This is a genomic window from Ochrobactrum sp. RH2CCR150, assembly GCA_014138095.1.
GTDB classification, from domain to species: Bacteria; Pseudomonadota; Alphaproteobacteria; order Rhizobiales; family Rhizobiaceae; genus Brucella; species Brucella gambitense.
On record JACGXE010000003.1, the window covers coordinates 168,539 to 224,558 of the forward strand.

Consider the following 56,020-nt stretch of genomic DNA (forward strand, 5'->3'; position numbering starts at 1 on the left):
CGGCATGATCCTGACCAACGATGCCGATCTGGCGAAGAAGTTCAATTCGGCTGTGTTCCCTGGTCTTCAGGGCGGCCCGCTGATGCACGTCATCGCCGCCAAGGCGGTGGCCTTCGGTGAAGCGCTGAAGCCTGAATTCAAGCTTTATGCCGAGAACGTCGTCGACAATGCGCGCGCGCTCTCCGAAGAACTGAAGTCGCATGGCCTCGATATCGTTTCCGGCGGTACCGACAACCATCTGATGCTGGTCGATCTGCGTCCGAAGAACGCAACGGGCAAGCGTGCGGAAGCCGCTCTCGGTCGCGCCAACATCACCTGCAACAAGAACGGCATTCCGTTCGACCCTGAAAAGCCGTTCGTCACCTCCGGCGTTCGCCTCGGCACGCCAGCCGGCACCACGCGCGGCTTCGGTGTAACCGAATTCAAGGAAATCGGCTCGCTGATCGCTGAAGTTCTCGACGGTCTGAAGGTTGCCAATTCCGACGAAGGCAATGCCGCTGTCGAACAGGCTGTGAAGGAGAAGGTCGTCGCTCTGACCGACCGTTTCCCGATGTATGGCTATCAGGGATAATCAGTCCCTGAATGAAGAGTATCGAAAGCCCCGTTCAACGCTGTTGAGCGGGGCTTTTTGCCTCGCATATCCGGTGGGTCGCATTCGGTATGTTGATTGGCGCAGATCAGATATGATCTATAGGAATCAGTCTTCGAAGAGTTAAGTGAAAGAGTTCTATGCGTTGTCCCTATTGCCAATCTGAAGATACGCAAGTGAAGGATTCCCGTCCTGCGGAGGATGGTGCCGTTATTCGCAGACGTCGTGTCTGTTCGGTCTGCGGCGGGCGGTTTACGACATTCGAACGCGTTCAACTCCGCGACCTGATGGTCGTGAAGAAAAGCGGACGCCGCGTGCCCTTCGATCGTGACAAGCTGACCCGCTCCATCGAAGTGGCGCTGCGCAAGCGCGATGTCGACAGCGAGCGTATCGAGCGTGCGATTTCCGGAATTGTGCGCCAGCTCGAAAGTTCGGGTGAGGCGGAGGTGACGTCCGACGAGATTGGCCGTCTGGCAATGGATGCCCTCAAGGGTGTGGATGATATTGCCTATATCCGGTTTGCATCGGTCTACCGCAATTTCAGCAAGGCCGTCGATTTCCATAACGTGATCGATGAGCTGGCAGCCCCCGATTCCGAGGACGATCTGGATAGATAGGCATGACTGCACTGGAACTACCGCATTCACAGGTGACCTCGGATGATATTCGCTTCATGGAAGCGACAATCCGTTATGCCCGCCGTCACAAGGGGCTGACGGGAACAAATCCATCTGTCGGTACACTGATCGTCAAGGACGGCATCATCATCGGGCGCGGCGTCACTGCTCTTGGCGGCAGGCCGCACGCCGAACCGCAGGCGCTTGCCGACGCAGGCGAGGCGGCGCGTGGCGCAACGGCCTATGTCACGCTGGAGCCTTGCGCTCATCATGGTCGCACGCCGCCTTGCGCCGAGGCGCTGGTGCGCGCCGGTGTGGCCCGCGTTGTCGTTGCGGCCACCGATCCGGATGATCGCGTCAGCGGCAAGGGTTTTGCCATCCTACGCGAAGCGGGTATAGAAGTGGTGCCAGGCGTCCTTGCCGAAAAGGCCGCCAATGATCTGGCGGGCTACTTGAATCGATCTTCCAGAAAACGCCCGGAAGTGATTCTGAAACTTGCACTTTCCGCCGATGGCATGATCGGCAAAAAGGGCGAAGGACAGGTGCTGATTACCGGTCCGGTGTCGCGTGCCCAGTCTCACATCTTACGGTCGCAAACCGATGTTATTCTCATTGGTATCGAAACAGCGCTTGCTGACGATCCGGTTTTGAACTGTCGCTTGCCGGGGCTGGAACAACGTTCGCCCATCCGCGTCGTGCTGGATGGCGGATTGCGGTTGCCTTTGTCCTCGAAGCTGGTTCAGTCGGCGGATTCACAGCCGCTCTGGATCGCTTGCAGCGAAGAAGCATCGCCGGAACGGCGTTACGAATTGAAGGCGGCGGGGTGCCGTATTCTGGCAACCGAGACGGATGACTGCCGGATCGCCTTGCCGGAGTTGATGGACGATCTTGCCGCGCAGGGCATTGGTTCTGTTCTTGTGGAAGGCGGCGCGGGCGTCGCCAAGAGCTTTCTGGATGAAAAGCTGGTTGACCGCCTGATCACGTTTCGCTCACCAATAGAAATTGGTGCTGCCGATGGGGTTGCCGTGCCCGGTCTTGAAGCCCATATCGCAGAAGAATTCAAAATTCTCAGGCAGGCGCGTTACGGTGACGATGCCTTTGCGGAATATGTAAGGAAGACTTGATGTTCACAGGCATTATTACGGATATCGGCAAGGTTGACCGGATCAAGCCGCTGAATGAAGGCGTATTGCTGCGTATCGAAACCGTCTATGATCCAGAAACGATTGAGCTTGGCGCTTCGATTGCGTGTTCCGGTGTTTGCCTGACCGTTGTTGCACTGCCGGAAAAGGGCACCAATGCCCGCTGGTTCGAGGTCGAGGCATGGGAAGAGGCTCTGCGTCTCACCACCATTTCCACCTGGGAAAATGGAACCAATATCAATCTGGAACGCTCGCTGAAGCTTGGCGACGAAATGGGCGGACATCTCGTTTCCGGCCATGTCGATGGACAGGCTGAAATCGTTGATCGCAAGGACGAGGGCGATGCAGTGCGCTTCACCCTGCGCGCGCCGGAAGAACTGGCGCCATTCATCGCCCAGAAGGGTTCGGTCGCACTGGACGGCACGTCGCTGACGGTCAACGGTGTGAACGGCAATGAATTTGACGTTTTGCTCATCCGTCATTCGCTGGAAGTGACCACCTGGGGACAGCGAAAAGCGGGCGACAAGGTGAATATCGAGATCGACCAGCTCGCACGCTATGCGGCAAGGCTTGCGCAATATCGGAAATAGGCTTACAGCCTAAAATTCCAGGCTGTAAAAGCATATCCCGATTTGAGCGTTGACCGCAGGTGTTGCGGTCCGCAAAATTTGTCATGGAGTTTCTCATGTCCGATCACGAGGCGCGTGCGCCGCATTTGCTTATTGTTGAAGCGCGTTTCTACGACGATCTAGCCGATGCGCTTCTTGATGGCGCAAAGGCTGCCCTTGACGACGCAGGCGCGACCTATGACGTCGTGACCGTACCGGGCGCGCTGGAAATTCCGGCAACCATTTCGTTTGCCCTCGACGGCGCAGACAATGGCGGCACCGACTATGACGGTTATGTCGCTCTTGGTACGGTTATCCGTGGCGAAACCTATCATTTCGACATCGTTGCAAATGAATCCTGCCGTGCGCTGACGGATCTCGCGGTTGAAGAAAGCCTTGCCATCGGCAACGGCATTCTGACTGTCGAAAACGACGAACAGGCTTGGGTGCGCGCGCGCCGTGCTGACAAGGACAAGGGCGGTTTTGCTGCCCGCGCCGCACTGACCATGATTGACCTGCGCAAGAAATTCGGAGCCTAATATTATGAGTTCTTCCGCAGAAGGTCGCCCGACACCAAACCTGCCGCGTACAGCGAACAAGCGTGGCGTTGCCCGGCTTGCCGCCGTGCAGGCGCTCTACCAGATGGACGTTGCCGGTACGGGCGTGATGGAAGTGGTCGCAGAATACGAAGCCTTCCGCCTCGGCAAGGAAGTGGACGGCACGCAATATCTGGATGCCGATCCGCAGTGGTTCCGCGCCATCGTTGCCGGTGTTGTCGACAGCCAGCTGAAGCTCGATCCGATGATCCATCAGGCGTTGACCGAAGACTGGCCGCTGTCGCGTCTTGATTCCACGCTGCGCGCCATCCTGCGCGCCGGTGCCTGGGAACTGACGACGCGCAATGATGTACCGACTGCCGTGATCGTTTCGGAATATGTCGATATCGCCAAGGCTTTCTACACTGAAGACGAGCCAAAGCTTGTCAATGCTGTGCTGGATCGCCTTGCCTTTGTCATTCGTGGCGAAAGCCGTGGGGCCAAGCCGCGCCATTAGTAACGACTTATAGATCAGGATAAGAATAGAAAGGGCTGTGAGAAATCACAGCCCTTCTTTCATTGTATGCTGGCAAAGAACGGCTTGACGTTTGTTCAACCGTTTCGCATGTTGGTCATGCGGCATTGAGAATGACCGACTGCAAGGGAACTTTCTAATTATTTGATTTCAAGGCGTTAAGTTCCTGATGAACTATACCGTTGAAGCCCGGTAAGACGTGGTGGCTTCAGGCACTTTCCATGCCGCTCTAATCGGCCCGGGGAGGGGTTTTCGGGCCTTCATGCGCATATGCCTGCCGTTAATTACCCAGTAATCGGATATTTATCTGAGGTCGATCTGACGGTAGCCGGCGCAAACTCAATAGGAGTTGGCCTTTATGCAAATGGGAGTGGCAGTTTTACTTCTCGTTATTGCCTGCGGCGTGGTTTCCGTTCTTTTCGCCTTCTGGTCGATCCGTTCGATCCTGGCGGCTGATCAGGGAACACCGCGTATGCAGGAAATCGCTGGCGCCATCCGCGAGGGTGCGTCGGCCTATCTCACACGACAATATTCCACGATTGCGATTGTCGGTGTCGTCGTGTTCCTCGCCGCATGGTATTTGCTGTCGTTGAGCGCCGCCATCGGCTTTCTTATCGGCGCAATCCTGTCCGGCGTCACAGGCTTTATCGGGATGCATGTTTCGGTGCGCGCCAATGTGCGCACAGCACAGGCCGCTTCCTTGAGTCTGGCAGGCGGACTTGAAATGGCTTTCAAGTCCGGTGCCGTTACCGGTCTTCTGGTGGCCGGTCTCGCGCTGCTGGGCGTATCCGTCTATTATTTCATTCTCACTGTCTGGCTGGGCTATGCGCCAGCGGACCGCACGGTTATCGATGCACTGGTGGCGCTTGGCTTCGGCGCATCGCTGATTTCGATCTTTGCTCGTCTGGGCGGCGGTATCTTCACCAAGGGTGCGGATGTCGGCGGCGATCTGGTCGGCAAGGTTGAAGCGGGTATTCCGGAGGACGATCCGCGCAATCCGGCAACCATCGCCGACAATGTGGGCGATAATGTCGGCGATTGCGCCGGTATGGCAGCCGATCTGTTCGAGACTTACGCCGTTACCGTGGTTGCGACCATGGTTCTGGGTGCAATCTTCTTCAACGGTTCGGACGTGCTGCCAAGCGTCATGCTCTATCCACTGCTGATCTGCGGAGCCTGCGTGATTACTTCGATTGCAGGTACATTCTTCGTCAAGCTTGGCGTCAATGGCTCCATCATGGGCGCGCTCTATAAGGGCCTGATCGTGACGGGTCTCTTGTCCATCATCGGGCTTGGGGTTGCCAACACGCTGACAATTGGCTGGGGCGAAATTGGCACCGTGGCCGGAAAGAGCATTACCGGCACCAATCTGTTCATTTGCGGTCTGATCGGTCTTATCGTGACAGGCCTGATCGTGGTGATCACCGAATATTATACCGGCACCAACAAGCGCCCGGTCAATTCCATCGCGCAGGCTTCCGTGACGGGGCATGGCACGAATGTCATTCAGGGCCTTGCCGTTTCGCTGGAATCAACCGCATTGCCTGCCATCGTGATCGTTGGCGGCATTATCAGCACCTACCAGCTGGCAGGTCTCTTCGGCACGGCCATTGCGGTCACGGCCATGCTGGGTATTGCCGGGATGATTGTGGCGCTTGATGCCTTCGGACCTGTTACCGACAATGCCGGTGGTATTGCGGAAATGGCCGGTCTCGATCCGGAAGTGCGCAAGTCCACCGATGCGCTGGATGCTGTCGGCAATACGACCAAGGCCGTGACCAAGGGCTATGCCATCGGTTCGGCGGGTCTGGGTGCTCTGGTGCTGTTCGCAGCCTATTCCAACGACCTTGCTTACTTCGCTGCCAACGGCCAGACCTATCCGTACTTCGCAGATATGGGACCGGTGTCGTTCGATCTGTCCAATCCCTATGTGGTGGCAGGTCTGATCTTCGGCGGTCTCATTCCCTATCTGTTCGGTGGCATGGCCATGACGGCTGTGGGGCGCGCAGGCGGGGCGGTGGTGCAGGAAGTTCGTCGCCAGTTCAAGGAAAAGCCGGGCATCATGACCGGCAAGGAACGCCCGGATTATGCCCGCGCGGTCGATCTGCTTACCAAAGCGGCAATCCGCGAGATGATCATCCCGTCGCTTCTGCCGGTGCTGGCACCGCTTGTGGTCTATTTCGGCGTGCTGCTGATTTCAGGCTCCAAGGCGGCTGCCTTCGCAGCGCTCGGTGCATCGCTGCTCGGTGTTATCGTCAACGGGCTTTTCGTGGCCATTTCCATGACCTCCGGCGGTGGCGCATGGGACAATGCCAAGAAGAGCTTCGAGGATGGCTTTACCGACGCTGACGGTGTGAAGCACCTGAAGGGTTCGGAAGCACACAAGGCTTCGGTAACGGGCGATACGGTCGGTGATCCCTATAAGGATACCGCTGGTCCTGCCGTCAACCCGGCAATCAAGATCACGAATATCGTCGCACTTCTGCTGCTTGCAGTGCTGGCGCATATGGCTTGATTGGGTTCTGCAAAGTCCAATAATAAAAAACCCGCCGAGAGGCGGGTTTTCTTTTAAATTCGATCTTACAGTGGTTAGCTGCCGCCAGGTCCACCTGCGCCAGCGCCCGGCACAGAGGTCGGGGCCTTGGAAACGCCCTGGATAACCTGACCAAGGAAGGTCTGATCCTTGCCGCCGGTTGGCGTGGTACGCGATACGAAATCGAACAGCTTGCCGTCCTTCATGCCGTAATTCGCGATATTCTGAACCTTGCCATCCTTGTCGAAATAGATCGCAAGAATCTGGCGGTCGACCAGCTTCGGCTTCATGAACTGGGCTGCACGATGACGCTTCTGCGAAATGTAATAGAACACTTCATTGTCGAAGGTCGCGGTGGTCGATGGCGTGCCGAGCGCAAGCAGAACCTGCTCGCGGCTGGAGCCGACCGGTACCGAATCAAGCGCCTGCTGATCGAGCACATAGCCTTCGGTCAGCGTTTCGGACGGGTTAAGCGTGGATGCGGTGTTGCATCCGACCAGTGCGGCCGAAAACAGAATTGCCGTACCAGCCAGAAGAGCACGCTGCTTGCGTGCGCTTGATGATGCGCCGGAACGCACAGTTGAGAAAATCCGCTGCAACAAAGACCTCTCCATAATTCTATTATCAGCGCGGCACTTTCGCCGTCGGGAGAACTTCGGTAAACCACCTTGCTTCTATATGCAACTGGAACGGTCGTACAGGGATGATTCTCCAACTTTTCCGCCGCAAATCGAAGGCCAATGAGGCTATCGTGCTCCGCGTGTACGAGGCGATCGTGGCAGCGGCGCGGCAAAAACGGTTTTATGCACAATTTCATGTGCCGGATACGCCACTTGGCCGGTATGAGATGTTGTCGGTGCATATCTTCCTGACGCTGCATCGTATGCGGGGCGATAATCCTGCACTCATGGCGGTCGCTCAGGAGGTGGCCGACGAGTTTTTCAAGGATGTCGATCACTCGCTGCGCGAACTGGGAATCGGCGATCAGGGCGTTCCAAAACGCATGAAAAAACTTGCCCGCATGTTTTATGGTCGTGTGGCGACCTACGGTGCGGCGCTCGATACCGACGATGCGGAGGCGCTTGCAGCCGCATTGACGCGAAATATTCGGCCCGATCTGGAATTCTGGCCACAAGCTCGCCATTTAGGCGAATATGTTCTGCGTTGTCGCGACCGGTTGCGCGCAATCGACGATAGTACACTGGTGGCTGGCGAGATTTCCTTTATGGATGCCGACGATCTGGCGCTGACGCATGACAATACCGAAGAGGCAAAACAAAATGACTGACAAACCGGCGCTGAGCTATCCCGTTCCGGTTCTGCATCTGCCCCAGAAGGGCGTGACAGTAACTATCGGCACTGATGATAAGGAGCGCGCCGCGCTCGCCGCCAGCCATGCTCTTGAAGCCGTGAACGCGTTTTCGGCCGAATTTCTGCTAACGCCATGGAAAAAGGACGGCATTCGCGTGCGTGGACGCATCGATGCCGAAATCGTGCAGGCCTGCGTCACCACTCTGGAACCGCTGACCAATGTGATCGCGGAAGAAGTCGATACGATTTTCGTTCCGGAAAATTCGCGTCTGGCCCGCGTTCAGCTCGACGAAAGCGGTGAAATGCTGCTCGATGCCGATGGCGCCGATAGTCCGGAAACCTTCGTCGGTGACCGGATCGACGTCGGTGCGGTTGCCGAAGAGTTCTTCGAACTGGCAATCGATCCTTATCCCCGCAAGCCCGGTCTGCCGGACGATGCCGAACCAAAGACCTTTGGGGATGCGGATGAGGAGGATGACAAGCCTGAATCGCCCTTCGCAAAGCTGTCGGAATGGCGCAAGAAGCCGTGATCAATGGTGATTTGCGTCCGGTTTGACAGAATATTGTTGTACGGCAACGTAAAACCACTATTTTCGCCAAAAACCCTGCCGCGTCTTGAGCGCGGCCCGGGAGCAGGGATCGAACAGGGATCGAACAGGAATAATCAAGAGTGGTAAAAATATCGATTGACGCGATGGGCGGTGATTTCGGTCCTGAAGTGGTCGTCCCCGGCGCGGCAAAGGCGCTTGAGCGCCATCCCGACATGCGTTTTATCTTTTTCGGTTTGGCCGGACAGGTTGAGCCGGTGCTGGCGCGCTTTCCGAAGTTGCAGGCCGCATCCGAGTTTCGTGCGTGTGAAGTTGCCATTGGTATGGACGACAAGCCCAGCCAGGCTCTGCGCAACGGGCGCGGCAAGTCCACGATGTGGAAGGCCATTGAGGCCGTGAAGACCGGCGAAGCCGATGCCTGCGTTTCTGCTGGCAATACAGGCGCACTCATGGCCATGTCGAAATTCTGCCTGCGGATGATGTCGGATGTTGAACGTCCGGCGCTTGCGGGTATCTGGCCAACGCTGCGCGGTGAAAGCATTGTACTGGATGTTGGCGCGACAATCGGTGCCGATGCGCGCCAGCTGGTCGATTACGCCGTGATGGGCGCTGGCATGGCGCGGGCGCTGTTTGAAGTGCGCAAGCCGACGGTCGGCCTGCTGAATGTCGGCACGGAAGAGGTCAAGGGTCTCGACGAGATCAAGGAAGCCGGGCAGATCCTGCGCGATACGCCGCTGGACGGTCTGGAATATTCCGGCTTCGTGGAAGGCAACGACATTGGCAAAGGTAGCGTCGATGTTGTGGTGACCGAAGGTTTCACTGGCAATATTGCTCTTAAAGCTGCCGAAGGCACGGCGCGTCAGATGGCGACATTGCTCCGTCAGGCCATGACCCGCACTTTGCTGGCCAAGATCGGTTATGTTTTTGCCAAGGGCGCTTTTGATCGCCTGCGCGAAAAGATGGACCCGAACAAGGTCAATGGCGGTGTGTTCCTTGGTTTGAGCGGCATCGTCATCAAGAGCCACGGCGGCGCGAGTGCCGAAGGTTTCTGCTCGGCGGTTGAAGTGGGTTACGACATGGTGCGCAATCGTCTTCTGGAGAAGATTGAAGCCGATTTGGCGCATTTTCACCACAGTCACCCGCATGTTTCGTCCAGTGAAGGCGGCGAAGCGGCCAAATAATTATTGCCCCTCTGGTGGGCGCGGATTTCGACGGTGCGGGCAACAGCCTCGTTCCGTTCGTATATGAGGACAGGAATAAAAAATGATACGATCTGTCGTGCGGGGTATCGGTTCGGCATTGCCGAAGCGGGTCATGAAAAACACCGACTTTGAGGGTGTCATAGAGACCTCGGACGAATGGATCGTGCAGCGCACGGGCATTCGCGAACGCCATATTGCAGGCGATGACGAAACCACGGTGTCGCTGGGTGCTGCCGCCGCGCGCGCCGCAATCGAAAATGCTGGCCTGCAGCCATCGGATATCGATCTCGTTCTGGTCGCCACCTCCACGCCGAACAACACGTTCCCGGCCAGCGCTGTGGAAATCCAGCGTGAGCTTGGCATCACCTCGGGCTTCGCTTTTGACATGCAGGCCGTGTGCAGCGGCTTCATCTATGCCATTACGACAGCTGATCTTTATATTCGCGGCGGCATGGCCGAGCGCGTTCTGGTCATCGGCGCGGAAACCTTCTCGCGTATTCTCGACTGGACCGACCGCACGACCTGCGTTCTGTTTGGTGATGGTGCAGGCGCTGTGGTGCTGGAAGCTGCCGAAGGCAAGGGTCTGACTTCGGATCGTGGTGTTCTGGCTGCAAATTTGCGCTCGGACGGCAGCCATAAGGAAAAGCTCTATGTGGATGGTGGTCCTTCGACGACGCAGACCGTCGGCCACTTGCGCATGGAAGGCCGCGAAGTCTTCAAACACGCTGTGGGCATGATCACCGACGTTATTGAAGCTTCTTTCGCGGAAACGGGCCTTACCGCAGACGATATCGACTGGTTTGTGCCGCATCAGGCCAACAAGCGCATCATCGACGCGTCGGCCAAGAAGCTGAATATCGCCGAAAGCAAGGTCGTCATCACTGTCGACCGGCACGGCAACACCTCGGCTGCATCGGTGCCACTGGCGCTGGCGACAGCCGTTGCGGACGGCCGGATCAAGAAGGGCGATCTCGTGCTTCTTGAAGCCATGGGCGGCGGTTTTACCTGGGGTGCGGTTTTGCTGCGCTGGTAAGCCAAATCCCCCAAAACAGGGGCGCTCTGTCACGTTCGGAATCGGATCGGAAAAGAAAAGCAATAAAATTGATCCGCCGCGAGGGTACTCGCGGCTTGACCGAGCCGCTTTTATTTGTGTAACGTCCTGTCACGTAAGGATATTATCTGTTCAAACGCTAACCAGGTGGGTTCGGTTATGGGAGGTAAAACGGTCACGCGGGCTGATCTGGCAGAGGCTGTTTACCGTAAGGTCGGTCTTTCCAGAACGGAGTCGGCGGCTTTGGTCGAGATGATTCTCGACGAGGTCTGTGACGCAATCGTCAATGGCGAAACAGTGAAGCTGTCGTCATTTGCCACTTTTCAGGTCCGCGACAAGAACGAGCGTATCGGTCGCAATCCGAAGACCGGTGAAGAAGTGCCAATTCTTCCGCGACGCGTGATGACCTTCAAGGCTTCGAATGTTCTCAAGCAGCGCATTCTGCAGGAACATCAGAAGCGCGAAACCAAGAGCAAATAATTCAGATCGATGCCGCCCCAGTTTCCTCGGGCGGCATTTGTTTTTTCAGCTCAGGTGTAAAATGCGTCGGCTTGCGTCTTCTGGCGCATAACACGTTGTGGCGGCTGTTAGGTTGCCGTCCATTTATTGTTATCGCGGATAGGTGGTCTGCTTCGCCGGAAGGCGTTGCGGTCTAACCTGCTATTGCCCGCGTCCTTCCCAAAAACCGGTTGTTGGGCCGCATCCACGTGAAGGGATGCGTATAAAGCTCTGATATTATATAATGGATATAGTGGAACGAATCATTTCGCTAATATTCGAATCCGATAGCGCATAGGCTTTTCGGAAAGAGTTTCAGCGTGAAACGCCATCGGGTTTCAATCGGCGTTCGGACAGTATAAGTAGGCCACGGTTTTTGAAAAGCTGGTGGCATTCCGCCTTATTGTCACTGTCTGCGTATCGTGCGGACCGCAAGTGGAATTTCAAAGCCTATATGGATCGCTCGACGAGCGGGCCGTTGCTGCTGGAAAGGGCAGGTGGATGGATAAAAGCCCTGATGCATTCAGGACGATCAGTGAGGTTGCGGAGGATCTCGATCTTCCCCAGCATGTGCTGCGTTTCTGGGAAACGCGCTTTACACAGATCAAGCCGATGAAGCGTGGCGGCGGTCGCCGCTATTATCGTCCAATCGATGTCGAGCTGCTCAAGGGCATTCGCCATCTGCTCTACGATCAAGGCTACACGATCAAGGGCGTGCAGCGTCTGCTGCGCGAAAACAATCCGCAGTTTATCATTGCTCTGGGCAATGGCGATGTGCAGGCCATTGAAGTCATCTCGCGCCAGAAGCAGGCCGCGGCTGACAAGCGTGCAGCGGAAGAAGCTGCCGATAATGAAATGGCGCTTCCAAGCGGCATCAAGGCCCCGCAGCCCTCGCGCAAGCTGTTCGGTTTGTTGAAGGGCGAAGATGACGGCCCCATTGGCGCCGATGGCAAGCGCCCGTCCAAGGACAATCGCTCGCTTTTGCAGGAAGCGCTTTTCGATCTTCTGGAATGCAAGCGATTGCTGGATCAGGTGCGCTGAGCCAAGTAGAAAGTGAAAAGGGAGGCTGGAGCCTCCCTTTCTTTTTACGGTGTCAGCTGGACGAGAGTTTCAGTCCGATGATGCCCGCGAGAATGAGCATGACGCTCGCAACGCGGAAGAAGCTTGCAGCTTCCCCAAGAATGAAGATGCCGACGACGAAAGCGCCAACTGCGCCGATACCGGTCCAGATTGCGTAGGCCGTGCCGAGCGGCAGGCTGCGCATGGCGATTGAAAGCAGCAGAAAGCTGCCGATCATTGTGACCAGCGTGATGATGCTGGGCGTCAGAAGCGAGAAGCCTTCCGACTTCTTCATGAAGAAAGCCCAGACGACCTCAAGGATGCCGGCGATAGCCAGATAGACCCATGCCATTGTGAGTGCTCCATATTTGGAAATGGGTAAAATCAGAGACTTAGACTGTTTCGATGAATCAGTTTCTAAAGGTCAGATGTGGTTTGCGCTGCTTGTTGCGAGAACGTGAATCGCACGAAATCGCCAAGGCTGGCCGCGTGGCCGCCAATATTTCTGGACCTGACGATGTGCTTGGTGGCGAATTGTTCGATGGGCCGTAACATAGGATACTCCTATGGGGCCGTCCCCTATGCGAACACAGGCGCGGGTCGTCCCGCGCGCCATCTAGATAAGGTCTTAGCTGTGTTGTGGCAAGGTGCATAAGGATATTCTTGCCAACATAAACTTGATCACCGCAGTCGTAGATCGGCGGCTATTTTCGGTTATCCTGTCATTCTTACTCACAGATTATGCCGGGAGATCGATCAATGACCATCTCAAGACGTAATTTTATCGTTGCAGCATCTGCTGCCGGTGCGGGAATGGCGCTTTCACCGCTGGACCTCGCCAGAGCAGCAGCAGACACGGGCAGTTCCAACGTGCAAAAGCCGTCACAAGTTGAAAATCCGGGTTTCCATCGCTTCCAGCTCGGCGAGTTCGAAATCACCACGCTGTCCGATGGACGCCGGGCAGGTGAAGCGCCTGAGAAAATTTATGCGATCGATCAGGATCCGAAAGAAGTCGCGGCACTGCTTGAAGAAAACATGCTGCCTGCCGACCGGTTCGTGAACAGCTTTACGCCTGTGCTGATCAATACCGGCAAGGACCTTGTCCTTTTCGATACGGGCATGGGTGCCGGTGCGCGCGCAAACGGGCAGGGCAAGCTTATCAGTGCACTGGAAGCTTCGGGTTATAAGGCCTCTGATGTTTCGCTCGTGGTGCTCAGCCATTTCCATGGCGATCACATTGGCGGTTTGATGGAAGACGGCAAACCTGCCTTCGCCAATGCCCGTTATGCGGCTGGACAGAAAGAGTTCGATTTCTGGACAGACCCTGCGCGGCTGGACAGCCCCATGAAGGGCGGGGCCGAGCTTGTCGGCAAGAATGTGAAGCCACTGGTCGAGAAGACGACGTTTCTGGAAGACAACAGCGAAGTCGTGTCAGGTATTCATGCTCTGGCAGCTTTCGGACATACGCCCGGCCATCTGATATTCCGCGTCGAATCTGGCGGCAAGCAATTGATGCTGATCTCGGACACCGCCAATCATTTTGTCATTACCTTGCAGCGGCCAGAATGGCACGTCGGCTTCGATGTGGACAAGGAAACCGCCGTCGCGACGCGCAAGCGCGTCTTCGATATGCTGGCGACAGAGCGGCTGCCTTTCATTGGCTATCACATGCCGTTCCCGTCCGTGGCCTATATGGAGAAGGATGGCGCGGGCTACCGTTACATTGCCGAAACCTATCAGTTGCAGGACAAGTAGTCCCGATCAGCGTCCGCCTGCGACATCGATAAACGAGCCGGTCGTGTAGCCGGGGGCGTCGTTGAGCAACCAATAGATTGCTTCTGCGACTTCCTCGGCTTTTCCGGCTCGTCCCATCGGTGTTCCGGCACCCAGTTGTAAAGCACGGTCGGGATTGCCGCCGCTGGCGTGGATTTCCGTTTCGATGAGACCGGGGCGGACTGCATTGACCCGGATGCCCTTTGGGCCAAGCTCTCGCGACAGGCCGATAGTCAATGTATCGAGCGCACCCTTCGCACCTGCATAATCGACATATTCAAACGGTGAGCCGAGCTTTGCTGCCATTGAAGAAACGATGACGATGGAACCGCCCGGCTGAAGGCGGCGCGCTGCTTCGCGTGCACAGAGATAGGTGCCGTAGACATTCACGTCGAACATGGTGCGCAGGCGTTCCGCACTCATGTCAGCAAGCGGCATGGTCTGCGCGACGATACCTGCATTGAGCACGACGCCCTGCAGTGCGCCGAACGCCTGCTCTGCGCGATTATAGATCGACAGCACGTCCTCTTCGCGCGAAATATCACCTTGCAGCGCGATGGCCTCAGCGCCCGCACGTTTCAAGCTGTCGGTGGTTTCCGTTGCGGCTGTGGCATTTCCCGCGTAATTGAGGGCTACGGACCAACCGTCTGCTGCACAGCGCAACGCAGTCGCCTTGCCGATGCCGCGGCTGCCGCCGGTAATCAGAACGTTTTTCAAGTTTGAACTCCTCCGCATTTTTCATGGCGGAGTTAAAACGTTTTGACGCTCTCCGCAAAGCGGAAATTGTGAAGATAAAACAATAAGGGGAAGGAAAAATGGTCGGAGCGGCGGGATTCGAACTTTATACGGAGTCGAACTGTATAAAGTGATTAGAAAGCTAAGCTTTCCTTATATCTGCGCTACGTTCAATCACCCTCTTTTCAGCATCGTCACAAGAGAATTGGAAATTCTAGGCGGCATCGCCGCTTGGAATTTTGAATTCTCGCGTGGCGATCAAAGTTTGCGCTGACTCTTACTTGAAAAGTGCTTCCTCTCGTGAAATCCGAATTTGCACTACGAGTTCATCTAACGATCTGCAGCAGTTATTTGGGAATTGGTATTGCCGTGCAAGCACTCGACTTATTGCAACCCCATTTTGTTCTGAGAAGTATAGTTTATTGTTAGTTTGTTAGATTAACAATTTGTTTTTCTGATAGTTTAACATATTGAAATAATTGTATATTTTTAATTTTATACTTGATTTATTTCTTTTCGCATTCATGATCCTGTTACTTATTCCGGTATCGCTGCAACAGGTAATTGCAGTGAGAAATGACAATTGCAGCTTGTATGCAGATATTGAATCCACTCGAATTGCTAGAAGAAGAGAGGAGCAACACATGTCAGAACCAATCTCTATTCACGTTTGTGATGTCCGTGTAGTTAAAGCACGTCGGGATGGTCACGATGTTGCTGGCCCTTTACCTCAGCCACAGACGATTACTCCAACTGGGCTTCAGATGCTTTTCACAAACGATTGGCATCCCATCATGCCTGCCAACCTTTTTTCAATGCAGAGAATCTATAAGCCGATGAAGAGTGCTCGTTGGCAAAACACTCAAAAAGCAATCGCTCACGATTTGGCACAATGGTGGCGTTTTGTTTTAGTCAATAATCTGGAATGGGACGCCATTAGTGCTGAAGATGTTTCAGAGTACGGGTATTTGATGGCAGAATCAGTTTCGCCATTCACCCATCGACAATACAGCACAAGTACAGTTAGTCGCCGATTAGCTAGTATCCAAAATTTTTACTCTTGGGCGTGGCAAACAGGAATGCTGTCGGAGAATCCTCAAGAGGGATGTCAAGATAGTATATCGAGATTTCCGATTGGCCCGAAATCAGCGCTTTTGCCACATCTTGGTACCGCCAGTATTGTTCAACGAAAACGGAGAGGTCCACGAGGGCGGGATCCTGAAGATAATCCTAGACCGCTTAAGGTAAATGAACTTCGTGGTGTTCTGAATAGGTTGGGTCCCCGAATATTCGGTTCTGATGGTGCAGTATTGCCATGGAAAGTCGGGGATCCATCCAAGAGAAATCGTTTAATGGCTGAAATCGCCTATCACACAGGGATGCGGGTAGATGAAATCGCCAGCATCTCTACATCGGACGTTCTTAATCAAGCAAGAAAACTGAGTTCGACCGACAAGTGGCAGCAATTTGTTCTTACGGTTCGAACAAAGGGGCGAGCAACGCGAAAAGTGGTTGTTTCCTCAGTCGTGCTAAGAGCGTTGGTGACGTACCACGACACGGAACGGTATGAGGCAATTCTTTGTGCAAAAAAGCATAACCTGGACCATCTCGCTTTTAAAGAGCCGACACAACTATTCGTCAACGGGGTTTGTGCAAATTTTCGAGATGTTGGTAAACCGGTAAGTGCCGAGACGCCGTCGAGAGCATTTACCAAAGCTGTGTTGGCTGAAGGGTTAATTATTAGAAGCTCAGGCTTTAAGTTGGACCCTGAAAGCGGAGACAAACTACTCGACTCAGACGGCAGGCCTGTCACATTCTTAATAAACCTTGCCGCACACACCTTTCACGACCTTCGGCATACGTTCGCCGTTATGTTTTACAAATCAGAAGTTTTGCGGGGCAACAGTGAGCCTTGGGAGAAGCTGAGGCAACTCTTAGGTCACTCGATCGCAGAAACGACACGCAAAATATACTTAAAGTATATCGATACGGAAGAAGCAGCAATCTCTGATATTACCGCTCACTATGCCAGGATGGGCTTGTATGGCGTTCGGTGATAAAAGAAAGACAAACGGTGTACCAAGGCATCTCACGCAGCGTCCTTCAAAGGTGTTCTCAAATGTTCACGCCCTTCAAACGAATGAAGAATTTGGCGTTATTTCAAGGGCTGGGATGCTCAAGGTACGTTTTCATAATGGACCAAATGACACGGTTGGGGAAATAGATCTCAGTGATTGGGTCTCTTTCGGGGATATTGGTTTAGGTATCGCTGACTACTTGGCCGATTGGGGGCGTGGTCAAGCACATACCACTCGTATTTCGTTCAAGAAGAGCCTTACAAAGTTTAGAATTTTCCTTAGTTCGCTTGATCTCGAAAGTACCGGGTCTCGGTTGAGCGTAGCCGAATTCCCCAACAACGTTCTGCTAATGTTTGGAAACTGGCTGAATGGCAATCGGGAAATAGAACATGATCCTTCAAAACAACTAACGAAGTCGGTGAAAGCGAAGCATTACAATAAGATTAGAAATATTTTTTTGTACTGGGCCAGATCTGAACGTTATAAAGCGCTCTTGCCTAGCTCAGTTCTAACAAGCAAAAATCTTTGGCCAGGTGCACATCATCAGATTATCGCGACCAATATACTAGACCCAATATCCTGTTCAAAAATCCGTGCGGCCGCGATAAATGAAATCGTTGCCGATATAGCGCTTCGCGAGACAACGCTCAACGTACTTAATGACAATACTATATCGTTACCAGATATCCGTTCGCGGAGTGTCGTTCCGTTCAAAGAAATGGGTATCAAGCTAAACTTGTTGGTTAAGATTTTTGATGCAAGTTATACCAAAATAGATCCGAAGGTTTATCCTGGATTTAGTCGGTCTCTAAGGCAACCTTACGGTACAATCCGTGAAGTAATGGACCGTTTACATTTTTCAGTCCGCCACCTCGTTCCATATATCGTTCTGTTAGGTTTTGAAACACTTTTCAACGCGGAGGGATTACTTGGTTTAACTTGGGCGCAGATCGGTGAACATCCTATTTTTGGTGAGGACCGACTACAGATACGGGTGCCAAAGAACAGGTCGAAATTAGGCGGTAAAGTGATCGGGCCGAACCGCCAGGTGAGATCTTATAGCACCAAGTTGACAGCTTTGGAATCCGTCCCAAATCTTTTAAAGCTTCTGGAACGCTTCACACGATTGACCCGTAATCTGGTGGAGCCGCGAGATGTGGACAAAGTATTCATTTTCTATGCTCATGGAAACAATAAGAAAGATATAAATAAGCATCGAGCGTTCAGGATTACAAATAATTCGACGTCATCAGCTGATTCTCTATGGAGAAATGCATTACAATCATTCATTGACGATAATGAATTGCCACATTTTACTCTAAGAACTTTACGTGCGAGTGGCGGTGACTTTGTTCATAAGGTTACGGGCGATATGAAGTCGCAGCAACTGGCTTTGGGTCACGCAAACCTTGATGTTACAGCTAAACATTATCGAGGAACAGCAGCAAAAAAGCGGGATGAGGAAGCGCTCTCCAATGCGATGGCTTGGCGGGACCGCTATATCTTTACATACGGTAAGTCAGATTCGAGAAACGGCTTGCTAATGGAAGGAGGACAGAGTGCGGCAACGCCTGGGTTTGGATGTGTTGATCCTTTTAATTCCCCGGTTAGGCACCAGCAATCGGGAAAACTGTGTACGGCTTTCGGTGCCTGCGCCTCGTGTCCACTCGCATACATCGATAGTGAAAGTCCCCGGGCCTATGCACGTTTGATTCAATTCAAAAATCGTCTTGACGAAGCTCGTATCGCACTTGAACCGGTCCGCTATCTCGAGAATTGGGCACACCAGTTAAATTCTCTTCAGAAGTATTGGCTGCCGAAATTTACTGAGGCAGTAAGAAATGGAGATAATCCAGCATTACCTCCTTTCCCAGAATTGGAGTGAACGGATGAAAATCTCACACGCAATAGTTGATGAAAAGAATAAATCACCTTTGAAATTGCCTTTCTTTAAAGATTTATTTGTCTCAAAGAAAAGTCGTTGGGTAGAAACTATATGGTATTTTGATGCTACTACAGCCGGATGTAGAGACGTTGCTCTACACTGGAAGTTGCCTCTTGCAGAAAGGGGATTTCTGACGGATCAAGAGAACAGAGAGCTATTGGAGCAAGCGAAATGCTTATTCTGGTCAATAATAAAATATAATCAGAGAGGTAAAAATCCTAAAGTTGCCACATATCCCAATCTTTTTAGCGCAATAAATTATCTGATAAGGTGGATGGCAGAAAATGGTATAAGTAAATTCTCGGAGCTTAATCCGACCGTATGCGCTGATTATTTGGATGATATTTCTGATGTTGAACAAAGAAAATGCAGATCAGCCAAAAGCAGCTTAGCGGGTTATGTGGATATACTTTGTCGAGTATATGAACAGTCTGTTCTTTTTTCGAAAACCCCAGATTTAGTAATGCTGCATCACCCTTTTGGCGGGAGAACTGCTAATGAAGCGGTGATGAATATTTCTGGGCGCTATGGTGATCGAGGGTTCATACCGCCGGTGCCAGATCCTATTTTTCTAGGTAGTATGAATGTAACTTTACAATGGTTAGATATTCGATCCGTTGATGTTATTGAATTGCAAGAGATCCATCTGAGAAAAAGAGCGGATGTTGCACATTTAGCATCCAACTCCTACAGTTTTCATATAAACAAGGAGCTATCGAAGTATGAGTTCGATTGGCCTTATGCTCCTCACGAAAGCTGGTCACGAACTCTCTCGAAAAATACAGCTATAGATGAGCTTCGAGATTTATTTGGAAAAGTCAGAGATGCGGCGATAATAGCCATTCAGGGAATGCTCGGGCTCAGAATTAGTGAGATTTGCGGAATTCTCGCTGGCGATATGAAAGAAGGGGCCCTTTGGCCGAGTTGTGTCAACACATCTCCTTCTATAAGTGGGCTGACCGAACTCTTCCATTTGCGCGGACGGGTATTTAAGCAGCAAGATGAGTTTGTAGATGCTACTTGGCTCGCTGGTTCTCGGCCTATGGGGTCGAAATATATCCCACCAGCAGTTAGAGCCATCACAGTATTATGGAGACTTTTCCAACCTTGGCGAGACTTGGCTAATCGTAAGGAGCTGCTTGTTTCATTAAAAAACGGTCGGGGTTTCCCACGAAATGCAGATTCGATTGATCGGGTCTTAAGTGGACATCTGCGTGCTTCTCAGAACCGGTGGATCAAAGAGAATGTAGAAATTCCTCCCGAATTACGGTCGTGGCGGGTATCGACGCATCAATGGCGTAAGAGTTTCGCTAATTATATGGTTCGCACAGACGCTCGTTTGATCCACGGTGTGCGCGACCATTTTAAGCATATGTCGATTGCAATGACAGAGCGGGGTTATTTGGGTACAGATCCTGAGATGCTCGGGCTTATTGATGATGAAGCCACCCATGCAGCCTCAAAGTTCATAATTGATGTCGTGAACGGTCGTCCAGCGGCCGGAAACATGACTGAAAAAATCTATGAAAGGCGGGATGTAATTGAACAATTAATTGGTACTGATGGTACCGAAGACGAGCGTATCTCAAGACTAGCGCGTTTGCTGAAGGAGGATGACGTCCGTGTCTGGCCGTCACCATGGGGAAATTGCTTATTTCTTTGTGAACGCGCCCGTTGCCACTACGCGGCAAAAGGGAGCTTCGACCTCAGTGCACGACATCCTCATTACGGCGAGAGACGGCCAGGAGTGTGTTGTGAGTGTGCAAATTTCCTGGTTTTCTCCGATAATCTCGATTTCTGGCACGCGAGATATAAAAGAAATTTGGTCGTGTACGAAGCGAATAGAAATGCCGGTGAGTTCGCAGCCTCCGCAGTGGCTGCGAAAGCGGTCCTCACTTCGATGGTAATCCTTCAAAGGTTCGGCGTCGAAGCGAACGGGACTTTCGATGAAGTCGGAATGGGGATCCACAATGAGAATCACTAAGAAAGTAAAGGAACAAAAGTCTGATGCCGAGATTGCATTAATGCAGGCTCTTAATCGGATAAAAAGTGGTAACCCGAGAGATGACCGAAATGTTGCGCTTGCAAACCGGGGCTGTTTGCGCGTTACTATTACTACAGTTGCGCGCGAAGCAGGTAGAAGCAGAACATTAATCGGCTCCGCAAATTGCCGGTTTCCCGAAGTTCGGGAAGCAGTATTGGCGGCAATGAACAAGGGTCTTTTGGACGAGCGTCCACCATCAGCTGCAGAACTCGTCAAACTTCTTCGTGAGGATAAGGTAATCCTTGAGCGTCATGTTAGCGTTCTGGCTACACGCTTGCACGATGCATCGTTACACGTTTGGGAGCTGGAAAAGCGCTGCGAACGGCTGGAACATGAGCTCGCCCAAGCATGTGTGAAGTTGGGTAAAAGGAACTCGTTGTCCGAAGTGAAACTCTAGATAAACCGTTCACGTGATTTCGTTAGAGTTCCTAAATCATTCCCCTTCTTAATAATCAATGATCATTCGCGCCCAGTTGCGAGAATGATCATGAGGCCCTTTGCTCGGCGCTAATAAGATTTGCTATTTTCATTTATCTGTTGCTTGGGTTGCGAACAGGAAGGCTCTTTGCGCCTTACTAAGCCCGAATAAATGATGGAAGATGGCGTCCAGTTTGCGTGATCGAATCGGAGGGGGCATGACCGGTTATTGGAAAAAAAAGACGGGTATGGCCGAGTATTTGCGTTTATACACGCGCGAAGACAGGTGGCTCGCTTGGGAAGACCTACCTGCGGATCCCAACCAACCAAGTAGCAGGACAATCCCTGGAGCGAAAAACAGGGTTGGAGAGACGCTTCGCAATGCCTTCAATTCTACAAATGTCGTATTTCTCTTGGGGTCGGGCGCATCTTTCTCCGCTGTGAATTCTAGCGGCGCTGAGGGGCAAGCCCCTGGCATGGCGACACTGTGGAGAGCTGTCCGCGATAAAATTGACAAAGAAAAACTTAAAAACGGCCAAAGCTTCGACGACATCGCCGAAGAATTACTCGGCATGCCGCCGCCTAAACCGGATGACACAAGTGCAGGCAATATCGAAAAGCTGCTCAGTCTCTGCAAAATGAAGCTGGAGTTGCTAAGCGTTAGGGCCACTGACGAACAATTTCAGCAGCCGGATTCTGAAGTCTCGATACTTACAGATTTCATTTCGAAAGCCGAAACCGCTATTCTGAACGAGGTTGGTTTCGTGGATGAGAAAACATCCCTGCCCGCTCATTCGAATTTGCTGAGAAAGTTTTCAAAGCGAAGTGCTGAGAAACCGCGCGTAAAGCTGTTTACAACCAACTATGATCTTTGTCTGGAAGAAGCTGGAGCGCGGCTAGGCATTGTTTTTATTGACGGATTTTCACATAGTGCCGAACAACGTTTCAATAGAGATTATTTTCAAACAGATATCGTACGAAGGTCATCGTCTGGGACAAAGTCCGATTACATCGACAGCGTTTTTCATTTGTACAAAATGCATGGCTCCGTCGACTGGAGGCGACGATCAGGTGGTGCAGTTATTCGGCAAGCTAAAGGCGAAGGAAATGACCTAACTCCGGTTCTGATCTATCCGAGGTCTACAAAGTATCAAGAGGCTTTCGAAACTCCTTATCTGGATATGTTTGCCGCGTTTCAATCTGCATTAAGAGAGCCAGATACTACTATCTTCATCGCAGGTTTTGGCTTCGCAGACGATCATATAAGCTCACCGATCTGGTCAGCCGTAGAATCCAACCTTTCGCTGAAGTTAATACTCGTTGACCCTGGGTTTGTCGCAGAGCAGCAGTTGGATGACATTCAACCAGAACACGCTTTGAAAGCAGTAGGTTCGCAGCTGAATAAATATCAAGCGCGATTGATGCGCTTGGTCCAGCAGGGAGACACCAGACTAACTATACTGAACGGTCGCTTCGAAGATATGATAGACGCGATTCCTTCCGTATCCGGTGAAACCGACCGCCAGAGGCTTCTAATGCGCTTGGAAGAACTGGGTGGCGTGTAATGATTGCAACAAACGATTATGCGTTGATCGATCCCAATAAACGTGTCGGAACCGTAACCCGGGTGGGGGCCGCGTCTGTTGAACTGACGGTTCCGCTTGGTTTGGCCATTAGCGGACAACGGGGACTCGCCAAAGGAACTACAGGTGACTTCCTTTTTATTGATTGCGATGCAGCCATAGTGTTCGGTCGTTTGACTGAAGTCATCGTTCCGGAGCGACAACGCTCAGCGTTAGAGCGTCAACTGGACCAGGAAATCGTTACCGATCCTCAAGGCCGCGCCCAGTTGTTGGCCACAATTGATAAAACGACGAAAGAGGTGTCTCGCGGCATTAATACCCAGCCGAGGATCGGAGACAGCGCTTATTTGGCCGAGGGGCAAGCGCTCGCGTCAGCAATCCAATGTGCTCTTTCAGGGGAGACAAAAGAAGGGAAAGGAGCAGAACGCCTCATCGAGTTGGGACGCCTTTCTGGACTAAATGACGCCCATATTATGATCCCGCCGGAAAAACTGTTTGGCAGGCATTGCGGCATATTTGGAGCAACAGGTGGTGGGAAAAGCTGGACAGTATCGCGGCTAGTCAACGAAGTGGTGCGCCTCAAAGGCAAATGTATATTGTTCGACCCAACTGGTGAGTTTGAGGGGAAAATTACTGGTGCAAAAGAATACCGTTTCTCGAAGGGCGATGCAGAACACCCGCTTGTAAGATTTCCTTACAAACATCTTTCGGAAACTGATTTGTATGGTCTCTTGACGCCATCAACACAAATGCAAGGTCCAAATTTACGAAGCGCCATTAAGAATCTCAGACTAGCGGCGCTATTACAGCGTAATCCGCTAAGGTTTAGTGCAAAAAAGCAGGATAATGGCAACACAATATACTTAGAAGAGAACAATCATTTCATAGAAATAAGGGAAAGTGGAACGATCAGAAAAATTGGGCGAAGTCGGAACGTCATCAGCAAGGCCCTGATCAATTATTCTTCCGAGCTGGACTCGCAATTCTGCGATTTCGATATTCACCTACTTTCTGCCCAAGTGCGAGAGGAATGCGTCAAGCACAGTTCTCAGGACGCTAACGCTAATGGATTCTACGGCAAGGTAGATGATGCGGCACTAGGGTTCTGTAACTCGTTGAATGTCAGAATCGAAAATTATCTTTCATCATCAGAAATGAAGTGCATCTTCTCCAACGAAGGAGAAGATGTGTGCGAAATTATTAAGAATTTCATTCAAGATCCAAAACAGAACGCGCTTTTGTTATCGTTTGAACACGTTAGTTTCAAATATAATACTCGCGAGATATTGCTCAATACCATCGGTAGATATCTCCTCAATTTGGCGCGAGAAGAAGCGTTTAAAGAGTGCCCGCTTATTTGTTTCCTGGACGAGGCTCATCAATTTGTGGGCCGTTCAATAGGCGATGAGACTAATCGTGTGTCACTGGATGCATTCGGCTTGATTGCGAAAGAAGGCAGAAAATATGGTCTAACGGCTGCGATTGCCACGCAACGACCGAGAGATGTTCCGACCGACGTTTTAAGCCAGTTAGGAACACTTTTTGTACATCGCCTCACCAATGATCGCGACCGGGAGACAATTGAAAGAGCATGCGGCGATCTAGATCGTGATGCGGCCGCGTTCATTCCATCGCTGGCTCAAGGTGAGGCAATCATTGTCGGCCCCGATCTTCCTGCACCTTTACCAGTAATTATAACTCACCCAGAAAAGGCTCAGCAGCCACAATCGAAAGGACCAGATTATCAGAAGCATTGGGGGAGCTAAATGGCGAACGGCTGATAACCCGGACCCCAATTTTTCAGCCCCATTTTATGTATGGCGTCAATTTTATGATGGCCGCTTTAGGCGACGGAACTGGTCTTTACATCCATGGTGTGGCTGAACCGTGCGTCGCAAAAAGATCCTGTTGTCTTCGCTATCCGCGTTCTATCTTATTCTCGTAGTGACGGCCTCAGCGTTACAACTTTAACGCAATATATAGTGGACAAGGGTCCTGCAAGGTGCTGCTGCTATAGAATAGGCCGATAGACTCACAATTAATGCTATTCGCCACTGGCGTCGATCACGGGGGGATTCATGGCGCGGACGCTTTTACTGACAAAATTCAAAAATTTATCGCTTAACGATCCATTCTTCGACAGTCTGAAGGCGGGCTACGACGAATTCCCGGTTTGGTTTAACGCCAAGGCAGAAGAAGACGTTTATGTCGTTGTAGATGAGCATGATCATCTTAGCGGCATGATCTATCTGAAGTCGGAACACGGCGCTGTTACCGACGTTGATCCGCATCTTTCCGATGGTCACTGGCTGAAAGTGGGTACGCTGAAAATTGAGGGCAAGGGGACTAAGCTCGGCGAACGAGTCATCAAGAAAATATTCGACACGGCTTTAGATGTCGGGGCAACCGGAATTTATGTGACAGTGTTCGATGTACACGAAAGCCTGATAAACTTGTTTACTCGTTATGGCTTTGAACAGACTGGTACTAAAACAACAAAAAACGGCGTCGAACTGGTTTTGTCTCGTTCGTTAACAGACCACTCACCGGATACGTTGAAATCCTACCCATTCATTAGAATTTCGGATGCAAAGCTATGGCTTCTAGCAGTTTATCCAGAATTTCATTCACGTTTCTTGCCAGATTCTATTCTTAACAATGAACCCAAAGAGATCGTTCAGGACGTTTCCTATACAAACACCATTCACAAAATCTATGTCGCAAAGTTGCCGCTAACTCGTATGAAAAAGGGAGATGCGGTTATTATGTACAGGACATCGGACAACAAGGGACCAGCATTTTACCGTTCGGTCGCGACTTCAATTTGCGTTGTGGAGGAAACCCATCGACGAAAAGATTTTGCTTCCCTCGATGATTTCCTTGAGTACACCAAACCGCACAGCGTCTTTACTGAGGACGAGCTTAAAGACATGTACGTCTCATGGAGCAGGCTCTATACAGTGAAGATGACCTATAATGTTGCATTTAATAAGCGGATCACACGCGGAGACCTCATGGAGCAGGCCGATGTACCAGAGCAGCCGCGTTGGGATTTAAAGCCTTTGAGTGAGGCTCAATTCCAAAAGATCATCGAATTGGGGAAAGTCCATGAAGGTATTGTTATCGATTAATCCAGAGCACGTTGAAAACATCTTCAAGGGCGTGAAAACATTCGAATTTAGAAGAAAAGTCTTCGCACGAAAAGATGTTACAACGGTGGTCGTTTATTGCACAATGCCCGTCGGGAGAATTGTCGGAGAATTTGATATTGATACAATATTGGAGGACGCACCCGATGAAATCTGGGAGAAAACTCATTCAGGTTCTGGCATCACAAAAGATTTTTTCGATCAGTATTTTTCTGAACGAAAGATTGCTTACGCTTTAAAAATAGGGGAAGTTCGTGAATATGAGGAGTACATTGATCCAAAAGAAGTTTTGGATAATTTCACGCCCCCTCAATCTTATATGTACATGAAGGACGAGCGGAGAAAAGCCGGATTTCATGATCAACTAGCGTTCTGGTAATGCTCAATACGAAACTTATAATTGTATTCGGTGTGTCCGGTATCGGAAAAACTACGGCGTGTGCAAACTATGCCAGCCGAAATAGCAACGTTGCACATTTCATGGCGAGCGCCCTCCTAAGTCTCCATCGCGAGACTGCGGGTACCCGAACCATAGACAAGGCGATGCAGGATCAGCGGCTTCTCGTGGATTTGGTCTGCACCCTCCGGTTGGAGACTCAGGCGTCAATACTGCTTCTGGACGCTCATAATCTTATTGTCGTGGCAGGATGCGAGATTGTTATACCTGTGAATATAATCGCCGCCATGAAGCCAACTGGTCTGATTTTTTTTAGAGCTAATGGCACGATAGTTTCTAGTCGTCGTGTCTCGAGGGGGGACACTAAAGACGTTAGCTCTGGAGAAATCGAAAGATTACAAATGAATGCATTAAAAGCAGTCAAATCATACGCCAACCAAATTCCGTGCCCACTCGCAATAGTCGATGCCGATCAGGGCATTGATTTGTCGGACGCGATAAGACGCCTATCGTGAATGGGGTCTAGAATTTTGCTTTGTCTATTATTTGCGAAAATCGCGTTATTGTAGCCTATTTCTTGCCTGCCCGGAACGTACAGGCCGTTTTCCACGCCCGTCAGCTTAAACCCGTACCAATCAAATATTCTCTCAAAAACGGGCAATTTTTCTGCACTGACCGTCAATCCTGGTCGGTCGTCATCGAGCCATCTCAATAGACCGTCGAATACCTTCAGACCCAAGCCTCGTCCGGCATGATGAGGTGCTACGCGAACGGTACAAATCTTTCGCTCGAATCCATCGTTCTTCGCAATCCCAACCGCGACCAACTTTCCGTCGCGGTAAAAGGGGAGCAAAAACCTTGTTCCTGTCCGAAGTCCCGGAACCACCTTTTGGAGATACCAATTTTGAATGTCCGGATAGTCTTCTGACAAAATACCTATGAACTGCAGCGCCTCCTGTTCACCAGAAGAAAGGGGAAGGCTGCGTATGGTTTGGGTATCAAGTGGCAGCGGAATCGAGGAGGTTCTATTTTCATTGAAGACCATAATCGGGATGTTCCTCATTCTTTGTTTAGATAACCGACGTCAGAACCGCCCTCTACAGCAGCCGCAACTCCGCCTGAAAACCACGGTGTAACGCAAGAAGCTGCCAAGTTACCGAGCAAACCGAAGAAAAATGCAACGGCCAAATAAGTCAACAAAATCTTACGGCCGCTCCTGCGAGTGTGTAGTTTTACGAAAGATGAGAAATCTGCAACGCCGGTTCCGTCTTTGCTCTCCTTCTTCCAATGATAAACGACCATTCCGCCAGGAATCCCGCTGGGCACGTATTCGTTCCAGGGATCGTGTTCAAGAAGTCGGTTCTTATGCCATTGTATGCTGCTGGCTGACAGCTCGGAATGAACCGGGAAAGCTGTAAGAAATGCCACGAGATTGATATTGATCTTGCCTTGCTTCTCGTCAGCGCGAATCTTATTCTCAACCTGTGGCGGCAGTGTACGAAGCTCATTGAAACGAAAGTCAATATACTCGATTTCCTCGAACCCACTTTGAAATTTACGGTCGAGCGGCGTTATGACGTGGATGAAAGGGCTGGATTTCCCACTGGGCAGATAGATTCTCAGCCTGAAGTAAATACTTTCATCGGCCTTGATTTGATCGCTAACAGAATCGATAGCGGCCCTCTCGATTGAGAGGAGGGTTCCGTCAGAAAATTTTTCCAAGGAAAGGTGGGATGCGTCTAAATAGCCGCCCTGCTCGATAAATTTGTGAACCCGGCAAAACAGGTTGTCGCCATTTTTTAGCTCAATCCGCGCAGGAGCCGGTGTAACAACGCATTGGAGCTTTTCGTTGAAAATGCCTTGCGCAACTGACGTTTGGGCCAGCTGGACGCCCGCGTCTTGTATCGACTTTCTCTCGACATCAACTGGCAAGTAAATATTTATGCGCTCTATAGATGCGGGATTCTTGATTAGTAGACCAATCTCAAGGAAGTCTCTCGCGGGGCATTGAGGACGCCCTTTGAAATCCTTATCTCCAGCGATGCGCCAGAAATTAAAGTGCGTTTCCATATTGGTGCTCGCGACGTCTCCGTTGGCGAGACACCAAACCGCCATGCTGCCCGCTTTTTCCTGCTGCTTATTTTTACTTGTTTCCACCGCAATCCCCCGCGCGATTCGAATCTGTTGAGTGTATTTCTAACTCAAACGCTACCGTTCGGGCATGAAAATCGATCACTCTTAGACAAGTTGCACTCAGGCGGAATAAGATTCGGCCCTCCAAGGCGGCTGCATAATGAGCAAAATTGACGAGCATTGCTCTTCAGTTGGATTCCGGTTGTTGGCGATGCTCTGACTATAGTTGCAGCCTTAATGCGTGAACTCGGTTATTGACCTTTTCCATATATCCGGTATTATAGATATATGGAAAACGAAGACGCAATTGCAGCACTGGCTGCCCTCGCTCAGTCAACACGGCTCGACACATTCCGCCTGCTGGTGAAGCATGAACCTGACGGTATTCCGGCAGGGGAACTGGCACGCATTCTGGATGTTCCGCAGAACACAATGTCGGCGCACCTTGCGACGTTGTCGCGTGCAGGCCTCGTAAGGGGCGAACGTCAGAGCCGCTCGATCATCTATCGCGCTGATCTCGACCGATTTCGAGAACTGACCCTTTTCATGATCAAGGACTGCTGTGGCGGCAGTGCCAAGCTCTGCGCACCTCTTATAAAAAGCCTGACACCCTGTTGCGAACCAAAAACGGCCACCCAGTAACACAAGGCCGCTGAATTCGGCCTTACACAAACGGACTGATAAAATGACGGATCGGGTCTACAACGTGCTCTTCTTGTGCACGGGCAATTCCGCACGCTCAATTTTGGGCGAGGCAATTCTGAACAAAGACGGCGAAGGACGTTTTCACGCCTATTCGGCTGGTAGTCGGCCAAAAGGCGACGTTCATCCTCTCGCAATCAAGGAACTGGACGCTCTCGGCTATTCCATCGAGAACCTGAGCTCAAAAAGCTGGGACGTGTTTTCAGGTACCGACGCCCCTCAGATGGATTTCATTTTCACGGTCTGTGATAACGCTGCCGGAGAAGCCTGTCCTGTCTGGATTGGCCATCCGATGACAGCCCACTGGGGCATTGAGGATCCTGCCGCTGTCGAAGGTAATGAAGCAGAAAAACAGCGCGCCTTTGCACAGGCGGCCCGTTTTCTGAAGAACCGAATATCAGCATTCCTGAGCCTTCCCCACGCCATGATAGACCGCATGGCGCTTCAAAATCATCTGAAAGAAATCGGCACCATGGAAGGTAGCACACAGACAAATGTGGAGAATAACTGATGTCCACATTCGAACGTTATCTGACTGTCTGGGTGGCTCTTTGCATTGTTGCAGGCGTAGCTCTTGGACATTTCTTTCCGACACTATTTCATGCAATCGGCTCTGCTGAAGTCGCCAAAGTCAACATTCCAGTCGCCATTCTCATCTGGCTCATGATCATTCCCATGTTGCTGAAGATCGATTTCAGCGCATTGAGACAGGTCACTGAGCACTGGCGTGGCATCGGCGTCACGCTCTTTATCAATTGGGCCGTCAAACCGTTCTCTATGGCACTTCTCGGTTGGCTATTTATCGGCTGGCTGTTTCGCCCTTATCTTCCTGCAGACCAGATCGATTCCTACATTGCTGGACTGATTATTCTGGCGGCCGCCCCCTGCACGGCAATGGTGTTCGTCTGGTCCAACCTGACCAAGGGCGAGCCGCATTTCACGCTGTCGCAGGTCGCACTGAACGATGCGATCATGGTTGTGGCATTTGCCCCTATCGTCGGACTACTGCTCGGACTGTCGGCAATTACTGTCCCGTGGAATACGCTCGTTCTGTCGGTTGTCCTCTATATCGTCATTCCGGTGATTATCGCGCAAATCCTGCGCAGAAGTATTCTCGCCAGCGGTGGAGAACGAGCTTTCGATGTAATGCTCAGAACACTACAGCCGCTGTCCCTGATTGCGCTTTTGGCGACACTTGTTCTGCTATTCGCATTTCAAGGAGAGCAGATCATCGCACAGCCCATGATCATTGCGATGCTGGCCGTCCCGATCCTCATCCAGGTCTATTTCAACTCTGGCCTCGCTTATCTGTTGAATCGCATTTCAGGCGAGCAACATTGCGTCGCCGGTCCCTCAGCTTTGATTGGTGCATCCAACTTCTTCGAGCTGGCAGTAGCAGCAGCAATCAGCCTTTTCGGCTTCTCATCTGGCGCGGCGCTCGCAACAGTGGTTGGCGTTCTTGTTGAAGTGCCCGTCATGCTCTCGGTCGTCTGGATCGTGAACCGCTCAAAGGGTTGGTACGAACGCGGTTCCAATCAAAAGCCAGTCACCGAAACAGGAAAACTCTGATGTCAGTTACGATCTATCACAATCCGAACTGTGGCACGTCACGCAACACATTGGCGTTGATCCGTGCCAGCGGCGAAGAGCCTGTCGTCATCGAATATGTGCAAAATCCGCCGTCGCGAGAACGACTGGTTGAATTGCTTCGAGCAATGCAGATGACGCCTCGCCAACTCCTTCGCGAGAAAGGCACACCATATGCCGAACTGGGATTGTCCGATCCCAAATGGACCGATGATGAACTGGTCGACTTCATGATGGCGCATCCTATCCTGATCAATCGCCCAATCGTGGAAACACCGCTTGGCATCAAACTGTGCCGTCCGTCAGAACTGGTTCTCGACATTCTGGAAAACCCGGTGTCGTCATTCACCAAAGAGGACGGAGAAGTCATCACCTATGAAAGAAAGTCCCGCTGACATGGACCTGCCGAACCTCGATCAGAATTCCTTCGCATTGCCAGACCTCGATGCTCTACGTGCCGACTTTCCAAAGCATAAGCCTCGTATCCTTTTGCTCTATGGCTCACTTCGTGATCGTTCCTATAGTCGGTTTCTGACCCTGGAAGCGCAGCGCCTTCTCGATGCGATGGGTGCTGAAACGCGTGTCTTTCATGCCAATGGTCTTCCTTTGCCAGACGATGGTTCGGCAGAGCATCCGAAGGTTCAGGAATTGCGTGAGGCAATGCTTTGGTCAGAAGGGCAAGTCTGGACCAGTCCAGAACGTCATGGAGCCATGAGCGCTGTCATGAAATCGCAGATCGACTGGATTCCTTTGCCAGGTGGAGCAATTCGTCCGACGCAGGGCCGAACTCTGGCCGTGATGCAGGTTTCAGGGGGATCGCAGAGCTTCAACGCTGTCAATCAGATGCGCATTCTGGGGCGCTGGATGCGAATGATCACCATTCCAAACCAGTCATCCGTCGCAAAGGCGTGGCAGGAATTCGACGACGCTGGACGGATGAAATCCTCATCCTTCTATGATCGCGTAGTGGACGTAATGGAAGAACTGATGAAGTTTACACTTCTGACGCGTGGCATCTCGGATCATCTCACAGACCGTTATAGCGAGCGTAAGGAAGAAGCGGCCAAACTCGAAAAGCGTGTTTCGTTGAAATCAATATGAATTCAGAAAAAGATTGAGCGTCTCGCAAGACATCCTGTTGCGCGAGCGCTCAATATGCCAGCCATTTTGAAACAAATGGGTCTGCTTCAGCGAAGTGACCCAGCTTCCGTTTCCTGCCCAGAAGTACAGCAGCCATCTGGTTCCTCCACAGTCGCCTTAATGATCTGATCGCCCGCGCAACAGTCCTCCATCAGAAATTTGATGAGATCGGCCATGGATTGATAATTGGCGACATAGATGAGCGAGCGTGACTCACGCCGTTGCGATATCAATCCCGCCCTTTCCAGTTCTTTCAAATGAAAACTGACATTTGACGGAGATACGCCCATGCGTTCCGCAATTGCTCCTGCGGCCAGTCCCTCTCGTCCAGCAACGACCAATGTCCTGATAATGCCAAGACGCGTTTCCTGTGAGAGTGCTGCAAATGATAAAAGAGCTTGACGGTCATCCATATTTCAACAATCCTTGAATTATTGAATCGAGGATACCGAACATGAACGTAATCGACAAGAGCGTATCGCCTGAAATCAGCCTCGACGATCTCCTCAATGGATTGCAAGAAGCACCAGAGGCACCTTTGGTGTTCTTCTATGAAGGACATCCAACGAAACCCGGCTATCATGTTACCGAAGTCAAGGCAGGTCAGTTCTCTGCTCTGGATTGTGGCGCTAATCCGGAAGCATGGTCAGAGATGTTTGTTCAGCTCTGGGACATAGACGAAGACGACCGAAGCCATATGCCAGCGGCGAAATTCGCAGCAATCATTCACAAAGTATCGAAGCACGTCCAGTTGGAACCCGGTGCCAGGCTCACATTTGAAGTCAGCGATGGAAAGCAGCCCATGGCACTTTATTACGCAACTGCACCGCTTCTGACCGACGGTACCTTTGAAGTGGCTTTAACGGCACGTCCTTCCAGCTGCAAACCCAGAGATCGGTGGCTGGCAGAGCAAATAAAAGGAGCCAGTTCCTGCTGTGGCCCAACTAACTCACAATGTTGCGCATGATGCGGGTTTAGTTCTTTGACGCCGTTAAACTGTAAAACTATGGCGATAAAATCATCATGAGCGTCCAACGGCTTCCTATCGCCGCCATTGTCGGTCTAGGACTGACCCAGAATATTGGCTACGGCACATTATATTATTCCTTCAGCATTCTTGCGCCCTCTATGGCGCAAGATTTCTCTGTTTCGAACGAATGGATATTCGGAGCGTTGTCGGTCGCTCTCCTGACGGGGGGCTTCCTAGCACCCTGGATGGGACGTCTCATTGATCGCCTCGGTGCAGGTCGCGTGATGACCGTTGGCTCAATAATAGCGGCCACTGCGTTGGTCGCCAGTGCCTTTTCACCCAATGCGGTCACATTCGCAGCAACCCTGACGCTTATCGAAGTGGCCGCGAACCTCGTGCAGTACGGCGCGGCCTTTGTTCTTCTGGTGCAACTTGCACCAACGGTTGCACAGCGCAGCATCACTTACCTGACTTTGATTGCAGGATTTGCCTCGACAATCTTTTGGCCGATCACCACCTCTCTTCAGCAATGGCTGACATGGCAGCAAATTTATCTGCTGTTCGCATGTCTTCATTTCGCTCTTTGTATGCCAGTTCACTTTTGGCTAGCGCGAAATCTCGCGTCGAAAGCTCGTACAAGTTCGGCGAATGGATCGCGCACGATAACTGAAGGGACGCTGCCAAGGCTTTTTCGTCGGCGAGGTCTGATGTACCTGCTAATCGGTCTTTCGTTTCAATCGTTGATCGCAGCAGCTATCCTCGTTCATATGATTCCGATGTTGAAAGGCCTTGGTCTTGCAGGATCGGCAGCCTTGATAGGGGCGATGTTTGGTCCATCCCAGGTGACCAGCCGTCTGATAAACATGATCGGCGGCAAGAACCTTGCTCCGATCAAACTCGCGATCATTTCTTCCTCACTAATGGCGCTTGCAGTCACCTGCCTGATGCTCGGCGCTCCATTCATAGCTGCGGCGTTAATATTTGCCTGTCTGTTCGGCTTTGGTAACGGCCTCTTCAGTATAGTGTCAGGGACGCTGCCTCTTTCGCTGTTCGGAAGCGAAGGATATGGCGCATTGCAAGGTAAAATAATGTCGGCACGGCTTATTGTATCAGCAATGGCTCCATTTGCGATGGCATTCGCAATGGGGCATTTGGGTGTAAAGGCGGCGCTCGCAATCGTTATTGTTTGTAGCGTATCCTCGCTCATTGCCTTCGGGTTATTGGTCCGACTGGAAAATGAGGCTGAAAAAGCCCGATTAGCCAAGGTGGCATCATAAGCCGTTTTGCAATTGATTGTCTTTGTAATGGTACATTGGCGGGGATAGGTAGCGTGACATTAAATCTGAATACTCCGGTACCCATGGTTAGCCCGAAAATCGATCACGATGTGATCATAATCGGTGGAGGTCAAACCGGGCTTGCGGCTGCGTACTATCTCCGCCGTGCTGAGGTAGAATTCACTATCCTGGATGACGGCAACGAACCAGGCGGGGCATGGGTGCATGGATGGGATTCTCTGCGCCTTTTTTCACCTGCCAGTTTCAGTTCGCTCCCTGGCTGGCTGATGCCTCCCAGTCGGGAATCAGATGGTTATCCTACGCGCGATGAAGTGATCAGCTACCTTCAGCGTTATGAGGAACGCTATAAGCTTCCTGTCGAACGCCCACACAAGGTAGAATCTGTCACCCGTGAAAATGATATTCTTCGGGTTACATTGGCGGATGGATCGAGCCGAACCTGCCATGCGGTTATCAGTGCCACTGGGACATGGTCGAAACCGTTTGTCCCCGACTACCCCGGCAAGGACCTGTTCTCAGGCGTTCAGATTCATTCTGCACATTATGAAACTGCCGATGATTTTGCTGGCCAGCGTGTGCTTGTTGTTGGCGGAGGCAATTCAGGGGCACAAATTCTCGCTGATTTAAGTACCGTCGCAGAAACAATTTGGGTGACACTGACGCCGCCAGTGTTTCTGCCTGACGAAATTGACGGCCGAGTGCTTTTTGAAAACGCCAGTGCACGCGTACGGGGAGATGTCGACGCCAATACAACAATTGGGGACATTATTATGGTCTCTCCGGTAAAAGCCGCGCGCGACCGAGGCGTATTGAACGCCGTACGCCCCTTTAAGCAATTTACAGAAGATGGTGTCGTTTGGGCTGACCAAACAGAGACCAAAATCGACGCGGTAATCTGGTGCACAGGATTTCGCCCTGCAACGGATCACCTGAAAGCCCTCGGCGTTGTTGAACCGAACGGACGGGTTCAAGTCATTGAACAACGATCCATCAAAGAGCCTCGGCTATGGCTTGCTGGTTATGGCAACTGGACGGGTGCGGCTTCTGCGACATTAATCGGTGCAGGTCGGACAGCTCGCGAATTTGTACCGCGATTGGTCGCAGATCTAATTGGTTCGTCGAAATAGTCCTTTATCGGTGTTCGTGTTTTGTTCTATACCTAGGGCATGACAAGCACGATTAAAACACTTGGACAGGCTTCACGGCATCGATTGTTCGTAATGGCCGAGTGCCGTACCTGCAAACGGAGTGCCCGGTTTCTGGCCAGCGATCTCGCATCGATCTTTGGCCACGGAAGCAACCCCTATACCCTCAAGTTTAAATGCACGACCTGCGACTCCTCCAATTGCAATTCGACATTGGAATGGCCAGATTTTGAACGTACTCACGAGCATTATGTTTGGCGGCCCATAAAAGTTAAGGGCGGCGATCTTTTATGAAAAAGCTAAAATAAATTAAAATTTATGTAGGCCAGCTTTTCGGCATTATTAAACCGAAGCCCTTGGATTTATCTCTATAAATAAAGGTTACACCTTTTCGTTCTAAGGCTGATTGGATTTTTCGCTGAGTTTCAATTTTTACGCCTGCATTTCTTTCAAAGCTTCCGATAGTCCGCACGCTTACCCCCGCTTCTGCGGCGAGCTCTTCTCGACTTAAATCGAGTGCGAGTCTTGCGGCTCGCAAAAGTGCAATCGGTATATCCATCCTTTTCTTTTAATTCAGGGAGTATGCAACTGCTACACCCCCTAATTTGCCTTAAATCGGTATTTATTTGCCATATTTAGGAATTTAATTGCCTATTTCTGGCAATTCTGACATAAGCCAGATTATTGCTCACACAGACACCGAATCAGTGAGTTAAAGATTTGATGATTAGGCGGATTGCCCCTTTTTGTCCGTCGATGACGTCATCGTTTAAACTGGTTTCACATCGAATTTGGCGCATGTAGCCCATGTGCCGGACAGGAGAACTTATGCCTGAAAACTCCCCAATCGGTCATGTTATTCTTATGAAAAATGAAGTTCCACGACGGCATCCAGGACGTGGATTGAATGCGGCATTGCAGCTAAGTGAACTTCACAATCGCATTAACAAGCAAGAACGCGATCCTCAGAGTACGGAGCGTGTCGACGAATATTTTCGTTACGCAATCTGGAGCGAAGGAGAAAAAATCATTGGTTACCTTGAGAGTATAATTTCGGTAGCTGATGAAAGAACTTCCACGACAACGTCAGGAATTCCAATATCATCCAGTAGCATGAGAAAATTGGTGGGCGCTCTTTCGGAAGAAGCCGAGGGCATTATGCACTATCAGCCTACTCTGACGCCGACTTATTTATCAGGCGGCTTTGCATTCGATCTCATCGTTTACGATAAGCAACAAAAATGCTTGCGTTATATTCATATCGCCTACGGTATTGGCGCTGAACGAATTGCGCTAATTCAGTACGAAGAAGACAAGGCGAGGCTCGCAGGCTTTTTGCCTCGCTTGGCGGCACAGTACTTTGGCGTTGAGATAGAACGAACAGAGTTCGTCATTATAGATCCGTTACTCAGCGAGACAAAATATCTGGAAGGCGTTTGGGCGCTTCACGATTTAGACCAGCTAACCGGTAGATCGGGTACTGCACAACACGTGCTGGAAATACAGAGACAGCAAAGACACATGCTGAGCTTTTGGTTTAGTAACAGCCTTTCCGGCAGTGAGATGGAAAAGCATCGACAGCTCAATTCGATCTTTCATCGCTTGGCGCACGAAGAACTGACACGAGCGAAACAATTGCACTTCCACACACTCGTTCCAGATCAAACCCAGTAAGCGGGGCTCCTGAGCCATTCTCCGACTGTTGCATGTTCCACGCTGAACGGTTCAGCGTTTGCTCGCAACATTAATCAAACACGTTGAACAAGAAACGCCATTTCACGGGCGCGTTGTAGCGCGCCCGAATGGCCCCTCATTTCTTCATTCTTCAGGATCTTATTATTATGGCTGTCATAATCAAAAACGGAAAATACAATCGCGAACAACTGGAAATCGAAATCGATATGCTGAAGGCCTTGGTCACGGATCTTGAACGCATATTCAACGGTGAACATCCAGATGAGCGCCAACTTTCAAATTCTCCAGCCATAACATGCTGGAAGCTCAGCGCACGCCGCGCAACTTGCTTAGAGGGTGTATTATTCGAACATCCTCGGCTCGGACAAATCGTGCCTAATGGCATCACTTCAGAACTTTGGCTTCTCGATCTCGACAGAAACTACGCTCGCACATTCAGCCGCTTTTACCGACTGGGCCAAAAAGACATCGGTAATTGAGAAAAACGTACATCGTGCTGCACGTCGCCGACTGACATCGCAGTTTGAGTTTCGCTGCGTACAAGCTGAAAGACGTCAGCGCCTGCCAGAGGAAATCTGGCATGAGAACTGTCGGCAATTGCGGACAACAAAGGGATAAGGGAATGAAACTTTGGATCTGGTCTGACGTCCACCATGAACTGCAAGAAGTCGACTATCCGTCGCGTGAGAACGCGCCAGAATGCGATATGATCATCATTGCGGGCGATCTCAATGCAGCGCCTGACCTTCACATCACGCTGGAATTCTTGATCAGGCACTATGAGAAGCCCATCATCTATGTCCCCGGCAACCACGAATTCTATCAGAACAAATGGCTCATGAATGATCGAGAACGGTCTTTGGAGAGTGACAGGCAAACGATCAAGACAATCGAAGCCCTCTCTTTGGAGTGGCCGCAGCGGTTTTACTGCCTTGATCAGGACGAGGTGATTATCGACGACATCAGATTCGTTGGGGCTAGCTTATGGGTAGATTTTCAGATGAATCTCTCCCTAAAGTCTGATCTAGCGCGGCGAATGCAAGAAGCGCGAGCAATACTGAATGACTTCCGTGCGATCCGCATGAAAAACGGGAAGTCATTCACGCCCGAAAATATGCTCGATCTACACCTGTCAGATGCCGCTTACATTCGGCAAAAACTAACAGAACATTTTACTGGTCCCACGGTTGTTCTCACACATCACATGCCACACTCTGATTGCACACCACCAGTCTATGCACACTCAATCGGCAACTATTTGTTTGCGTGCGGATCAGATGCCTTCGATGACATCCTCCACTCTGAACTAGCACCCGCTCTATGGATCTGCGGGCACACGCATCATGCTTTCGACATTCAAATTGGACGAAGCCGAATTATCTGCAATCCATTTGGTTATAAGTGGGAACAAGGATTGAACGGATTTCGATGGGATCTAATAGTAGAAATAGCATAGACCATCAAAACGGAACTGCATCAGAGCCTGCGCAATGCCCAATTGTTGGTTGTAGCCCGTCCAATAACGCAATAAAGTGTTCAACAGAGAACAAGTCACTGTTTTTGGGCGACGAAGAATAAAAATTATCTCTTTTTATCAATAAGTTATCCGCGAGTGTACAGTCCAACCGGATTCCGGATATTCCGTTCAGTCGGACACGTGCAGATAGTCGTTCGACAGTCGAGCATTCTTTTTAGGGTAACGTAAAGATGAGCATCAACGAATTGGGTAAATAATTGATATCACTGAGCTTCTTTCCGTCGGGCAGGCGGGATTCGAACCCACGACCCCTTGACCCCCAGTCAAGTGCGCTACCGGGCTGCGCTACTGCCCGAAGGAAAAAAGCTCAGTGATGAACACTTTCGTTGACTCCGTATAACGAACCCACGACCCCTTGACCCCCAGTCAAGTGCGCTACCGGGCTGCGCTACGCTCCGAGCCGGGGAAAGCCTTAGAATGCAAAGGAATTTTCCGCAAGCCCTAAAAGTGGCGAAAAGGCAAAATGCGCACAATTGATCTCTGGAAAACTACCAGTATCGCTCAAGTCCGTGGTGCGAGCAGGATGATGCAGGTGCCTGCCAGAGCCACGCATGCGCCGGTGATATCCCAGCGGTCCGGCTTTGCACCTTCAGCCCCCCATATCCACACAATGGACGCGACGATGTAGATGCCGCCATAGGCCGCATAGGCGCGGCCTGCCGTATCGCTCTCGATCAGTGTCAGGAAATAGGCAAAGAGCGCCAGCGACGCCATGCCGGGAATGAGCCAGAGCGGCGACTTGTCGAGTTTCAGCCAGGCCCAGAAGGCGAAGCAACCGGCGATTTCGCAGACTGCGGCGGCGGCGTAGATGATGAACTGCAAGGTTGCTCCTATGCGCGTGCCTGTGGGCGGGCAATTGACGCAGAAGCGCGGGGCAGGCCAGTCTGACGCCGATATTTATATTCAAGCCCGGCACATCCCCAGATGATCCCGAACAGCAGATAGAAATGCCGCCAATGGTCGGTATCGATAACATTGCCGATCAGCACATGTCCCAGATAAGTCGCATAGGCGCAGAGCAGAAAGGGCTGCCATGGTCTGTTACGGAACAGCAGGCGAAAACCGATGCCCAGCGTCATGAATGTCAGCGTGACGAAAGCAGTAAAGCCGATCCAGCCATAATCGAGCGCGGCTTTGAGCCAGTTATTGTGCGTGTCTTCGCCGAACATAGGGCCGAATTCCAGCGGCCCGATACCGAGCGGATGCTGCGTGGAAAGCACCATGCCATACCAGTGGCGTGCAAAGCGCCCCATGCGGTCGGCGTCATAGCTTTGTTCGAGCTGTGCGCGCTGCAGGAAGAAATCTCCGATGCCGGGGATTTCAATGAGGATCAGCAACCCGACCACAACAACGGCAACCGCCAGCAATGCAATCAGGATGAGGCGCAAGCGAAAGCGGTTATTGTTGGTTTGCAGAAATAGCGTGAGCAGGATGACCAGACAGGCGAGGGGCACCATGGCCCAGGCTGCGCGCGAGAAAGAGAACAGTACACCGAGTGTCAAAAAGGCGGCAGCAGGCACATAGACCAGCATGTCGCGCGCACGTCCGGTGAGAATGCGATAAACGGTCCAGCTAAGCGGCAAAATGAGAAATGGACCGAACACGTTCGGGTCCTGAAAAGCGCCCTTGGCGCGCCCGTAGCGCGTGAAGAGATCAGCACCCGGAAAAAGGTTGAGATAGCCCGCAATGCCGAGAAAAGCCGCTATCAGGCCAACAAAAAGGTAGGCTTTGAAGATTGTTTGCAATCTCCGGTAATCCATCTCGATCATTGCGGCGAAGAACACCGAGGTTAAAGCGAGAAACAGGGAAACGGCGATATAGAGCGGCGCATTTTTCAGGTCGGGCATCTGCAAGGTCGAGATGACGCCGCCAAAGTTGAACACGGCGAAAATAGCGAGCAGAACGAGGTTAGTTCGGCTCAGGCGAAGCCCGAACAGCAGCGCAACGGCAATCAAGCCGGCCATATAGACTTCATAAGGCGCAGGCTCACCGAGCACAAAGCCCAGCAGAAAAACCCCAAATCCCACTGCTAAATTGACCATCAGGCGGTTCAGCGCCCGACGCTGATGCACGGTCACGCCAACGGTGGACGCTGGATTATGCATCGGCGCGGCTATGGGCGCTGGCTGGCTCAATAGGCATTTTCCGTATTGAGAAGCCGAATGGGCGTCAGGAAGAGGATCTTGAGATCGAACCAGAGCGACCAGTTTTCGATGTAATAGAGGTCGTATTCGGTGCGCATCGTGATCTTCTCTTCATTGTCAATCTCGCCACGCCAGCCATTGATCTGGGCCCAGCCGGTCACACCCGGCTTGACGCGATGGCGTGCGAAATAGCCGTCAACAACTTCGTTATAGAGAAGATTGTTGGAATGCGCCGCCACCGCATGAGGGCGTGGGCCAACCAGCGACAGCGACCCGGCGATAACGTTGAAGAACTGCGGCAACTCGTCGATAGACGTCTTGCGGATGAAGCGACCGACGCGGGTGACACGTGGATCGTTCTTTGTCACTGCGTTGCGTGCCGTCGGGTCGCACTGCTCGGTGTACATCGACCGGAACTTCCAGACATTGATGACTTCATTGTTGAAGCCATGGCGCTTCTGCTTGAAGAAAACCGGCCCCTTGCTGTCGAGTTTGATGGCGATGGCGGTGCCAATCATGATCGGCGACAGAACAATGATCCCGACAATACTGAAGGCAATGTCGAAAATGCGCTTGGCGACGGAATCCCAGTCGTTGATCGGCTTGTCGAAAATATCCAGCATCGGCACCGAGCCGACATAGGAATAGGAGCGTGGACGGAAGCGCAGGTGGTTGTTGAGCGCCGACAGGCGAATATCAACGGGCAGCACCCAGAGCTTCTTGAGGAGTGCCAAAACGCGCGCCTCGGCACTGATCGGCAGCGAGACGATCAGCAGATCGATATGCGCGATACGCGCAAACTCGATCAGTTCGTTGATGTTGCCGAGCTTCGGATAACCGGCAACGACAGGCGGCGAGCGCTTGTCGTCACGGTCGTCGAAAATACCGCAGATGCGGATATCGTTGTCTGGCTGTTGTTCGAGTGAACGGATCAACGCTTCGGCATTGGGGCCGCCGCCGACGATCACTGCACGGCGTTCCATGGTGCCATTGCGGGCCCAGCGTCGGATTTTCCACGCAATGATCAGGCGGGAAATCAGAATGACGGCAATGGCGCTGACCGCCCAGATGAGGAACCAGCCGCGTGAGAAATGGGCAGAAACCTTGAAAAGAAAACCGAGCACTGCAAGCGTGCCAAGCGTTGCCGCCCAGCTGATGATCAGCCGACGCAGATGGTGGGTGGGGCTTCGGAGAATATTGACCTGATAGCCGTCATTGATTTCCATCAGAGCAACATAGAGCACGCCGCCAGCGATGATGATCAGTGGGTAGTAAAGCAGATAATTGCTCTGAAGCCCGACATAATAGCCGAGGCTCAATATGCCCATCAGGAAGATGAGGCCGAACTCGACCAGACGCACAACGCCGCTCAGCATGAGCGGCGAAAACGTGTCCCGCCTGTATTGCGCAGCTATGCTCTGCGCCAGGGGGCTGAGTTCCACCGGTTCTTGCGGCTTCGAATCCTGCTTGGCGCTGGCCTCGATGGCCTTGCGTCCAAATGGAGAAAAAGCATCATTGTCCCGCACGATAATGTCCCGCTTATCAGTTTACAGGAGTATGTGTATCGTCAGATTCCTAAGAAATCTCTGAGTACGCAGGTATCGGACCCGCTCAGTACTCACGAATGCGTTTCACGGTAAATCAATTCTATAGAATGCGCCATGGACTGAACTCCAAATCGTTCACGAAGTCGCGAATTATCCGGCATTTGCGCGCTGAAACTGTCTTTTCCGCCCCTCGTTTCCCGGATTTTAGCGACAAGCGCTTCCACTGCCGGTTCAAACAATGCCGGAGACGCGGGGCCGAATATTTCGGGAATGCCACCAACGCGGCTGGCGATGACGGTTTTCCCGGCGGCAAGTGCTTCCAATACAATATAGGGGAAAGCCTCTGCACGGGAAGGGATGACCATCATGCGGCCAAGCGCAAATGCATCTCGCGCCGCCATGCCGGGCAGAAAATGGACGTGTTCTCCGAGACCAAGCTCGGCTGCAAGCGCTATAAAGACTGGTTTTTCGGAACCGTCTCCGACAATGGTTGCGCTGAGTGACAGGCCATCCTGATCGCGAAGCTCCGCCAAGGCGCGGATCAGAATGTCCGGGCCTTTCAGATCACGCATCGTGCCGACGAACAGAAGGTCGCTGGCGTCGGGCGTATCGGCTACGGGTATGAATTCATCGTCAGCAAGGCCGTTATAGACGACTGCATGGAGGCCATGGGGCCTCCCGACCTTTTCTTCATAGGTTCGTTTCTCAAAATTGGAAACGAACATCACCGCATCGGTCAAGGGTGCCAGAAGCCGCTCGACCAGAAAGACAGCGCCGCCGCGGCGCGTCTTCCGGTCAAAATGCAGGCTTCCGCCATGCGGTGAATAGATACGGGCTACGCGAGACTTAAAAACCCGTAGAACAGAGCCGAACAACCGGGCATAGACGCCGCCTTTGGCGCCATGCCCGTGCAAAATGTCCGGCCGCAATTTCTTGACAACGCGGTATGCTTTAAGAGCCGCCGCTGCATCGCCGATACCAATATGGCGCTGCATGGCAATTCTATGCAGGCCAAGCGCAAGCTTTGGCCGCAATTCTTCTAGAAGCGCATCCTCTCTTGGACCGCCTGTTGTTGCATCGCAGACGAGCCCGACAAGGTGACCTTTTTCCGCCTGTGCAGCGACCAGATCGCGGACATGGCGGAACAATCCGCCAGCGGGCTCGCGAAAGCAGTGGACGATACGCAGAGGGGAAACAGTGTCGTCATCAGCCATCAATCGCCATCAGAACAGACGTTCGCGGACATAAATCGTATCGCCAGGCAGGATCGGATCGGAGATCAGAACCCGGCCCGTCAGCACCTTGCCGTTAAACTGGCGGGTGATGTCGGCATTTTCCTGATTGGCGCGCGGGCTGAAACCGCCTGCAGCTGCAATCGCCTTCTGGACGGTCATGCCCGGCACATAGGAATATTGCCCGGCTGCGCCCACTTCGCCCATCACGAAGATTGGACGATAACGGTCGATCTCGACGCTGACATCCGGGTCGCGCAGGTAGCCACCGCGCAATTTCGACGCGATCAGCCCTTCAAGCTGCTTCGCGGTCTTGCCGCGCGCTGGAATGCTGCCGACGAGCGGGAAAGCCACATAGCCTGCCTGATCGACACTATAGGTGTTGGTCAGACTTGCCTGTTCGAAAACGGTGATGCGCACGCGGTCACCCGCATCCAGCATATAAGGCTGGTTCAGCGCTTCATGAAAGGCTGGCGGTGCAGGGCGGTAGCTCGTGCAGGCCGACGACAGAGTGATCGCCGCAAGACCGAGCGCCGTGAGCAAAGCACGGCCTGTACGCTTGTTGTGAATTTTCTTCGCCATCATGTCTCGCCTCGGTATCCCCGAAAAGCATCGCCCGCATTTATGGAAACTGATCAATACCGAAGCACAACCAGATGAATTCCTGTCACTGCGTTATCGATTGATTAGGGTTAATGGCTGGTAAAGATGCGTCGAGATGATCAAAAAACTTTCCGCAAGAAGGGGAAGGGTACAGCGGCAGAAGTATTGGGAGGTCGTAGGAGCTATAGAAAACGGCCTTGCGGAGGCGTGTGTTAGCGGATGCTTGAATATCGCTGAAATCTCAGCGCTTAACCCTATGGTTACCTTAAGCGTTTACTTTTCGGCCCGAAAATGGGTATGCGACCTGGATGGGAATGACGATTGTCAGTAATCGACGGGCGCCTGCGGAGTAACGAAATGGCGGAAGTCGATTCGTCGTTGAAAGACGCAGACATCGATATAGGCGCGCTTTTTGGAAGCTTGCGTCGTAACTGGCTTTTGATTGTTGGCGGCGCTCTGTTGATGGCGGCGCTGGCATGGGTCATTTGTCTGCTTTTGACGCCGGATTATCGCGCAGAAACCCGCATCATTATCGAAACCCGCGAGTCTGTCTTCACACGGCCCAATGGTGACAACCCCGCCGAGCGTCCGTTGCTGGACCCGGAAGGCGTGAAGAGCCAGATCGAGATTCTGACGTCGAACGATCTCCTGCGCCGGGTTTCAGACAAGCTGAACCTGCCGAACAATGAAGCTTTTACCTCAATCGCAGTAAGGCCTTACAGCCGAGTTCTTATTCTTCTCGGCATGATAGCCGATCCCGAGAAATTGTCTCGGGACGAGCGGGTTCTGCTGCGGCTGCGCAAGCACTTGCAAGTGTACAATATCACCGGCTCACGCGTTATCGCGGTGCAGTACACGTCTGCCAATCCGCAGTTGGCAGCACAAATTGCCAATACGATTGCTGAAGAATATATCGCATTGCAGAGTGCGGCGAAGCTGCAATCCAATGACGATGCCACCAACTGGCTGGCGCCGGAAATCGACGACCTGCGGACGCATGTGCGCGATGCCGAAAAGAAAGTCGCAGATTACCGCGCCTCGCGGGGACTGCTGACCGGTCAGACCAATAACACAATTGCTTCGCAGCAGCTTTCTGAAGTTTCGACGGAACTGACCCGCGTTCGCTCTGATCGCGCCACGGCGGAGGCTAGGGCGGCAAGTGTTCGCAAGGCGCTGGCGGCTGGTACGCCGGTCGATACGCTGCCGGAGGTGGTGGCGTCCGGCATGATGCAGCGGCTGGCAGAGCGTCGCATCGAGCTGAATGCACAGATTGCCGATCTGTCGACCACTCTTCTCGATGGTCATCCACGCATCAAGGCGCTGCGCTCGCAGCTCGTTGATCTCGACCGCCAGACCAAGGCGGAAGGCCGTAAGCTGCTCGCCAGCCTTGAAAACGATGTCACCACGGCGCAGCTGCGTGAAGATGAGCTGACCCGCGAACTGAATCGCGTCCAGTCGCAGGCCGCACAGGCTGGCGATCAGGAAGTTGAGCTGCGTGCGCTTGAGCGCGAAGCGGCGGCACAGCGCCAGCTTCTGGAAACCTATCTGACCCGTTATCGCGAAGCAGCTTCGCGTATCGATCGCAATTATGTGCCTGTCGATGCCCGCATTCTGTCGGGCGATACGCCAGCGCTTCCCTATTTCCCAATGGTTCTGCCAACGGTTGCCGCAACATTTGCGGCGGGCTTGCTGCTGCTCTCGATCTTCGTGCTGCTGCGTGAACTGTTTAGCGGACGTGCATTCGTCACGACTGACGGCAGACGCGTCGAGGCGGTTGAGGAAATCGAAATGCCGGTTATTACGGCCGCTGCCGAAGCTGCCGCCGTTCCACCAACGGCATCCGAACAGGGAGAGGGAACCGTTGCTCCGCGCCGTTCCTGGACAGTGCCTTTTATAACAAGATCGTCTGGCTCTGACGCACGGACGACACCTGCGCCTACGGCGAAGGAGACGATCATGCCTGCACCGAAGAACCCGAACGGCGTGGAAGCCATTGCCAATCGTCTGCTCGACGGTCGCGACAAGCGCATCGTGGTGGTTTCACCGGAAGGTGATGAAGCATCAGCAACGACTGTGCGTCTGTTGCGCGATCTGGCTGACCGTGGCAAGCGTGCTCTGCTGGTGGATATGACCGCGCAGGGTACGGTGGGCAGTGCAATGCTGGATGGGCACAAGCTACCCGGCATTACCGAACTTCTGATCGGCGAGAAGCGCTTCAATGAAGTCATTCATAGCGACCGTTTCTCGCAGGCGCATGTTGTGCCGCTGGGTGCGGCAGACCCGGTTGAAGCCATGCGCTCCGTTGATCGCCTGCCGCTGATCCTCGATGCACTTGAGACCGTTTATGACTTCGTGATTGTGGAATGCGGCCCGTCTTCCGCCGCACAGATTCGCCGTGTCGCCGAAGACAATGCGACGGTTGTGATGAGCATTGTCGATCCGGAGAACAATGACGTTGCTCTTGCTGCGCTCGATCTCGATCAGGGCGGCTATGAGGATGTCGTTATTCTCATGGACGATAAAAACCAGCAGCCACGTGCGTAATTCGATTCAAAAACAGCATTTTAAACCGGCAAGCTGATTCAAAATCGCAACTTATCTCCGGGCAAGCTTTGCCCGTATACGCTTGGCGAGCCGCCAGAGTCGGGGATTGCGCTTGATTGTGCTGGCAATAGCGCTGCGAGTGGATTGCAGCGCCACAAAGAGCCTGCCTTTTGCCGACAGCGGCAGAACAGTGTCGAAGATTTCAAGCTCGATATCGCACCAGTCGCGCTTGTAGGGCTCATCGCCCACGCCGAAGCTGTAGGCCGCATAACCGGCATCGCAACAACGCTTAATATCTTCGAAGAAGAGAAACTCGCCGGGGCTGGCATGCGCCATATCATCATCGGCAATGGCGGCAAATTCGGCAGTTGGTCCGCTATCGGTCAGGTTCTTGCCGACGATGGAGCGGATAATACCACCCACTTCCAGAAACCGTAGTTCGCATAGTGGTGCCGGTGCCGCGAGAGCCTGTCCATAAAGCGCTTTGAAAAATGTCTGCACGGCTTTGTCGGCAAACGGGTCGGTTATGCCCATCTGCCGAAAACGCCCGGCTTTCATGGCAAAGTAAAGATCGAGAACTTGGTCGGATTCGGCCCGTGTCCGCGGCTTTTCAATGCGCCAGCCGCCTGCCTCTTCATAGCGGCGTTCGTGCTGACGATGCTTTTTCAATCTCCGGCGACGGTTGGTGCGATCCAGCACTGCATCAAAACCGCCATCGAGCGCGACCATCAGCACCGGGTTGGGGTTGCGTTTCTGTCCCAGCGCAAAAAGCGGATTGTCGATATCGTCAACGGCTTCAAGCTGTCGCGTCAGTGACAGAGCGTCGATATCCGGTCGTTCCTTGCGAATGATGGCAACAAGCCGCTCCAGCGCCTTGCGGCTGACTGAGGATGCCTGTGCCCGATTCAACCACGGGAAATTACCATTGGCATGGTTGCCGCCGGGATAGCGCGCGATTCTCATGCCATTCTGGCGGATAACTTCCAGAGGCAGGAGAAAGACGGGGCGATCGGCATCGAAAATTCCGGCGACGAAACAGTCGCTGTTGACGCAACGGTGCCAGCAATCGATCCAGTCAAAGGACTGTGGTGCGCCGTGCAAGGCTGGCACTGTCGCCCAGAGACGCTCGATTTCGGAAAAATCGCTGATGATGCGTTCCGTAAGCGTGGCCGATCCCGCTATTTTGCCCCGCTCAGTCATACTGCAATGCGCCCCTCGAAATAATGTCAGAGCTGCTTTTTACGCGGCGGCTGCGCCATCCACCAGATGATAGCCATGGCAGGCAGAACCCAAAGCAGGCCCGACGCTATGAAATAGAGCAGATGCACCCATGCCGGAGAATTGCCGAGATGCGCGACGGCGATAATCGTGGCCAGAATCGCATAGACGATGACCAGCGTTACCAGCAGAAATGTGCCGATCAGTTTCTTCAGCCTTACGGGCATGATTGCGTCTCTCCTTTTCCCCGCACCATCACTAACCGCTGGACCTTGTCTGTGAAAGGGTAAAAAACGCGGCGGCATGTCGCGTGGGCTTGCCTTGTAACTCACGGGTCGATGCTGCATGTATCCCTCCAGATGTTTTGAAGGATGAATGGCATGACGGCAGCATCGATGGCGCAGCGCGGAGAGCGAAGCTCAAGAACGTCGAAGGACGAACGCGACCGGCGTCTTGTGCGCTACTGGCTTTATGCGGTTTTCGTTGTGCTGATCGCCATCGTCATGGTGGGCGGCGCCACCCGTATGACCGGGTCTGGCCTGTCCATCACCGAATGGAAGCCGATCCACGGTGTTATTCCCCCGCTCAACCATGCGGAATGGGTGGAAGAATTCGATAAATACCGCCAAATCCCGCAATATCAGCAGATCAACAAGGGCATGGCCCTTGAAGAGTTTCAGTATATTTTCTGGTGGGAATGGGCGCATCGCCTGCTGGCCCGCTTCGTCGGTTTCCTCGTGGCCGTGCCGCTCATCTTCTTCTGGGCGACGGGTCGTCTGAAAGGCGGGCTGAAATACCGTATGCTGGGTCTTCTGGCGTTGGGCGGGTTTCAGGGCGCGATTGGCTGGTGGATGGTCGCATCGGGTCTCAGCGAGCTTACCAGCGTCAGCCAATACCGGCTTGCGATCCACCTCACGACGGCCTGCGTGATTATTACGGCGGTCTTCTCCATTGCGAGAGGGCTTGTGACCTATACGGAGCGCCCGGCAGAGCGGTCGGTGCAGCGCTTTGCCGGATGGCTGGTCTTTGCCGTTCTGGTGCAGATCTATCTTGGTGGTCTGGTGGCCGGGCTGCATGCTGGTCTCACCTTCAACACCTGGCCTTTGATGGATGGCGCGATTATCCCATCCGATCTGTTCATCCAGTCGCCATGGTGGCGTAATCTGTTCGAAAACCCGAAAACCGTGCAGTTCGTGCATCGCATGTTTGCCTATACGGTTCTGGTTCTCACCATTCTCCACACCGTTCAAGTCTGGAAAGAAGCGCCGGGTACGACCCATGCGCGGCGGACGATTGTGCTGCTCGGTCTCGTTCTGGTGCAGGCCGTCATCGGTATCGGAACGTTGCTGATGAGTGTGCCGCTGCATATGGGCCTCACGCACCAGTTCGTCGCACTGATCGTGCTGGCTTTCGCGGTTGCGCATTGGCGCGCAACCAAGGGCGCTTACGCGGGATAGGCCGTCTGGCGCAAATATCTCAGCGCGGTGGCGATCTTCAGTTCCCGCGCTTCGTCGGCATCATTGCCGTCCTCGCGGTGCCACGCGGCTGAAAGACAGCCATAGGCAAAGGCATAATCAAGAATATAGGACGGCGCGCGACCGATGATCGGCGCGAAATGCTCGGCCATGCGCTTGGCACGATCGAGGTCGAGGCAGAGATCGTCACGATCCAGCGGATTGTAAAAGATATTGGCGGCATCGAAAGCCGCATCACCGACCAGTCCGTGCGGATCGATGGCAAGCCAGCCGCGCGGCCCTTGCAGGATGTTTTCGTGATGAATGTCGCCGTGCAGCGGAATGGGCTGGTGCGGTGCCGTCAGCAGTTGCCTTGCAAGCGCTGTAGCCTCCGCATAAAGCGGCGTCTGGTCTGCGACGGCGAAAAGGCCGGAGAAATGCTTGTCGAGCGGTTGCAGATCTGACGGCACAGGCTCGGGCGAGGGCGTATGCAGCGCGGCCAGAACCTGCCCGAAAATCACCAGACAATCCGCATCGTGTCCGTCTTTGAGGTGTTGATCAAGATGATAGCTGCCCGCATATTCGAGCAGCATCGACGTGCCTTTCAGATCGTAAAGACGGGCCGCGCCATGTCCATCCTGCCAGCGCAGATAATGCGCGCCGCGCATTTCCTCCATTCCGGCTGGCTTCAACTGCTTGATAACAAAAACCTCCCCCGGGTGATCGATGCGTTCGACCTTCCAGACGAGGCTTGAATGCGTATCCGCCAGTGGTTCGAACGAACCGATATTCCATTCGTCAGGGAATACCGGTTCAATCGTCATCAGGCTTTGCCGAGCATAAGGTTCATGTTCTGCACTGCCGCACCCGAAGCGCCCTTGCCGAGATTGTCGAGCAGGGCGACCAGATTGACCTGATCGTCGCCTTCGGTGCCGAAGACAAAGAGCTTCATGCCGTCCTTGCCAGCAAGCTCTTCCGCATCGACGCGCGGGAGCTTGGCGCTTTCTTCCAGAGGTACGACTTCGACGATGTCCTGACCGGCATAATGCGCGCTCAAGGCAGCGTGAACCTTTGCAAGCGATGGCCTGCCTTCAAGCTCATTCAGGAACAGCGGAACCTGCACGATCATGCCTTGTGGGAAACGTCCGACGCTCGGGCTGAAGATCGGGCGACGGTCAAGGCGTCCATGCAGCTGCAATTCCGGCACATGCTTGTGATGCAGCGGCAGACCGTAAAGGAAGTTGTTGGAGGCCAGATAGTCCGGACTGTTCTTGTCTTCCATCTGGGCAATCAGCTGCTTGCCGCCGCCCGTATAACCGGAAACGGCATTGACGCTAACGGGATAGTCAGGCGGCAACAGCCCAGCGTCACGCAGCGGACGAATGAGCGCAATTGCGCCAGTCGGATAGCAGCCCGGGTTGGCGACAAGGCGCGCCTCGGCAATGCGCTCGCGCTGGCCTTTGGCCAGTTCGGCAAAGCCATAGGCCCATTCCAGATGCACGCGGAATGCGGTCGACGTATCGATGATCCGGGTCGAATTATGGTCCCGAAGCAGGGAAACGGCTTCTTTCGATGCATCGTCAGGCAGGCACAGAATGGCAATGTCGGCAGAGCGCAGATAGTCGGCGCGCAAATCCTTGTTGCGCCGCTCGGCTTCCGGGATTGAAATCACTTCAAGATCGTCGCGCTCGGCCAGACGGCTGCGGATTTGCAGGCCGGTGGTGCCGTGTTCGCCATCGATGAAGATTTTCGGTTTCATGCTTTTGCCTTTTGATTTCATAAAGTTACGACAAATTCCGGAATCGGTTTTTCAACCGCTTGAATCAATTTCTCAACCGCGCAAAAGCGGCGCCGTCATCGTCGTTCCTTTTTCTCTGCCAGCAGACCCAGATAATACATTGCGATTGTGGCTCCAGCGATAGCCGTAATATCGGCATGATCATAAGCTGGTGCAACCTCGACCACATCCGCGCCGACAAAGTCAAGCGGCGTGAGCTTGCGCAGGATCGACAGCATTTTGGCGGACGAAGGGCCGCCAGCAACCGGTGTGCCCGTGCCGGGCGCAAAAGCAGGATCAAGGCAATCGATATCGAATGTCAGATAGCTCTTCTTGCCAGCCGTGCGCTTTAGAATGGCGTCGGCAATCTCCGCCGCCGTCATGTCTTCGACTTCGTGGCCGTAAATGATCCTGATGCCGCAATCTTCCGGCGCATGGGTGCGAATACCGACCTGAATGGAGTGGTCCGGGTCGATAATGCCGTCGCGCACAGCGCGGGCAACGAAAGAGCCATGATCGATCCGCTTGCCGTCATCGAACCACGTGTCCTGATGCGCATCGAACTGCACCAGCGCCAGCGGGCCGTATTTCGCGGCATGGGCTTTCAGAAGCGGCCATGTCACGAAATGATCGCCGCCAAGTGTCAGCAAAAATGCATCGGATTTCAGGATCTTCGCCGCTTCGCGCTCGATCGTGGCCGGGGTCTTATAATGATTGCCATAGTCGAGCAGGCAGTCGCCATAGTCGATGACGGCGAGATTTTCGAACAGGTCGCGCTGGAACGGATATTGCGGGTCATTGTCGAAAATGGCCGATGCACGCCGGATGGCCTGCGGACCGAAACGCGCGCCGGGCCTGTTGGATACCGCAGCGTCGAACGGAATGCCCCAGACAACAGCTTCCGCGCCTTTGAGCGATTTCGTATAGACGCGCCGCATGAAAGACAGCACGCCCGCATGGGTCGGGTCTGTCGCAGCGCTTGTCAGGCTGCGTGCGGTAAATGCGTGATCAATGGTCTTGGATGGCATGGCCGTTTCCCGATGAAGCTCAGACTTCTATAACCGGTCATTTGAGAAATTGGGAAGAGGTTTTAATCCCGATCGAAGCCGTAGGCGCGTTCGATACGACCAATACGGACGCGATAGGTTTCATACCATTGCTGGCGACCAAGCTTTTGCGCCACGAGATGGTCCACTTCACGCTTCCACGCCCTAATGCTGTCTTCATCCGTCCAGAATGAATTTGTAATGCCGAAGCCTTCCGCATCGCGAGCGCTTTCCACACCCAGATAGCCGGGTTGTTGCGCCGCGAGTTCGGCCATGCGCACAGCCATATCGCCATAGCCATCGTCGTCACCAATGCGCTGCGAGGCAAAGGTCACGACGTAATAAGGCGGCTCTGGTGTAATGGCAAAGCGGTCGGATGACATCGCGCTGGCTCCTTGCTGGCTGATTCCTGAAATCCATAACAAAAAGCGGGCCCGAAAGCCCGCTTTTCCGTAGGTCAGAAGCGATGAACGCGGGTTCTTGGCGCGTTAGAAGTTAACCGCAAGGTTCACTTTGAATGCGTGGTCCTGCGCTTTATTTGCGAATTGCCCCCGATAATGCAGTCCGAGAGACGTGTTGTGCGTCAGATTGAAGTCCAGACCGGCTTGCGCGTAGAACAGGTTGCGGTCGAGAGGCAGCCCGGCAACCACGAAACCGGACTCATTTCCAAAGCTCAGCATTGTCTCCGGTTGGGTATAGCTATTGTGCTGCCAGCCGAGAGCGAGCCTCGTATTGACGCTGGTATTCTCGGAGATCGCATAATTGTTCGAAAGACGGATGCCGAGATAGTTGCTCAACAGGCTGCTGGTTGCTCCAGAGCCGGAGAGGGCGGTCACAGCCTCGTTTTCAGTGAAGCCATTGGTCTTGGCATAAGCGTAGGAAATCCCCGCGAAGGGTTCCAGCAGCGTCAGCTTGGTGCCGATATTGTAACCGAGTTCCGCAAATCCCTGGAAACTGCTGGCCTTGTAACTCGCGCGATTATCATTAGCGATTTCGCTGAAGCGGATCGTGCGGCGGCTATCAATATCGTGCAGATTGGCATTGCCGCCAAAAGTCAGATTGAAATTCTGCCATGCATAGCCGCCATAGGCACCCACCTGAAAACTATCGATCTTCGCAGACGACAGGCCACTATTGAGCGAGGATTGCATGTAACCAGCGAACATCCCCAATTGCCAGTCGTCGGACACCTCGCCGTCAATGCCGGTTATGAAGCCGGTAGCACTACGGCTCATACCCTGCGCTTCGCCGTCGCTCTTGAAATGCGCTCTCGAATTATAGGCCTGTCCCCAAACGCCGTTCTTAAGCAGCGCATCGAGCGCATTCGCCGAATGGGTGAAACGCCTGACAGACAGGCCATTCATACGCTGCATCACCGCTTCGCGAGGCAACTGGTTGTCATAAAGAAGCGAGGTCAGCGTGGATGCATAAATGTCGCCGGACAGTTGAGTATAGGCTTCCGACACATTGTCCTCGACGCGTGAGGTGAACACGTTCTTGTAGAGCTTATTGTGCTGGCCGAGCGCCTGCAATGCGTCGGCAACATTTCGTTGCTGATTGTTTGCCGCATATACTGAGAACCTTTTTTCCTGCTTTACAAAGGTGACGCCGACTTCATTTTTTTTATAATCAAGCTCTTCGCCGATGAAATTATATGTCGGTGAAACCTTATTGAAGCGCCCCGTGATGCCATTGTCTGCTTTCAGGAAGACGCTGCTTTTGCCCAATCTTGCGATGATCTCGTCAACAGTCAACGGTACGCGCTTCCTGTCGCCGTCAAACACGACACCACCCGCAAGCTGCGCTCGATTGCTGCCATAGAGCAGGGATGTGCTGCCATCAGCACCCACGCCGATATCGAGAGTGCTGCCTTCTTTCAGGTCTATGTCGCCATTGGCTTTCAATGTCTTCGTGCCGGATGTACGGAAATCGCCCGGCGCGACATGAGCACCATTTCCCGCTGTTATACCTCCGGTAAAGCCCGTGCCACTTAGCGTGCCGCCGGAATGAACCAGAACCGGAGAGGTAATCGAACCGTTGACCATCAATTCGCCAGCGTAGATGTCGGTCGTCCCTTTATAGCTGTTCTGGCCTCCCAAGATTGTAATGCCCTGTCCGACCTGTTGTACGCGGCCATCGCCGGTAATTTTGCCATCGAAACTCAGCAGATTGCTGCGGTTGAACGACAGAAACGCATCTTTCTGCATCAAGTCGACATCGCCGATAATGGACCCAGTTTTGCCGCCATTGCCAAGCTCCAATCCGCCTTCGAGAACGAAGCTGTTGCCGGTATATTTGTTTTCGCCCGTCAGCGTCAGCTTGCCAGACTGCATCTTGTAGAGCGATCTGTCTCCATCCAGATAGCCCGATACGATCTTATCGGATGTGGGAAAGAAAATGTTGCGCTCGGTCTTGAAAAGTCCGTCGGGAGACCGGACGTAGAAACCCGCCAATTCAGGGTTCGACCAATATTCCCGCATGTAATTGGCAATGTAGTTGTGTGTCCGTGTCGTGGGATGAATGTCATCCCAGAAAACATATTCGTTCTGTAATGCTGAGCCCCGCGGCTGATTCAAACATGAGGGCGTGCCCACGCAATTGCCCGTCGCATTGGTGAAGCCGAAAATGCCGGGATATTTAATAACCATATCCAGTATGTTGGCTACTTTAGGCGCATAGACCACGGCGTCGGGGTGTTTTTTCCTGAAGGCGGCTATGCTGTCGGCGATGGCGTTGTTGAAATCTTCTGTTGCAGCCTTGGAAGGAATGCCGTGCGAGTTCGCATAACGTGGAACTTTTGAAAAGTCGGGCAAGTCGGGCACAAGGAACTGCCGTGCGCCTGCGCGATAAAGGCGTTCCAGCGCTCCGGATAATTCGTTTCCGCTGAATTCCGCCTTTACTCGGGTCGAGACGCCGTCGTCGAGCGCGTCCATGGCGTCATTGCCGCCCGCCCATAGAGGGACAAGAGTATGAGGGGAAATGGAATTATTCCCGTGAATGAATTCTTCCACTTCATCTGCAATGGATGGAACAATCAACGATTCCGGGAAACCGGCATCCTGATATTTCGTGCCGCCGATAGCATAGTTTACATTGGCATCGCCGTTCGGGGTATTGCTTCCGAAATCGCCGTTGCGCAACCGAAATATCATGAATGCCGTGCCTCTTTTCTGGTTTGGAAAGAGATATTCGTTCCAGACCCATCCATTGCTGAAGCGCCCGTCAGTGGTGATTCTTCTCTTAATCTTTTTAACGATCCAATCGTTGAATGTGCCGTTATCGCTCAGGCTGTCGCCGAAGATGATGGCCCTGTTGAAGTAGGTCCTTTCGTCATTATCGGTTATGCTCTGTGAGTAAGCCGTAGTGGAAAATATAGAAATAATAGAGGTGATCGCAGCCAACAAAGAATTGGTTTTTCTATTAAAAATATAGGTCAAAATAAATACTCTGATTAATATTATTAAAATTTATATAGATAAAAAACTAGTAGAATAAAAATAGCTTAAATGAGCCTCCTGTGAATAGGGATCGGAGGGGTGTTGAAACCAAAAAAGCGAGCCTTGCGGCTCGCTTTTTTTGTAAGTCCAAACGGTAGAATATTGCCGTTCGAAAATTTGATCCCAAGCGCCGGAGCGCTTGGGAATATTCCTTGAAGCGGATTAGCGCTTCGAGAACTGGAAGGAACGGCGAGCCTTGGCCTTACCGTACTTCTTACGTTCAACAACGCGGCTATCGCGGGTCAGGAAGCCACCCTTCTTGAGAACCGTGCGCAGGCCCGGTTCGTAGTAGGTGAGGGCCTTCGAGATGCCGTGACGAACGGCGCCAGCCTGACCGGACAGGCCACCACCAGCAACGGTAGCAACGATGTCGAACTGGCCAAAGCGGTTCGAAGCGATGA

At 52.7% G+C, this 56,020-nt stretch carries 56 protein-coding genes and 1 tRNA gene (2 of these 57 cut by a window edge); 36 read left to right on the top strand and 21 right to left on the bottom strand.

Features of this window, described 5'->3' with window-relative positions; translation table 11 throughout:
* The 7 genes from glyA to FHW03_RS08330 all read left to right on the top strand — a co-directional run.
* Window positions 1-571, top strand: partial view of a serine hydroxymethyltransferase gene (gene glyA, locus FHW03_RS08300; protein ID WP_182520212.1) — the final stretch only. It extends 749 nt beyond the left edge of the window; the window shows 571 of its 1,320 coding nt (coding positions 750-1,320); the start codon falls outside the window, past its left edge; the stop codon is at window positions 569-571.
* A gap of 158 nt (window positions 572-729) precedes the next feature.
* The gene (gene nrdR / locus FHW03_RS08305; protein WP_182520213.1) at window positions 730-1,206 is read left to right on the top strand and encodes a transcriptional regulator NrdR; all 477 of its coding nucleotides are present in this window, start codon (window positions 730-732) and stop codon (window positions 1,204-1,206) included.
* A 2-nt stretch (window positions 1,207-1,208) separates the two neighbouring features.
* Window positions 1,209-2,330 carry a bifunctional diaminohydroxyphosphoribosylaminopyrimidine deaminase/5-amino-6-(5-phosphoribosylamino)uracil reductase RibD gene (gene ribD, locus FHW03_RS08310; RefSeq protein ID WP_182520214.1) on the top strand — a complete coding sequence of 374 codons (1,122 nt, stop codon included), beginning with the start codon at window positions 1,209-1,211 and terminating at the stop codon, window positions 2,328-2,330.
* Window positions 2,330-2,938 carry a riboflavin synthase gene (locus FHW03_RS08315; protein WP_182520215.1) on the top strand — a complete coding sequence of 203 codons (609 nt, stop codon included), beginning with the start codon at window positions 2,330-2,332 and terminating at the stop codon, window positions 2,936-2,938. Before ribD ends, FHW03_RS08315 begins: the two co-directional genes overlap by 1 nt.
* 95 nt (window positions 2,939-3,033) lie before the next feature.
* Window positions 3,034-3,495 (top strand): 6,7-dimethyl-8-ribityllumazine synthase, encoded by a 462-nt coding sequence (locus FHW03_RS08320; RefSeq protein ID WP_182520216.1) that lies wholly within the window; start codon window positions 3,034-3,036, stop codon window positions 3,493-3,495.
* Between the two features lie 4 nt (window positions 3,496-3,499).
* A complete protein-coding gene (nusB, locus tag FHW03_RS08325) occupies window positions 3,500-4,009 on the top strand; it encodes a transcription antitermination factor NusB (RefSeq protein WP_182520217.1) in 510 nt (169 codons plus the stop codon).
* Window positions 4,010-4,385: 376 nt separating this feature from the next.
* Window positions 4,386-6,542 (top strand): sodium-translocating pyrophosphatase, encoded by a 2,157-nt coding sequence (locus tag FHW03_RS08330; RefSeq protein ID WP_151591227.1) that lies wholly within the window; start codon window positions 4,386-4,388, stop codon window positions 6,540-6,542.
* Between the two features lie 74 nt (window positions 6,543-6,616).
* Here FHW03_RS08330 and FHW03_RS08335 read toward each other — a convergent pair whose 3' ends face one another.
* The gene (locus tag FHW03_RS08335) at window positions 6,617-7,174 is read right to left on the bottom strand and encodes an outer membrane protein assembly factor BamE (protein ID WP_182520218.1); all 558 of its coding nucleotides are present in this window, start codon (window positions 7,172-7,174) and stop codon (window positions 6,617-6,619) included.
* 89 nt (window positions 7,175-7,263) lie between these two features.
* On the opposite strand from FHW03_RS08335, the gene FHW03_RS08340 reads away from it, so the two are divergent.
* The 6 genes from FHW03_RS08340 (at window position 7,264) to FHW03_RS08365 (ending at window position 12,211) form a co-directional block, all read left to right on the top strand.
* Window positions 7,264-7,848: a ubiquinol-cytochrome C chaperone family protein gene (locus tag FHW03_RS08340; RefSeq protein WP_182520219.1), complete on the top strand. Its 585-nt coding sequence runs from the start codon at window positions 7,264-7,266 to the stop codon at window positions 7,846-7,848.
* Window positions 7,841-8,401: a DUF177 domain-containing protein gene (locus tag FHW03_RS08345; RefSeq protein WP_182520220.1), complete on the top strand. Its 561-nt coding sequence runs from the start codon at window positions 7,841-7,843 to the stop codon at window positions 8,399-8,401. The genes FHW03_RS08340 and FHW03_RS08345 overlap by 8 nt, the downstream gene beginning before the upstream one ends.
* 140 nt (window positions 8,402-8,541) lie before the next feature.
* A complete protein-coding gene (plsX, locus tag FHW03_RS08350; protein WP_182520221.1) occupies window positions 8,542-9,600 on the top strand; it encodes a phosphate acyltransferase PlsX in 1,059 nt (352 codons plus the stop codon).
* An 82-nt stretch (window positions 9,601-9,682) separates the two neighbouring features.
* Window positions 9,683-10,654: a beta-ketoacyl-ACP synthase III gene (locus FHW03_RS08355; protein WP_078340511.1), complete on the top strand. Its 972-nt coding sequence runs from the start codon at window positions 9,683-9,685 to the stop codon at window positions 10,652-10,654.
* A 177-nt stretch (window positions 10,655-10,831) separates the two neighbouring features.
* Window positions 10,832-11,152 (top strand): integration host factor subunit alpha, encoded by a 321-nt coding sequence (locus FHW03_RS08360; RefSeq protein ID WP_078340512.1) that lies wholly within the window; start codon window positions 10,832-10,834, stop codon window positions 11,150-11,152.
* Between the two features lie 519 nt (window positions 11,153-11,671).
* Complete coding sequence (locus FHW03_RS08365; protein WP_109368739.1) at window positions 11,672-12,211, top strand: MerR family transcriptional regulator; 540 nt, start codon at window positions 11,672-11,674, stop codon at window positions 12,209-12,211.
* Between the two features lie 52 nt (window positions 12,212-12,263).
* On the opposite strand, the gene sugE is transcribed toward FHW03_RS08365, so the two are convergent.
* Entirely contained in the window at window positions 12,264-12,581 is a 318-nt protein-coding gene (sugE, locus tag FHW03_RS08370) for a quaternary ammonium compound efflux SMR transporter SugE (RefSeq protein WP_078340514.1), read from the bottom strand.
* A gap of 407 nt (window positions 12,582-12,988) precedes the next feature.
* On the opposite strand from sugE, the gene FHW03_RS08375 reads away from it, so the two are divergent.
* Window positions 12,989-13,984, top strand: a complete 996-nt coding sequence (locus tag FHW03_RS08375) for an MBL fold metallo-hydrolase (protein WP_182520222.1) — start codon at window positions 12,989-12,991, stop codon at window positions 13,982-13,984.
* Between the two features lie 6 nt (window positions 13,985-13,990).
* On the opposite strand, the gene FHW03_RS08380 is transcribed toward FHW03_RS08375, so the two are convergent.
* The gene (locus tag FHW03_RS08380; protein ID WP_210277212.1) at window positions 13,991-14,719 is read right to left on the bottom strand and encodes an SDR family oxidoreductase; all 729 of its coding nucleotides are present in this window, start codon (window positions 14,717-14,719) and stop codon (window positions 13,991-13,993) included.
* Between the two features lie 662 nt (window positions 14,720-15,381).
* Here FHW03_RS08380 and FHW03_RS08385 point away from each other — a divergent pair.
* From FHW03_RS08385 to FHW03_RS08425, 9 genes are all read left to right on the top strand, one after another.
* Window positions 15,382-16,794 carry a tyrosine-type recombinase/integrase gene (locus FHW03_RS08385; RefSeq protein WP_182520224.1) on the top strand — a complete coding sequence of 471 codons (1,413 nt, stop codon included), beginning with the start codon at window positions 15,382-15,384 and terminating at the stop codon, window positions 16,792-16,794.
* Complete coding sequence (locus tag FHW03_RS08390; RefSeq protein ID WP_182520225.1) at window positions 16,781-18,700, top strand: hypothetical protein; 1,920 nt, start codon at window positions 16,781-16,783, stop codon at window positions 18,698-18,700. Before FHW03_RS08385 ends, FHW03_RS08390 begins: the two co-directional genes overlap by 14 nt.
* 4 nt (window positions 18,701-18,704) lie before the next feature.
* Window positions 18,705-20,744, top strand: coding sequence for a hypothetical protein (locus FHW03_RS08395; RefSeq protein WP_182520226.1), 2,040 nt, complete (start codon window positions 18,705-18,707; stop codon window positions 20,742-20,744).
* Window positions 20,731-21,201 (top strand): hypothetical protein, encoded by a 471-nt coding sequence (locus FHW03_RS08400; protein WP_182520227.1) that lies wholly within the window; start codon window positions 20,731-20,733, stop codon window positions 21,199-21,201. Before FHW03_RS08395 ends, FHW03_RS08400 begins: the two co-directional genes overlap by 14 nt.
* 238 nt (window positions 21,202-21,439) lie before the next feature.
* Entirely contained in the window at window positions 21,440-22,786 is a 1,347-nt protein-coding gene (locus FHW03_RS08405) for an SIR2 family protein (protein WP_182520228.1), read from the top strand.
* Window positions 22,786-24,570, top strand: coding sequence for an ATP-binding protein (locus FHW03_RS08410; RefSeq protein ID WP_182520229.1), 1,785 nt, complete (start codon window positions 22,786-22,788; stop codon window positions 24,568-24,570). Before FHW03_RS08405 ends, FHW03_RS08410 begins: the two co-directional genes overlap by 1 nt.
* A gap of 312 nt (window positions 24,571-24,882) precedes the next feature.
* Window positions 24,883-25,935 (top strand): N-acetyltransferase, encoded by a 1,053-nt coding sequence (locus FHW03_RS08415; protein ID WP_182520230.1) that lies wholly within the window; start codon window positions 24,883-24,885, stop codon window positions 25,933-25,935.
* Window positions 25,913-26,332 carry a hypothetical protein gene (locus tag FHW03_RS08420; protein ID WP_182520231.1) on the top strand — a complete coding sequence of 140 codons (420 nt, stop codon included), beginning with the start codon at window positions 25,913-25,915 and terminating at the stop codon, window positions 26,330-26,332. The genes FHW03_RS08415 and FHW03_RS08420 overlap by 23 nt, the downstream gene beginning before the upstream one ends.
* Window positions 26,332-26,865: an AAA family ATPase gene (locus FHW03_RS08425; protein ID WP_182520232.1), complete on the top strand. Its 534-nt coding sequence runs from the start codon at window positions 26,332-26,334 to the stop codon at window positions 26,863-26,865. Before FHW03_RS08420 ends, FHW03_RS08425 begins: the two co-directional genes overlap by 1 nt.
* Here FHW03_RS08425 and FHW03_RS08430 read toward each other — a convergent pair.
* Together FHW03_RS08430 and FHW03_RS08435 are read right to left on the bottom strand one after the other, a co-directional pair.
* A complete protein-coding gene (locus FHW03_RS08430; protein WP_182520233.1) occupies window positions 26,823-27,395 on the bottom strand; it encodes a GNAT family N-acetyltransferase in 573 nt (190 codons plus the stop codon). The two genes, FHW03_RS08425 and FHW03_RS08430, sit on opposite strands and share 43 nt — an antisense overlap.
* Window positions 27,396-27,409: 14 nt before the next feature.
* Window positions 27,410-28,507 (bottom strand): hypothetical protein, encoded by a 1,098-nt coding sequence (locus FHW03_RS08435; RefSeq protein ID WP_182520234.1) that lies wholly within the window; start codon window positions 28,505-28,507, stop codon window positions 27,410-27,412.
* Window positions 28,508-28,771: 264 nt separating this feature from the next.
* Between FHW03_RS08435 and FHW03_RS08440 the strand changes: the two genes are divergently transcribed.
* Genes FHW03_RS08440 through arsH form a run of 5 tightly spaced genes read left to right on the top strand, consistent with a single transcriptional unit; the run spans window position 28,772 to window position 31,873 of the window.
* The gene (locus tag FHW03_RS08440) at window positions 28,772-29,125 is read left to right on the top strand and encodes a metalloregulator ArsR/SmtB family transcription factor (RefSeq protein ID WP_182520235.1); all 354 of its coding nucleotides are present in this window, start codon (window positions 28,772-28,774) and stop codon (window positions 29,123-29,125) included.
* A gap of 43 nt (window positions 29,126-29,168) precedes the next feature.
* Window positions 29,169-29,696: an arsenate reductase ArsC gene (locus tag FHW03_RS08445; protein ID WP_182520236.1), complete on the top strand. Its 528-nt coding sequence runs from the start codon at window positions 29,169-29,171 to the stop codon at window positions 29,694-29,696.
* The gene (arsB, locus tag FHW03_RS08450; RefSeq protein WP_182520237.1) at window positions 29,696-30,754 is read left to right on the top strand and encodes an ACR3 family arsenite efflux transporter; all 1,059 of its coding nucleotides are present in this window, start codon (window positions 29,696-29,698) and stop codon (window positions 30,752-30,754) included. Before FHW03_RS08445 ends, arsB begins: the two co-directional genes overlap by 1 nt.
* The gene (arsC, locus tag FHW03_RS08455; protein WP_182520238.1) at window positions 30,754-31,167 is read left to right on the top strand and encodes an arsenate reductase (glutaredoxin); all 414 of its coding nucleotides are present in this window, start codon (window positions 30,754-30,756) and stop codon (window positions 31,165-31,167) included. Before arsB ends, arsC begins: the two co-directional genes overlap by 1 nt.
* Entirely contained in the window at window positions 31,148-31,873 is a 726-nt protein-coding gene (gene arsH / locus FHW03_RS08460) for an arsenical resistance protein ArsH (RefSeq protein ID WP_182520239.1), read from the top strand. The genes arsC and arsH overlap by 20 nt, the downstream gene beginning before the upstream one ends.
* Before the next feature lie 86 nt (window positions 31,874-31,959).
* Here the strand turns inward: arsH and FHW03_RS08465 are convergent, their stop codons facing one another.
* Window positions 31,960-32,325: a helix-turn-helix transcriptional regulator gene (locus tag FHW03_RS08465; RefSeq protein ID WP_024897570.1), complete on the bottom strand. Its 366-nt coding sequence runs from the start codon at window positions 32,323-32,325 to the stop codon at window positions 31,960-31,962.
* 41 nt (window positions 32,326-32,366) lie between these two features.
* Between FHW03_RS08465 and FHW03_RS08470 the strand changes: the two genes are divergently transcribed.
* Genes FHW03_RS08470 through FHW03_RS08480 form a run of 3 tightly spaced genes read left to right on the top strand, consistent with a single transcriptional unit; the run spans window position 32,367 to window position 35,307 of the window.
* Window positions 32,367-32,879, top strand: coding sequence for a DUF6428 family protein (locus FHW03_RS08470; RefSeq protein WP_182520240.1), 513 nt, complete (start codon window positions 32,367-32,369; stop codon window positions 32,877-32,879).
* Between the two features lie 56 nt (window positions 32,880-32,935).
* Window positions 32,936-34,159 carry an arsenite efflux MFS transporter ArsK gene (gene arsK / locus FHW03_RS08475; RefSeq protein ID WP_182520241.1) on the top strand — a complete coding sequence of 408 codons (1,224 nt, stop codon included), beginning with the start codon at window positions 32,936-32,938 and terminating at the stop codon, window positions 34,157-34,159.
* Window positions 34,160-34,212: 53 nt separating this feature from the next.
* Window positions 34,213-35,307 carry an ArsO family NAD(P)H-dependent flavin-containing monooxygenase gene (locus FHW03_RS08480; protein WP_353391534.1) on the top strand — a complete coding sequence of 365 codons (1,095 nt, stop codon included), beginning with the start codon at window positions 34,213-34,215 and terminating at the stop codon, window positions 35,305-35,307.
* 334 nt (window positions 35,308-35,641) lie between these two features.
* On the opposite strand, the gene FHW03_RS08485 is transcribed toward FHW03_RS08480, so the two are convergent.
* Window positions 35,642-35,884: a helix-turn-helix transcriptional regulator gene (locus tag FHW03_RS08485; protein WP_182520242.1), complete on the bottom strand. Its 243-nt coding sequence runs from the start codon at window positions 35,882-35,884 to the stop codon at window positions 35,642-35,644.
* Between the two features lie 269 nt (window positions 35,885-36,153).
* Between FHW03_RS08485 and FHW03_RS08490 the strand changes: the two genes are divergently transcribed.
* The 3 genes from FHW03_RS08490 (at window position 36,154) to FHW03_RS08500 (ending at window position 38,476) form a co-directional block, all read left to right on the top strand.
* Window positions 36,154-36,999 (top strand): hypothetical protein, encoded by an 846-nt coding sequence (locus FHW03_RS08490; RefSeq protein ID WP_182520243.1) that lies wholly within the window; start codon window positions 36,154-36,156, stop codon window positions 36,997-36,999.
* Window positions 37,000-37,166: 167 nt separating this feature from the next.
* The gene (locus tag FHW03_RS08495; RefSeq protein ID WP_235909067.1) at window positions 37,167-37,499 is read left to right on the top strand and encodes a hypothetical protein; all 333 of its coding nucleotides are present in this window, start codon (window positions 37,167-37,169) and stop codon (window positions 37,497-37,499) included.
* Window positions 37,500-37,600: 101 nt separating this feature from the next.
* Window positions 37,601-38,476: a metallophosphoesterase gene (locus tag FHW03_RS08500; RefSeq protein WP_353391538.1), complete on the top strand. Its 876-nt coding sequence runs from the start codon at window positions 37,601-37,603 to the stop codon at window positions 38,474-38,476.
* A gap of 302 nt (window positions 38,477-38,778) precedes the next feature.
* On the opposite strand, the gene FHW03_RS08505 is transcribed toward FHW03_RS08500, so the two are convergent.
* The 6 genes from FHW03_RS08505 to FHW03_RS08530 all read right to left on the bottom strand — a co-directional run bounded on the left by FHW03_RS08505 (window position 38,779) and on the right by FHW03_RS08530 (window position 44,062).
* Window positions 38,779-38,852: transfer RNA gene (locus FHW03_RS08505), tRNA-Pro, on the bottom strand.
* A gap of 206 nt (window positions 38,853-39,058) precedes the next feature.
* Window positions 39,059-39,379, bottom strand: coding sequence for a YnfA family protein (locus FHW03_RS08510; RefSeq protein WP_182520245.1), 321 nt, complete (start codon window positions 39,377-39,379; stop codon window positions 39,059-39,061).
* Window positions 39,380-39,387: 8 nt separating this feature from the next.
* Complete coding sequence (locus tag FHW03_RS08515; RefSeq protein WP_182520472.1) at window positions 39,388-40,662, bottom strand: O-antigen ligase family protein; 1,275 nt, start codon at window positions 40,660-40,662, stop codon at window positions 39,388-39,390.
* A gap of 26 nt (window positions 40,663-40,688) precedes the next feature.
* The gene (locus FHW03_RS08520) at window positions 40,689-42,227 is read right to left on the bottom strand and encodes an undecaprenyl-phosphate glucose phosphotransferase (RefSeq protein WP_182520246.1); all 1,539 of its coding nucleotides are present in this window, start codon (window positions 42,225-42,227) and stop codon (window positions 40,689-40,691) included.
* A 92-nt stretch (window positions 42,228-42,319) separates the two neighbouring features.
* A complete protein-coding gene (locus tag FHW03_RS08525; protein WP_182520247.1) occupies window positions 42,320-43,462 on the bottom strand; it encodes a glycosyltransferase family 4 protein in 1,143 nt (380 codons plus the stop codon).
* Window positions 43,463-43,471: 9 nt separating this feature from the next.
* Window positions 43,472-44,062, bottom strand: coding sequence for a polysaccharide biosynthesis/export family protein (locus tag FHW03_RS08530; RefSeq protein WP_377514531.1), 591 nt, complete (start codon window positions 44,060-44,062; stop codon window positions 43,472-43,474).
* A gap of 378 nt (window positions 44,063-44,440) precedes the next feature.
* Between FHW03_RS08530 and FHW03_RS08535 the strand changes: the two genes are divergently transcribed.
* Complete coding sequence (locus tag FHW03_RS08535; protein WP_182520249.1) at window positions 44,441-46,627, top strand: exopolysaccharide transport family protein; 2,187 nt, start codon at window positions 44,441-44,443, stop codon at window positions 46,625-46,627.
* A 51-nt stretch (window positions 46,628-46,678) separates the two neighbouring features.
* On the opposite strand, the gene FHW03_RS08540 is transcribed toward FHW03_RS08535, so the two are convergent.
* Both FHW03_RS08540 and FHW03_RS08545 read right to left on the bottom strand, forming a co-directional pair.
* Window positions 46,679-47,827, bottom strand: a complete 1,149-nt coding sequence (locus FHW03_RS08540) for a GNAT family N-acetyltransferase (RefSeq protein ID WP_182520250.1) — start codon at window positions 47,825-47,827, stop codon at window positions 46,679-46,681.
* Window positions 47,828-47,853: 26 nt separating this feature from the next.
* Window positions 47,854-48,072, bottom strand: a complete 219-nt coding sequence (locus tag FHW03_RS08545) for a DUF2842 domain-containing protein (protein WP_078340522.1) — start codon at window positions 48,070-48,072, stop codon at window positions 47,854-47,856.
* 153 nt (window positions 48,073-48,225) lie between these two features.
* On the opposite strand from FHW03_RS08545, the gene FHW03_RS08550 reads away from it, so the two are divergent.
* Window positions 48,226-49,302, top strand: a complete 1,077-nt coding sequence (locus tag FHW03_RS08550) for a COX15/CtaA family protein (RefSeq protein ID WP_182520251.1) — start codon at window positions 48,226-48,228, stop codon at window positions 49,300-49,302.
* Here FHW03_RS08550 and FHW03_RS08555 read toward each other — a convergent pair.
* The 6 genes from FHW03_RS08555 to rpsI all read right to left on the bottom strand — a co-directional run.
* Window positions 49,290-50,123: an aminoglycoside phosphotransferase family protein gene (locus tag FHW03_RS08555; RefSeq protein WP_182520252.1), complete on the bottom strand. Its 834-nt coding sequence runs from the start codon at window positions 50,121-50,123 to the stop codon at window positions 49,290-49,292. The genes FHW03_RS08550 and FHW03_RS08555 overlap by 13 nt on opposite strands.
* Window positions 50,123-51,058 carry an N-acetyl-gamma-glutamyl-phosphate reductase gene (argC, locus tag FHW03_RS08560; protein ID WP_182520253.1) on the bottom strand — a complete coding sequence of 312 codons (936 nt, stop codon included), beginning with the start codon at window positions 51,056-51,058 and terminating at the stop codon, window positions 50,123-50,125. The genes FHW03_RS08555 and argC overlap by 1 nt, the downstream gene beginning before the upstream one ends.
* 95 nt (window positions 51,059-51,153) lie before the next feature.
* Window positions 51,154-52,104: an agmatinase gene (gene speB, locus FHW03_RS08565; protein ID WP_182520254.1), complete on the bottom strand. Its 951-nt coding sequence runs from the start codon at window positions 52,102-52,104 to the stop codon at window positions 51,154-51,156.
* Window positions 52,105-52,166: 62 nt separating this feature from the next.
* Window positions 52,167-52,505 carry an antibiotic biosynthesis monooxygenase gene (locus tag FHW03_RS08570; protein WP_182520255.1) on the bottom strand — a complete coding sequence of 113 codons (339 nt, stop codon included), beginning with the start codon at window positions 52,503-52,505 and terminating at the stop codon, window positions 52,167-52,169.
* A 105-nt stretch (window positions 52,506-52,610) separates the two neighbouring features.
* Window positions 52,611-55,559, bottom strand: coding sequence for an autotransporter domain-containing protein (locus FHW03_RS08575; RefSeq protein WP_377514440.1), 2,949 nt, complete (start codon window positions 55,557-55,559; stop codon window positions 52,611-52,613).
* Between the two features lie 222 nt (window positions 55,560-55,781).
* On the bottom strand, window positions 55,782-56,020 hold the 3' portion of the coding sequence (rpsI, locus tag FHW03_RS08585) for a 30S ribosomal protein S9 (protein WP_182520258.1). The gene runs 238 nt beyond the window's last position; the window shows 239 of its 477 coding nt (coding positions 239-477); its start codon lies beyond the right edge, outside the window; it ends in the stop codon at window positions 55,782-55,784.

Excerpts from the sequence above, each read along its gene's own strand:
- nrdR (WP_182520213.1), top strand. The coding sequence starts at position 730 with ATGCGTTGTCCCTATTGCCAATCTGAAGATACGCAAGTGAAGGATTCC.
- ribD (WP_182520214.1), top strand. The coding sequence starts at position 1,209 with ATGACTGCACTGGAACTACCGCATTCACAGGTGACCTCGGATGATATT.
- FHW03_RS08315 (WP_182520215.1), top strand. The coding sequence starts at position 2,330 with ATGTTCACAGGCATTATTACGGATATCGGCAAGGTTGACCGGATCAAG.
- FHW03_RS08320 (WP_182520216.1), top strand. The coding sequence starts at position 3,034 with ATGTCCGATCACGAGGCGCGTGCGCCGCATTTGCTTATTGTTGAAGCG.
- nusB (WP_182520217.1), top strand. The coding sequence starts at position 3,500 with ATGAGTTCTTCCGCAGAAGGTCGCCCGACACCAAACCTGCCGCGTACA.
- FHW03_RS08330 (WP_151591227.1), top strand. The coding sequence starts at position 4,386 with ATGCAAATGGGAGTGGCAGTTTTACTTCTCGTTATTGCCTGCGGCGTG.
- FHW03_RS08335 (WP_182520218.1), bottom strand. The coding sequence starts at position 7,174 with ATGGAGAGGTCTTTGTTGCAGCGGATTTTCTCAACTGTGCGTTCCGGC.
- FHW03_RS08340 (WP_182520219.1), top strand. The coding sequence starts at position 7,264 with ATGATTCTCCAACTTTTCCGCCGCAAATCGAAGGCCAATGAGGCTATC.
- FHW03_RS08345 (WP_182520220.1), top strand. The coding sequence starts at position 7,841 with ATGACTGACAAACCGGCGCTGAGCTATCCCGTTCCGGTTCTGCATCTG.
- FHW03_RS08355 (WP_078340511.1), top strand. The coding sequence starts at position 9,683 with ATGATACGATCTGTCGTGCGGGGTATCGGTTCGGCATTGCCGAAGCGG.
- FHW03_RS08360 (WP_078340512.1), top strand. The coding sequence starts at position 10,832 with ATGGGAGGTAAAACGGTCACGCGGGCTGATCTGGCAGAGGCTGTTTAC.
- FHW03_RS08365 (WP_109368739.1), top strand. The coding sequence starts at position 11,672 with ATGGATAAAAGCCCTGATGCATTCAGGACGATCAGTGAGGTTGCGGAG.
- sugE (WP_078340514.1), bottom strand. The coding sequence starts at position 12,581 with ATGGCATGGGTCTATCTGGCTATCGCCGGCATCCTTGAGGTCGTCTGG.
- FHW03_RS08375 (WP_182520222.1), top strand. The coding sequence starts at position 12,989 with ATGACCATCTCAAGACGTAATTTTATCGTTGCAGCATCTGCTGCCGGT.
- FHW03_RS08385 (WP_182520224.1), top strand. The coding sequence starts at position 15,382 with ATGTCAGAACCAATCTCTATTCACGTTTGTGATGTCCGTGTAGTTAAA.
- FHW03_RS08390 (WP_182520225.1), top strand. The coding sequence starts at position 16,781 with ATGGCGTTCGGTGATAAAAGAAAGACAAACGGTGTACCAAGGCATCTC.
- FHW03_RS08395 (WP_182520226.1), top strand. The coding sequence starts at position 18,705 with ATGAAAATCTCACACGCAATAGTTGATGAAAAGAATAAATCACCTTTG.
- FHW03_RS08400 (WP_182520227.1), top strand. The coding sequence starts at position 20,731 with ATGAGAATCACTAAGAAAGTAAAGGAACAAAAGTCTGATGCCGAGATT.
- FHW03_RS08405 (WP_182520228.1), top strand. The coding sequence starts at position 21,440 with ATGACCGGTTATTGGAAAAAAAAGACGGGTATGGCCGAGTATTTGCGT.
- FHW03_RS08410 (WP_182520229.1), top strand. The coding sequence starts at position 22,786 with ATGATTGCAACAAACGATTATGCGTTGATCGATCCCAATAAACGTGTC.
- FHW03_RS08415 (WP_182520230.1), top strand. The coding sequence starts at position 24,883 with ATGGCGCGGACGCTTTTACTGACAAAATTCAAAAATTTATCGCTTAAC.
- FHW03_RS08420 (WP_182520231.1), top strand. The coding sequence starts at position 25,913 with ATGAAGGTATTGTTATCGATTAATCCAGAGCACGTTGAAAACATCTTC.
- FHW03_RS08425 (WP_182520232.1), top strand. The coding sequence starts at position 26,332 with ATGCTCAATACGAAACTTATAATTGTATTCGGTGTGTCCGGTATCGGA.
- FHW03_RS08430 (WP_182520233.1), bottom strand. The coding sequence starts at position 27,395 with ATGGTCTTCAATGAAAATAGAACCTCCTCGATTCCGCTGCCACTTGAT.
- FHW03_RS08440 (WP_182520235.1), top strand. The coding sequence starts at position 28,772 with ATGGAAAACGAAGACGCAATTGCAGCACTGGCTGCCCTCGCTCAGTCA.
- FHW03_RS08445 (WP_182520236.1), top strand. The coding sequence starts at position 29,169 with ATGACGGATCGGGTCTACAACGTGCTCTTCTTGTGCACGGGCAATTCC.
- arsB (WP_182520237.1), top strand. The coding sequence starts at position 29,696 with ATGTCCACATTCGAACGTTATCTGACTGTCTGGGTGGCTCTTTGCATT.
- arsC (WP_182520238.1), top strand. The coding sequence starts at position 30,754 with ATGTCAGTTACGATCTATCACAATCCGAACTGTGGCACGTCACGCAAC.
- arsH (WP_182520239.1), top strand. The coding sequence starts at position 31,148 with ATGAAAGAAAGTCCCGCTGACATGGACCTGCCGAACCTCGATCAGAAT.
- FHW03_RS08465 (WP_024897570.1), bottom strand. The coding sequence starts at position 32,325 with ATGGATGACCGTCAAGCTCTTTTATCATTTGCAGCACTCTCACAGGAA.
- FHW03_RS08470 (WP_182520240.1), top strand. The coding sequence starts at position 32,367 with ATGAACGTAATCGACAAGAGCGTATCGCCTGAAATCAGCCTCGACGAT.
- arsK (WP_182520241.1), top strand. The coding sequence starts at position 32,936 with ATGAGCGTCCAACGGCTTCCTATCGCCGCCATTGTCGGTCTAGGACTG.
- FHW03_RS08485 (WP_182520242.1), bottom strand. The coding sequence starts at position 35,884 with ATGGATATACCGATTGCACTTTTGCGAGCCGCAAGACTCGCACTCGAT.
- FHW03_RS08490 (WP_182520243.1), top strand. The coding sequence starts at position 36,154 with ATGCCTGAAAACTCCCCAATCGGTCATGTTATTCTTATGAAAAATGAA.
- FHW03_RS08495 (WP_235909067.1), top strand. The coding sequence starts at position 37,167 with ATGGCTGTCATAATCAAAAACGGAAAATACAATCGCGAACAACTGGAA.
- FHW03_RS08500 (WP_353391538.1), top strand. The coding sequence starts at position 37,601 with ATGAGAACTGTCGGCAATTGCGGACAACAAAGGGATAAGGGAATGAAA.
- FHW03_RS08515 (WP_182520472.1), bottom strand. The coding sequence starts at position 40,662 with ATGCATAATCCAGCGTCCACCGTTGGCGTGACCGTGCATCAGCGTCGG.
- FHW03_RS08525 (WP_182520247.1), bottom strand. The coding sequence starts at position 43,462 with ATGGCTGATGACGACACTGTTTCCCCTCTGCGTATCGTCCACTGCTTT.
- FHW03_RS08530 (WP_377514531.1), bottom strand. The coding sequence starts at position 44,062 with ATGGCGAAGAAAATTCACAACAAGCGTACAGGCCGTGCTTTGCTCACG.
- FHW03_RS08535 (WP_182520249.1), top strand. The coding sequence starts at position 44,441 with ATGGCGGAAGTCGATTCGTCGTTGAAAGACGCAGACATCGATATAGGC.
- FHW03_RS08540 (WP_182520250.1), bottom strand. The coding sequence starts at position 47,827 with ATGACTGAGCGGGGCAAAATAGCGGGATCGGCCACGCTTACGGAACGC.
- FHW03_RS08545 (WP_078340522.1), bottom strand. The coding sequence starts at position 48,072 with ATGCCCGTAAGGCTGAAGAAACTGATCGGCACATTTCTGCTGGTAACG.
- FHW03_RS08550 (WP_182520251.1), top strand. The coding sequence starts at position 48,226 with ATGACGGCAGCATCGATGGCGCAGCGCGGAGAGCGAAGCTCAAGAACG.
- FHW03_RS08555 (WP_182520252.1), bottom strand. The coding sequence starts at position 50,123 with ATGACGATTGAACCGGTATTCCCTGACGAATGGAATATCGGTTCGTTC.
- argC (WP_182520253.1), bottom strand. The coding sequence starts at position 51,058 with ATGAAACCGAAAATCTTCATCGATGGCGAACACGGCACCACCGGCCTG.
- speB (WP_182520254.1), bottom strand. The coding sequence starts at position 52,104 with ATGCCATCCAAGACCATTGATCACGCATTTACCGCACGCAGCCTGACA.
- FHW03_RS08570 (WP_182520255.1), bottom strand. The coding sequence starts at position 52,505 with ATGTCATCCGACCGCTTTGCCATTACACCAGAGCCGCCTTATTACGTC.